39 protein-coding genes and 1 pseudogene are annotated in these 46,445 nt (G+C 55.5%); 16 read left to right on the top strand and 24 right to left on the bottom strand.

The window, feature by feature from the left end; genetic code table 11:
- Positions 1-31: 31 nt before the first annotated feature.
- Complete coding sequence (cdhC, locus tag H8S59_RS08840; protein WP_187521159.1) at positions 32-919, bottom strand: 3-dehydrocarnitine:acetyl-CoA trimethylamine transferase CdhC; 888 nt, start codon at positions 917-919, stop codon at positions 32-34.
- Between the two features lie 74 nt (positions 920-993).
- On the bottom strand, positions 994-1,938 hold the full coding sequence (locus H8S59_RS08835; RefSeq protein ID WP_187521158.1) for a choline ABC transporter substrate-binding protein: 945 nt from the start codon (positions 1,936-1,938) through the stop codon (positions 994-996).
- 193 nt (positions 1,939-2,131) lie between these two features.
- On the opposite strand from H8S59_RS08835, the gene H8S59_RS08830 reads away from it, so the two are divergent.
- Positions 2,132-3,076, top strand: a complete 945-nt coding sequence (locus H8S59_RS08830) for a GlxA family transcriptional regulator (RefSeq protein WP_187521157.1) — start codon at positions 2,132-2,134, stop codon at positions 3,074-3,076.
- Between the two features lie 154 nt (positions 3,077-3,230).
- On the opposite strand, the gene H8S59_RS08825 is transcribed toward H8S59_RS08830, so the two are convergent.
- Both H8S59_RS08825 and H8S59_RS08820 read right to left on the bottom strand, forming a co-directional pair.
- The gene (locus tag H8S59_RS08825) at positions 3,231-4,703 is read right to left on the bottom strand and encodes an MFS transporter (protein WP_246475149.1); all 1,473 of its coding nucleotides are present in this window, start codon (positions 4,701-4,703) and stop codon (positions 3,231-3,233) included.
- Between the two features lie 104 nt (positions 4,704-4,807).
- Complete coding sequence (locus H8S59_RS08820; RefSeq protein ID WP_187521155.1) at positions 4,808-5,296, bottom strand: GlcG/HbpS family heme-binding protein; 489 nt, start codon at positions 5,294-5,296, stop codon at positions 4,808-4,810.
- Between the two features lie 112 nt (positions 5,297-5,408).
- Here H8S59_RS08820 and H8S59_RS08815 point away from each other — a divergent pair, with 112 nt between their 5' ends.
- The 3 genes from H8S59_RS08815 to H8S59_RS27260 all read left to right on the top strand — a co-directional run bounded on the left by H8S59_RS08815 (position 5,409) and on the right by H8S59_RS27260 (position 7,027).
- Positions 5,409-6,299 carry a LysR family transcriptional regulator gene (locus H8S59_RS08815; protein ID WP_187521154.1) on the top strand — a complete coding sequence of 297 codons (891 nt, stop codon included), beginning with the start codon at positions 5,409-5,411 and terminating at the stop codon, positions 6,297-6,299.
- A 41-nt stretch (positions 6,300-6,340) separates the two neighbouring features.
- Entirely contained in the window at positions 6,341-6,784 is a 444-nt protein-coding gene (locus H8S59_RS08810; protein ID WP_187521153.1) for a DUF6386 family protein, read from the top strand.
- A 126-nt stretch (positions 6,785-6,910) separates the two neighbouring features.
- A complete protein-coding gene (locus H8S59_RS27260) occupies positions 6,911-7,027 on the top strand; it encodes a DUF6386 family protein (RefSeq protein WP_425504567.1) in 117 nt (38 codons plus the stop codon).
- A 217-nt stretch (positions 7,028-7,244) separates the two neighbouring features.
- Here H8S59_RS27260 and H8S59_RS08805 read toward each other — a convergent pair whose 3' ends face one another.
- Complete coding sequence (locus H8S59_RS08805) at positions 7,245-7,715, bottom strand: SMI1/KNR4 family protein (protein WP_187521152.1); 471 nt, start codon at positions 7,713-7,715, stop codon at positions 7,245-7,247.
- 658 nt (positions 7,716-8,373) lie between these two features.
- Between H8S59_RS08805 and H8S59_RS08800 the strand changes: the two genes are divergently transcribed.
- The 7 genes from H8S59_RS08800 (at position 8,374) to H8S59_RS08770 (ending at position 13,538) form a co-directional block, all read left to right on the top strand.
- On the top strand, positions 8,374-9,222 hold the full coding sequence (locus tag H8S59_RS08800) for a transporter substrate-binding protein (protein ID WP_187521151.1): 849 nt from the start codon (positions 8,374-8,376) through the stop codon (positions 9,220-9,222).
- A gap of 52 nt (positions 9,223-9,274) precedes the next feature.
- Entirely contained in the window at positions 9,275-9,937 is a 663-nt protein-coding gene (locus H8S59_RS08795; RefSeq protein ID WP_187521150.1) for an amino acid ABC transporter permease, read from the top strand.
- A gap of 8 nt (positions 9,938-9,945) precedes the next feature.
- Positions 9,946-10,608: an amino acid ABC transporter permease gene (locus H8S59_RS08790; protein WP_095101564.1), complete on the top strand. Its 663-nt coding sequence runs from the start codon at positions 9,946-9,948 to the stop codon at positions 10,606-10,608.
- Complete coding sequence (locus tag H8S59_RS08785; protein ID WP_187521149.1) at positions 10,605-11,411, top strand: amino acid ABC transporter ATP-binding protein; 807 nt, start codon at positions 10,605-10,607, stop codon at positions 11,409-11,411. Before H8S59_RS08790 ends, H8S59_RS08785 begins: the two co-directional genes overlap by 4 nt.
- Positions 11,412-11,457: 46 nt before the next feature.
- Complete coding sequence (locus tag H8S59_RS08780; RefSeq protein ID WP_187521148.1) at positions 11,458-11,847, top strand: RidA family protein; 390 nt, start codon at positions 11,458-11,460, stop codon at positions 11,845-11,847.
- Positions 11,848-12,164: 317 nt separating this feature from the next.
- The gene (locus H8S59_RS08775) at positions 12,165-12,929 is read left to right on the top strand and encodes an IclR family transcriptional regulator (RefSeq protein ID WP_095101560.1); all 765 of its coding nucleotides are present in this window, start codon (positions 12,165-12,167) and stop codon (positions 12,927-12,929) included.
- Positions 12,930-13,058: 129 nt separating this feature from the next.
- Positions 13,059-13,538 carry a GNAT family N-acetyltransferase gene (locus H8S59_RS08770; protein WP_187521147.1) on the top strand — a complete coding sequence of 160 codons (480 nt, stop codon included), beginning with the start codon at positions 13,059-13,061 and terminating at the stop codon, positions 13,536-13,538.
- Positions 13,539-13,839: 301 nt separating this feature from the next.
- Here the strand turns inward: H8S59_RS08770 and H8S59_RS08765 are convergent.
- A pseudogene (locus H8S59_RS08765) lies at positions 13,840-14,427 on the bottom strand (nitrilase-related carbon-nitrogen hydrolase); the annotation flags it as partial.
- A gap of 19 nt (positions 14,428-14,446) precedes the next feature.
- Here H8S59_RS08765 and H8S59_RS08760 point away from each other — a divergent pair.
- On the top strand, positions 14,447-14,749 hold the full coding sequence (locus H8S59_RS08760) for a hypothetical protein (protein WP_187521146.1): 303 nt from the start codon (positions 14,447-14,449) through the stop codon (positions 14,747-14,749).
- A 244-nt stretch (positions 14,750-14,993) separates the two neighbouring features.
- Here the strand turns inward: H8S59_RS08760 and H8S59_RS08755 are convergent, their stop codons facing one another.
- On the bottom strand, positions 14,994-15,284 hold the full coding sequence (locus H8S59_RS08755; protein ID WP_187521145.1) for a DUF7660 family protein: 291 nt from the start codon (positions 15,282-15,284) through the stop codon (positions 14,994-14,996).
- A gap of 163 nt (positions 15,285-15,447) precedes the next feature.
- Here H8S59_RS08755 and H8S59_RS08750 point away from each other — a divergent pair, with 163 nt between their 5' ends.
- Complete coding sequence (locus H8S59_RS08750; RefSeq protein WP_246475147.1) at positions 15,448-16,230, top strand: hypothetical protein; 783 nt, start codon at positions 15,448-15,450, stop codon at positions 16,228-16,230.
- Positions 16,231-16,606: 376 nt separating this feature from the next.
- Here H8S59_RS08750 and H8S59_RS08745 read toward each other — a convergent pair whose 3' ends face one another.
- From H8S59_RS08745 to H8S59_RS08735, 3 genes are all read right to left on the bottom strand, one after another.
- Positions 16,607-17,668: an SDR family oxidoreductase gene (locus H8S59_RS08745; RefSeq protein ID WP_187521144.1), complete on the bottom strand. Its 1,062-nt coding sequence runs from the start codon at positions 17,666-17,668 to the stop codon at positions 16,607-16,609.
- A 219-nt stretch (positions 17,669-17,887) separates the two neighbouring features.
- Positions 17,888-23,368, bottom strand: a complete 5,481-nt coding sequence (locus H8S59_RS08740; protein ID WP_187521143.1) for a WGR domain-containing protein — start codon at positions 23,366-23,368, stop codon at positions 17,888-17,890.
- On the bottom strand, positions 23,356-24,558 hold the full coding sequence (locus tag H8S59_RS08735) for a M48 family metalloprotease (RefSeq protein ID WP_187521142.1): 1,203 nt from the start codon (positions 24,556-24,558) through the stop codon (positions 23,356-23,358). The genes H8S59_RS08740 and H8S59_RS08735 overlap by 13 nt, the downstream gene beginning before the upstream one ends.
- Before the next feature lie 539 nt (positions 24,559-25,097).
- Here H8S59_RS08735 and H8S59_RS08730 point away from each other — a divergent pair.
- Positions 25,098-25,682, top strand: a complete 585-nt coding sequence (locus H8S59_RS08730; protein ID WP_214658252.1) for an SMI1/KNR4 family protein — start codon at positions 25,098-25,100, stop codon at positions 25,680-25,682.
- Positions 25,683-26,038: 356 nt separating this feature from the next.
- On the opposite strand, the gene H8S59_RS08725 is transcribed toward H8S59_RS08730, so the two are convergent.
- The 5 genes from H8S59_RS08725 to H8S59_RS08705 form a co-directional block, all read right to left on the bottom strand.
- Entirely contained in the window at positions 26,039-27,343 is a 1,305-nt protein-coding gene (locus H8S59_RS08725) for a tyrosine-type recombinase/integrase (RefSeq protein ID WP_187521140.1), read from the bottom strand.
- A 1,135-nt stretch (positions 27,344-28,478) separates the two neighbouring features.
- Entirely contained in the window at positions 28,479-28,955 is a 477-nt protein-coding gene (locus H8S59_RS08720; RefSeq protein WP_246475145.1) for a DUF2251 domain-containing protein, read from the bottom strand.
- A 157-nt stretch (positions 28,956-29,112) separates the two neighbouring features.
- Positions 29,113-31,098, bottom strand: coding sequence for a glycoside hydrolase family 3 protein (locus H8S59_RS08715; RefSeq protein ID WP_187521139.1), 1,986 nt, complete (start codon positions 31,096-31,098; stop codon positions 29,113-29,115).
- Between the two features lie 516 nt (positions 31,099-31,614).
- The gene (locus H8S59_RS08710) at positions 31,615-33,018 is read right to left on the bottom strand and encodes an MFS transporter (RefSeq protein WP_187521138.1); all 1,404 of its coding nucleotides are present in this window, start codon (positions 33,016-33,018) and stop codon (positions 31,615-31,617) included.
- Between the two features lie 529 nt (positions 33,019-33,547).
- The gene (locus tag H8S59_RS08705; protein ID WP_095101585.1) at positions 33,548-34,297 is read right to left on the bottom strand and encodes an SDR family NAD(P)-dependent oxidoreductase; all 750 of its coding nucleotides are present in this window, start codon (positions 34,295-34,297) and stop codon (positions 33,548-33,550) included.
- A gap of 108 nt (positions 34,298-34,405) precedes the next feature.
- On the opposite strand from H8S59_RS08705, the gene H8S59_RS08700 reads away from it, so the two are divergent.
- On the top strand, positions 34,406-34,780 hold the full coding sequence (locus H8S59_RS08700; RefSeq protein ID WP_187521137.1) for a winged helix-turn-helix transcriptional regulator: 375 nt from the start codon (positions 34,406-34,408) through the stop codon (positions 34,778-34,780).
- Between the two features lie 167 nt (positions 34,781-34,947).
- Here H8S59_RS08700 and H8S59_RS08695 read toward each other — a convergent pair whose 3' ends face one another.
- The 9 genes from H8S59_RS08695 to H8S59_RS08655 all read right to left on the bottom strand — a co-directional run bounded on the left by H8S59_RS08695 (position 34,948) and on the right by H8S59_RS08655 (position 44,868).
- Complete coding sequence (locus tag H8S59_RS08695) at positions 34,948-36,573, bottom strand: methyl-accepting chemotaxis protein (protein ID WP_187521136.1); 1,626 nt, start codon at positions 36,571-36,573, stop codon at positions 34,948-34,950.
- Between the two features lie 366 nt (positions 36,574-36,939).
- Positions 36,940-38,097, bottom strand: a complete 1,158-nt coding sequence (argE, locus tag H8S59_RS08690) for an acetylornithine deacetylase (RefSeq protein WP_187521135.1) — start codon at positions 38,095-38,097, stop codon at positions 36,940-36,942.
- Positions 38,094-38,771, bottom strand: coding sequence for a DUF1028 domain-containing protein (locus H8S59_RS08685; RefSeq protein WP_187521134.1), 678 nt, complete (start codon positions 38,769-38,771; stop codon positions 38,094-38,096). Before H8S59_RS08685 ends, argE begins: the two co-directional genes overlap by 4 nt.
- 11 nt (positions 38,772-38,782) lie before the next feature.
- On the bottom strand, positions 38,783-39,199 hold the full coding sequence (locus H8S59_RS08680) for a RidA family protein (RefSeq protein ID WP_187521133.1): 417 nt from the start codon (positions 39,197-39,199) through the stop codon (positions 38,783-38,785).
- 54 nt (positions 39,200-39,253) lie between these two features.
- Entirely contained in the window at positions 39,254-40,543 is a 1,290-nt protein-coding gene (locus H8S59_RS08675; RefSeq protein WP_187521132.1) for a flavin-containing monooxygenase, read from the bottom strand.
- 127 nt (positions 40,544-40,670) lie between these two features.
- Positions 40,671-41,402 (bottom strand): class II aldolase and adducin N-terminal domain-containing protein, encoded by a 732-nt coding sequence (locus tag H8S59_RS08670; RefSeq protein WP_187521131.1) that lies wholly within the window; start codon positions 41,400-41,402, stop codon positions 40,671-40,673.
- A 156-nt stretch (positions 41,403-41,558) separates the two neighbouring features.
- Positions 41,559-42,392, bottom strand: a complete 834-nt coding sequence (locus tag H8S59_RS08665; RefSeq protein ID WP_187521130.1) for an ABC transporter substrate-binding protein — start codon at positions 42,390-42,392, stop codon at positions 41,559-41,561.
- Between the two features lie 49 nt (positions 42,393-42,441).
- Positions 42,442-43,314, bottom strand: coding sequence for a phytanoyl-CoA dioxygenase family protein (locus H8S59_RS08660; protein ID WP_187521129.1), 873 nt, complete (start codon positions 43,312-43,314; stop codon positions 42,442-42,444).
- 33 nt (positions 43,315-43,347) lie between these two features.
- Complete coding sequence (locus H8S59_RS08655; protein ID WP_187521128.1) at positions 43,348-44,868, bottom strand: amino acid ABC transporter permease/ATP-binding protein; 1,521 nt, start codon at positions 44,866-44,868, stop codon at positions 43,348-43,350.
- Positions 44,869-45,334: 466 nt separating this feature from the next.
- On the opposite strand from H8S59_RS08655, the gene H8S59_RS08650 reads away from it, so the two are divergent.
- Positions 45,335-46,294 (top strand): LysR family transcriptional regulator, encoded by a 960-nt coding sequence (locus H8S59_RS08650; RefSeq protein WP_095101519.1) that lies wholly within the window; start codon positions 45,335-45,337, stop codon positions 46,292-46,294.
- Positions 46,295-46,445: the final 151 nt, after the last annotated feature.

Raw genomic sequence — 46,445 nt, 5'->3', positions numbered from 1 at the left:
TTTGTGGCGCGACAGCGCGGCGCGTCAGGCGTTAGCCGCGCTTGGTGAGGCCCATTTTGATGCGGCCTTCCGCCGGGGTCATGACTCGCGCGCCAAGGCGGCTGAGGATTTCACTGGCGCGTTCCACCAGTTGCCAATTGGTGGCGAGCACGCCCTTGTCCAGCCACAGGTTGTCTTCCAGACCGACTCGCACGTTGCCGCCCAGCAATACCGCTTGCGCGGCCATCGGCATCTGCATGCGGCCGATGCCAAAACCGGCCCACACCGCGTCGGCGGGCAAGTTATCGACCATGGCTTTCATGGTGGTGGTGTCGGCCGGGGCGCCCCATGGAATTCCCAGGCACAGCTGGAACAGCGGCTTATCGAGCAGCCCTTCCTTGATCATCTGCTTGGCGAACCACAGATGGCCGGTGTCGAAAATTTCCAGCTCAGCCTTCACGCCCAGCGCCTGGATACGTTTGGCCCCGGCACGCAGTTGCGACGGGGTGGACACATAAATAGCGTCGCCATCACCAAAGTTCAGAGTGCCGCAGTCGAGGGTGCAAATTTCCGGTAGCAGTTCCTCGACATGGGCCAGACGTGTCAGCGGGCCCACCAGGTCCGTATTGGAACCAAACTCCATCGGACGCTCGCCGTCGCCGATCTCCAGATCGCCACCCATGCCAGCGGTGAGGTTGACGATGATGTCGATATCGGCCTCCCGGATACGCTCCATCACTTCGCGGTACAGCGCCACATCGCGGCTGAATTTGCCGGTGTGCGGGTCGCGCACATGGCAGTGCACCACCGTCGCACCTGCCTTGGCGGCCTCAACCGCGGCTGCCGCAATTTGTTTGGGCGTGACCGGTACGTGAGGGCTTCTGGCGGTCGTGTCTCCAGCACCAGTGAGTGCGCAGGTGATGATGACGTCGTGGTTCATAGGGTTGGCTCCTTACAGACGTGGAGATGCCGTTCGCGGCCCGGGATGACCGCGAAACGTGAGTTCAAATCAGGTTATTGACTGCTCAATTGAAGGTTTGCCGCTGCCGGTTTGCCGTCGAAGGTGGTGACGCCTTCCAGCCAGCGCGCCTGGTCTTGGGGATTGTCTTTGAGCCACTGCTTGGCGGACTCCAGGGCATCCTTGTGATCCAGGATTGGCTGCATCATCCGGCTCTCTTCCGCGGAAGTGAACGTCAGGTTGGTCAGCAATTTGTGCACGTTGGGGCACTGTTCGGCATAAGTCGGCGAAGTAACGGTCCACACGGTCGCCATGCCTTCGTTCGGACCCAAAGCGCCGTCACTGCCGTTCAGGTACGTCATCTTCAAGTTGACGTTCATCGGGTGCGGCGCCCAGCCGAAAAACACCACGGCTTCCTTGCGGCGCACCGCGCGGTCTACGGCGGCGAGCATGCCGGCTTCGCTGGACTCCACCAGCTGGAACTTGCCCAGGCCAAACTGGTTTTTGGCGATCATCGCCTTGATCTGGGTATTGGCGCCTGAACCAGGCTCGATGCCGTAGATCTTGCCGCCCAGTTCCTTTTCGAACCTGGCAATATCAGCAAAGGTCTTCAGGCCTTTGTCCGCCAGGTAATCAGGCACGGCGAGGGTGGCACGGGCGTCTTCCAGGCTTGGTTTTTCGAGGACCTTGACTGTCTTGGCCTCAACGAACGGCGTGATGGTCTGGGTCATCAGCGGATTCCAGTAACCCAGGAACAGGTCCAGGCGCTGGTCACGAATGCCCGCGAAGATGATCTGCTGGGAAGCGCTGGTCTGTTTGGTCTTATAGCCGAGGCCGTCGAGCAGCACTTGGGTCATGGCGCTGGTGGCGATCACATCAGTCCAGTTCACCACGCCCATGCGCACGTTCTGGCATGAAGCGGCATCCGCTGCCATTACGTTGGTACTCAAGATAGCGCTGGCGCTGAGTGCGAGCACGTTAAGGCTGATCAGTCGGTTCATGGTGGGGCCCTCGGCAGGTTGTTATTATGGGTTTCGGCGTCTTTGTGCGCCGTGAGATCAAGTTACGCGGCCTGACAGGCGACGAAGCGCACGGCGGCGACCCGCTTTTGCACTACGGCGACCTGCCACCCTTGAACCCGCCCATAACCGGAATTATCACAGCAGCCCGCTGCCGGTCCGACGAGAGCGCCCCATGGCCCAGGATTTCTATTTTTTGTTGATGCCAGGGTTTTCGGCCATCGGCTTTATCTCCGCACTGGAGCCGCTGCGGGTGGCCAACCGCTTTGGCGGCGAGCTATACCGCTGGCACGTCTTGAGCGCCGACGGCGGGGCGGTACTGGCGAGCAACGGCATGTCGGTGAACGCCGACGCAGCGCTGGTGCCGCTGGAAAAAAACACCACCTTGCTGGTGGTAGCAGGCTTTGAACCGCTGCAGTTTGTCACTCCGGCCCTGGAGCAATGGCTGCGTCGACTCGACCATGAAGGCGTGACCCTTGGCGCCATCGACACAGGCGCGTGCGTGCTTGCCAAAATCGGCCTGCTCGAAGGCTATCGACTGACCCTGCACTGGGAGGCCATCGACGCATTTAAAGAATCCTATCCACGCCTCACCGTGACCCAGGAGCTGTTCGAGATCGACCGCCGCCGCATCACCTGCGCTGGGGGCACGGCTTCTATCGACCTGATGCTCGACCTGATCGCCCAGGCACATGGCCCTGAGTTGGCGATTCAGGTGTCTGAACAATTCGTCCTTGGTCGCATCCGCCCGCGCAAAGACCACCAACGGATGCAGATCGCCACGCGCTACGGCATCACCAACAAGAAACTGCTACACGTGATCGGCGAGATGGAACAGTACACCGAACCGCCGCTGAGCACGCTGGCGCTGGCCGAGGCGATCAAAGTCACCCGACGCCAGCTGGAGCGCTTGTTTCGTCTGCATCTGAACGACACGCCGAGCAACTTCTATTTGGGCCTGCGCCTGGAAAAAGCCCGGCAACTGCTGCGTCAAAGCGGTCTTAGTGTGCTGGAAGTGAGCATCGCCTGCGGGTTTGAGTCGCCGTCGTATTTCACACGAAGCTACCGAGCGCGGTTTGCGAAATGCCCGAGGGAGGATCGGAGGCGGGAACTGATTTGAGTCTCGTTCCTTCGAGCAAAAAAATTATGCGACTGGCTCTCCATACACATCGCCTGCCATGAAGCAAAAGTCTGTTCGAATATCAAAGGCTGTGTCGACTGTGAGCCGCGAGGTTAGAACCGGTGATAAGTCGAGTTTTGTACGAAATCGAACTTTACCCATGCGTTATAAATGGCTCGCTCTTGCTTTGATTGCGGCGCATCAGCACATACACCGCAGCAGAGGCGAGTAGCGCGAACATTGCGGCAATCAAGAATGCACCGGCGAATCCCTGGCTATAGCTTTGCTGAGCAAGCCTTTTCAGCATTTCAGTCAAGTCGTTGGGGTACATAGCGACAGCACGGTCGAAGTCGCCAGCCATGACATATTCGGCAAATCCGCTTTCAACAGACACTCCGGAATGCATCAGGCTGCTTTCAATCGCAGATCTCACGCCGCTGGCCAGCACCGCTCCCAGTCCGGCGAACCCCAGCAATATGCCGGTAAAGCGGAATGTGGTGCTGATGCCCGATGCCATTCCCGCCCGATGCCTGGGAACAGTGCCCATGATTGCCTTCTGGGTTTCGCCATTGAGCAATCCACCGCCTGTTCCCAGAACTGCCATACCGGAAATCAGCAACAGTTCTCTCTGGTTAACGGCAGCGAACATCAGGATCAGGTTACCCAATGCAACGATCAAGAGCCCCAGTGCCAGGATCCGCGCACTATCAAGGTAAGGCGAAAGTCGCCGACCTACCTGCGGAAAAATCAGCATCGCGAGGGCAAAGGGCAGCATGGCGATACCTGCTGCAAGTACGCCGTTTCCACGGCCGTTTTGTAGAAAAAGCGGTAACAGCGATGCCATGACCTGAGCAGATGAGGCGTAGGCGAGCATCGCGAGTACGGCGCCGACGAAGGGCCTGGCTTTGAACAATTCAAGATCAAGCATCGGGTAAGTGCGACGTTTTTCAACCCAGACAAAGACTGTGAACAATAGCAGGCCTGCGATCATGCTCAGGAGCACGGGGCTACTCATCCATCCATGACTGGGGCCGCTGATGAGTGCCCAGGTGACACTGAACATGCCCAGGGCGAAGAGCGTGATTCCCGGGATATCCAAAACTCGGGGCGTGGGGTCACGAGACTCATCCACCCGCATGACGACAGCTGTCGCCAGCAACAAACAGGCCGGGATATTGATATAGAACGCCCAGCGCCAGCCAAGCGAGCTACTGATCACTCCACCCATCAGCGGCGAGATAACCATGGTGAGTCCCATGATGCCACCCCATATCGCCCATGCATGGCTGCGCGCTTTTTCATCGTGGAAAGTATGTCCGATGATGGCCAGGGCAGGCGCAAGCAGGAACGCGGCGCCTACTCCCTGTACCGCTCTTGCGAGATAAAGGCCCGGTGCTGAAGGCGCCAGACCACAGGCCAGGGAAGCGACGCCGAAGAGTGCTATCCCGAATAGAAACACCAGCCGTCGACCGTACCGGTCAGCAATGGAGCCAGCCGGAAGGAGGAGGGCAGCAAAGCAGAGCACGTAGGCGCTTATGACCCACTCGATCTCTGCAAACGATGCATGAAGATCTCTGGCAATGGTTGGCAAAACGATGCCCACGACGTTCGTATCAAGAACGGTCATGGCACAACCTGCTGACGCGACAACCAGTATGGCTGCTTCTTTTCTCATGGAACGCGAGCCTCTTTGGATAGCCGGGGCGGTGACTGCATTGGTTGAATTAAGCGTTATTTGAATGCAGCCAGACCGGCTTGAGCGATTTCTTCATCGTGCTGAGGCGTGTCCGCGGAGACCCCGACGGCTCCGACGGTGTATCCGTCGACGATGATCGGAAAACCTCCGCGCATCAGCACGAAGCCTTGGGCGGTGATAGCGGCCGGTCTCTGGCCATTGATAGCGTCTTCCAATGCGCCACTGGGACGATGGAACAGAGCGGCAGTGCGAGCTTTCCCGGGCGCCAGTTCGACACCCGCTGGGACAGCGGCGTTGTCCATTCGGGCGAGCAGAATAGGCGAACCCGCATTATCGACAACTGCGATAACACAAGGCCACCCGGCCATTTGCGCCTTGGTTTGCGCTGCCGTGAGGATCTGTTGGGCTGCGGCAAGGGTCAGAACTGGCTGGGTGGGCAAATCCGATGCAGCTGCTGGCAAAGAGATCAATGCAAGGCATTCGGCGAGAACCAGAGCAGTGGCGATGTGAGGAAGACGGAACATGGGTGAACTCCTGATGGGGTGAGTTCAGCGATTGAAACAGGCAGGATAATTCAGTACAACAAAGCTCAACCGTCTTATAATTCAGTAAATCTGAATAGCAGGTGCAGCTTTCATGGATATTCGCCATCTCCGCTCCTTCGTCACAGTTGCGGAAAATCTGCATTTCTCACGCTCAGCTGAGCAGTTGGGCGTTTCTGCCCCAACCCTTACTGCGCAGATTCAGGAAGTAGAGAGCTCGTTAAAGGCTCGGCTTTTTAATAGAACAAAGCGTTCCGTCGCTTTGACTCCGGCAGGGGAGGCATTTCTGAGAGAAGCCCGCGCTACTCTGGAACAATTCGAGAAAGCTATCAGCGTGGGTCAACGTGCAGGTCGAGGTCAGGTTGGCCGCGTTGAAATCGGCTACGTGGGGTCAGCCGCCTTTTTCGGCGTACTCCAGGACCAAGTCCAGCGGTTTCGCAATCAGTGGCCAGACGTCATGGTGAACACCCGAGAATTCCCTACAGAGCAGCTCACCGCACTGCTTGAGGATGGACGGATTGATGTGGCCTTTGTACGAATGCCAGTGGAACTACCTGACGCGATCTCCAGCCGTATTTTGGCGCGAGACCGCTTCTGCCTGGCGTTGCCCGCTGACCATTTCCTGGCAAAAACAGTTAATGACATTCTCCCGAGCGCGCTTGCCAGCGAATTGTTTGTCCTACCTGAACAGGGGTTGGGGTTGCGCGAAGTGGCCAGGCGCGGAAGATTCGCTCCACAGATTGGTTCGGTTCCTGGAAGTCTGGTCGCTGTGCTGACACAGGTGGCACTGGGTATGGGTATAGCGGTGATCCCCAGCGTTCTCATTCAAACTGTCCAACTGCCGAATATTGTCTTCAAGGAGATAGCCGGGCCGCCCATATTTTCAGAGGTGGGAGCGTTGTTTCGCCGCCATGAGAAACTGCCAATTGTGTGCAACCTGATTAGTCAGATCCTTGAGAGCGAAGATCTGAATCATCCACACTAAGGTCCATATGAAAGATAGTCAGGGATCGCAGGAGACGCAGCATGTTAAAAGAGTTTTCCATATTCACCGACACTGCAACAATTTCAATATTTGATATCGATGCCATGAAGCATCGAGTTTCAGACTCCCCTGACTGGTGGAGCATTGTGGAGGACGAGATTATCGAGATAAACGAAGGTAACATCGTTTTTCTTGGTTTGGGAGAAGACGGTAACTACACGATAAAAGTTCTGGACACCATAGAAAATGAAGCAGGGTCATTAAACATACACTTCCCATCGGGCAACGTTTTTATTGGGGCAGGGGAGGACACGTCCGGGGGAGATCTCGAGCCAGATGGCTCTGATGTGATACAAGGAGAAACCTTAAACTTCACCCCGGGGAACTATAGTATGAAGTTCACCAGGGAGGGCTCTGTAATTGAACTCTGCTTTACCCCGGGGCTGGAAAAACAGAACGCCATAAAAGAACCCGTCCGGATATAGAACTGCGATATTCCAGGGCTGGCTAAATCTCGGCAGCCGACCCCAGCGGATGCCGCACAAATGAGCACATCCGCACCTATAGACGCAGTTAAGCATGGCGTTTCAGATTCTCCTGACTGATAGAGCATTGCGGAGAATGAGATGCTTGAGATAAACGAAGGTAACATCGTATTTCATGGGTTGGGAGATGACCGTAGCTATATTCTAAAAATTCTGGACCCTATTGAAAATGAATCAGGTTGATTAAATATATACTTCCCATCGGGCACCGTTTGTATTAGGGCAGGGGAGTAAAAGTCCGGGGTCTGTACGGATATAGAGATGTCCATATTCCAGGTCTGGCTACTTCTATTCGAGCATCATCGGCTGAACACCTCGTAAGCCCACACTGGCGAGTCCTGCAACAGGATGACGTCGCTCTCACTATTGGCGATGGTCAGTGTGTAAGTGCCTGCTTCTATCAAAGCTCTTTGATAGCGTTTCTAACTGTGGACAGGAAAAAGTCTTCGTAGCTTTCAAATATTATCAGTTTGCTAGCTTCTCTTTTGAATGATAGTTCAGTTTCTATTATAGGATGTTCGTTAGGCCCGCTGCTGATTGACGTATCTATAGAATAGATTGGGCCATATCCAGAGGACTGGATTACTATCATTTTAGAATCAGCGTCGCCTTGTGAGCGAGCGCTCATTGTCGCAAACATTACACTGGGTATGGAGTCGGCTGCCAGTCCACTTTTTGTGATTCCATAATAGGTGTCGCCGGCGAACGATAATGCGCCGAATCTCTTGAGAAAGAGTTTGTACGATAAAGGAAAGACTACACCCATTTCTTTCTCGAAAGTTAAAATCAAGCTGTCATCTGCGCTTCCGGCGCTTATCAATTCCTCGCCACTTGCGTTTATTTCAGATTCAATAACATCTAAGTAATTCATACGTGTCTCTTAAAAGTCCAGTCAGCGTTATTCCCTACAGCTTTTACCCTTCATGGGCATGGTCACGCAAGCCAAGTTCGCTTTGCACCGATTGCATTGACCCAGCCGGTGGCGTTTGGCAAGTACCTTGCCGCAAGCGGGTTTGGTACCCCCAATAACTACGGCGTGGCCATCGAAGCGCTGTGCTTGGGGGATAGCGCGCAGTCCTTGCAAACCGTGGGCGCAGCGCCCGCGCCCTGAGTTGGCAGGCATCGTTGTGGTCAAGCCGAGGCTGCGCGTGGTTTTGTCAGCATCCTGGTTGCCAGGCTTGCGATCACTAACCGCTTTAGGCCTAAGGTCGGTTCGGGCAGTAGGACCGAGCCTGCTCGCGATGTCGGTCGCACTTTCGGCATCTGACCCCAGCGAACGCCGCACAAATGAGCACACATGCACCCGATATGAACACACGCCCCATTTACCGTAGCGATTGGTAGCGGTTCCCGACTTGCACTTGCGTAAGCCCGATTTTCACAATTTCTCCCATCCCTCTGATTCAAAACATTTTTCAATCCCTCGCTGCATTCTCCCAATGCCCTCTGGCACGCTTTCTGCTGCTTATTCCGTTGTTACATACCATGTTCCACTATAGCGGAATAGAAATCATCCTGGAGTGCTTGCCATGCATCGCCGACCTTCGTTGTTTAAAGCGTGTGTTTTTCTCTGTGCGGCTTCGGCTACTGCCGTGGGGGTGGCCCAAGGGGCGGACAGTAAACTCGATAGCGTGCTGGCACGCGGGAAATTGATCGTGGGGACGGGCAGTACCAATGCGCCGTGGCACTTTCAAGGTGCGGATGGCAAGTTGCAGGGTTTTGATATCGACATCGGGCACATGATTGCCAAGGGTTTGTTCAACGATCCGACCAAGGTCGAGTACGTGGTGCAGTCGTCCGATGCGCGGATTCCCAATCTGCTGACTGACAAGGTGGACATCAGCTGCCAGTTCATCACCGTGACTGCCAGCCGTGCGCAGCAGGTGGCGTTCACGCTGCCTTACTACCGCGAAGGCGTCGGCCTGCTGCTGCCGGCCAAAAGCAAGTACAAGGAAATCGAAGACCTGAAAGCGGCGGGTGACAAGGTGATCGTTGCGGTGTTGCAGAACGTGTACGCGGAAGAACTGGTGCATCAGGCGCTGCCCAGCGCCAAGGTCGATCAATACGACAGCGTGGACTTGATGTACCAGGCCGTGAACTCCGGCCGTGCCGATGCAGCGGCCACCGATCAATCGTCGGTTAAATACCTGATGGTGCAGAACCCAGGCCGCTATAGCAGCCCGCCTTACGCCTGGAGCCCGCAAACCTATGCCTGTGCGGTCAAGCGCGGCGATCAGGACTGGCTGAACTTCGTCAACACCGCCTTGCATGAAGCCATGACCGGCGTTGAGTTCCCGGCTTACGCGGCGTCCTTCAAGCAGTGGTTCGGCGTGGATCTGCCTACGCCAGCCATCGGTTTCCCTGTCGAATTCAAATGATCCCGTGAGAGCGGGGCGGTGATGAGTCGCCCCGTTCAAGGTGCTGCTGACCATGAACTATCAGTTGAACTTTGCTGCTGTGTGGCGCGATTTCGACACCTTGCTGGCGGGGCTTGGACTGGGCCTGGAGCTGGCGCTGGTGTCGATCGCCATTGGTTGCGTGATCGGGCTGATGATGGCGTTTGCTTTGCTGTCAAAGCATCGCGCGTTGCGGGTGCTGGCGTCGGTATATGTAACGGTGGTCCGTAACACGCCGATTCTGGTGTTGATCCTGTTGATCTACTTCGCGTTGCCGAGCCTCGGGATTCGTCTGGATAAAATCCCGTCGTTCATCATTACTCTGTCGCTGTACGCCGGGGCGTATCTGACCGAGGTGTTCCGTGGCGGTATGTTGAGCATTCCCAAGGGCCAGCGTGAAGCCGGACTTGCCATCGGTCTAGGCGAATGGCAGGTCAAAGCTTACGTCACCGTCCCGGTGATGCTGCGCAATGTGCTGCCGGCTTTGTCGAACAATTTCATTTCGTTGTTCAAGGACACTTCACTGGCCGCGGCGATTGCCGTGCCGGAGCTGACTTATTACGCGCGCAAGATCAATGTCGAGAGCTATCGGGTGATTGAAACCTGGATGGTGACCACAGCGCTCTATGTTGCGGCCTGTTACCTCATTGCCATGGTGCTGCGTTATCTCGAGCAGCGTCTGGCGATCCGCCGATAGGAGGCCCCATGTACGAATCCCCCAGTTGGTTGCATGAGTTGTGGGTTGCCCGCGAAGTACTGTGGCAAGGCTTTTTAACCAGTGTGCAAGTGTCGGCACTGGCGATCTTGCTGGGCACGATGGTGGGCATTGTCGCCGGTCTGGTGCTGACCTACGGCAATGTCTGGATGCGTGCGCCGTTCCGTTTTTACGTGGACATCATTCGCGGCACGCCGGTGTTTGTGCTGGTGTTGGCCTGCTTCTATATGGCGCCGACACTGGGCTGGCAGATCAGCGCGTTCCAGGCTGGCGCATTGGGACTGACCCTATTCTGCGGTTCCCACGTCGCCGAGATTGTGCGCGGTGCCTTGCAAGCATTGCCAAACGGTCAGATGGAAGCGAGCAAGGCGATCGGTCTGACATTTTATCAAGCCCTCGGCTACGTGCTGTTACCACAGGCGCTGCGGCAGATTTTGCCGACCTGGGTCAACTCGTCCACCGAGATCGTCAAGGCTTCAACGCTGCTGTCGGTGATCGGTGTCGCCGAGTTGTTGCTAAGTACCCAGCAGATCATCGCCCGGACGTTCATGACGCTCGAGTTTTACCTGTTCGCCGGATTTCTGTTTTTCGTCATCAACTACGCCATCGAATTACTCGGCCGGCACATTGAAAAGCGGGTGGCCTTGCCATGACTCAATCTTCGCTCTCTAACGCAAAAGATCCTCAACACCGCCAGGCGCTGCTGGACATTCGCGGTCTGCATAAACAATACGGCAAGCTCGAGGTACTCAAGGGCGTCGACCTGACCATGCAACGCGGCAACGTGGTGACGCTGATCGGTTCCAGCGGCTCGGGCAAGACCACGCTGCTGCGCTGCGTGAACATGCTTGAAGAGTTTCAGGGCGGGCAGATCGTGCTCGATGGCGAGTCCATCGGCTATGACGAAGTCAACGGCAAGCGCGTTCGGCATCCGGATAAAGTCATTGCCCGGCATCGCGCGATGACCGGCATGGCGTTTCAGCAGTTCAACCTGTTCCCTCACCTGACGGCGTTGCAAAACGTCACGCTGGGTCTGTTGAAGGTCAAGAAACTGCACAAGGACCAAGCCGTGGCCCTGGCCGAAAAGTGGCTGGAACGCGTCGGCCTCCTGGAGCGCCGCGATCACTTTCCCGGCCAGCTTTCCGGCGGCCAGCAACAGCGTGTGGCGATCGCCCGGGCTATTGCGATGAACCCGAGCCTGATGCTGTTCGACGAAGTGACCTCGGCCCTTGACCCGGAACTGGTCGGTGAAGTGCTGAGCGTGATCAAGGGCCTGGCAGAGGAGGGCATGACCATGCTGCTCGTGACCCACGAAATGCGCTTCGCTTTCGAGGTGTCGGACAAGATCGTTTTCATGAACCAGGGCCGTATCGAAGAGCAGGGGCCACCCAAGGAGTTGTTCGAACGCCCGCAATCACCGCGTCTGGCCGAGTTTCTCAAGAACACGCGGTTCTGATTTTTTAAAACTGGAAGCTTTCACATTTTAAACAGGAGAAACGTTCATGAGCATTACTCGTTACGGTACGGGCAGCACCGCCGCTGGCGGCACGCCTCGTCCTTTTGCCCGCGCCGTTGAAGCCGATGGCTGGCTGCACGTTTCTGGCCAGGTGCCGGCGGTGGAGGGCGAGATCATTGTGGGCGGTATCGTCGAGCAGACCCATCAGACTATGAAGAACCTGGTCGCGATTCTTGAGGAGGCTGGTTATGGTCTCGAAGATGTGGTGCGTGCCGGGGTGTGGTTGGAAGACCCGCGGGATTTCACGAGTTTCAACAAGGTGTTCTCGGAGTACTTTAAAAGCGAGAATGCACCGGCGCGGGCCTGTGTGCAGGCGAACATGATGGTCGATTGCAAGGTTGAGATCGACTGCATCGCTTACAAGAAAAAGGCCTGAACACTGTGTTCGCTCTTGTCGGAGCTGCCAAAGGCTGCGATCTTTTGGCGTTTTTGGACATGCCCCAACGGCGTTATCAAAAGAACACAGCCCGCGGCAGCTCCTATCAAAAAAATAAGTTACTGACTACATGCGATTTCTATGTGGGAGCGGTGCCTGGTCTGGGCGGCACTCCGACGACAAGAACACCACGTTGTATCCTTCAGGCCGCGTCGCCTTCATCGCGGGCAAGCACCGCTCCCACATGGACTGTGTTTGCAACGAGACAGCGCGGTGTAAGGACTTTTACAAGGCGGATTTGATTGGGAAACACTGATATGACCGAAGACACCATCAAGCGCCGGGCACGCGGTCTGGACCGGGCGTTCGATATTCTCGATTTCCTCAAGGAAATCGGCAAACCGTTGCGTCCGAATGAAATCGCAAGCGGCATCGGCAGCCCCAAATCCACTGTCTACGAACTGGTGGCCTCGCTGCTGGAGCGGCGCATTCTGGAACCGGTTGGCAAGGACGGTCACGTCTACCTCGGTCGTCAGCTTTACTTCCTCGGACAAGCGCATCTGCGTCATTTCGACCTGACCCGCGAGGCCGATAATGCCCTGCAGGAAATCGTCAGCCAGACCCGTGAAACCGCGCAGATGTGCCTGCTCAACGGGCGCAAATACACGGTAGCCCTTATGAAAGAGGGCGAGCGGCATTTTCGCATCTCCTCGGACATCGGTGAGAACGCCCCGATCCCGTGGACCGCGTCCGGGCGTCTGTTGCTGGCGCATTTGAGCGACCAGGCAATCATCGATCTGATAGACCCCGACGACTTCATCCTGCCCACGGGTGAGCGTTTGCCGCTGGAACATTTCCTGGGTGAAATCCGTCAAGCCGCTATCGATGGCTTTTTCTCCTTCGATAGCGTCGCCGACACCTTCACCCACTGCTTCGCCGCGCCGGTCAAAGACCCGAACGGCATTGCCATTGCGACCTTGTGCATCGTCGCACCACGTGCTGATGCGAAGAGCAATTACAACGACTATCGCCGTGTTCTGATCGACAGCGCCAATAGCCTTGCCCGGCGTATCAACGAGTAACCGCGGCTGCCTGCGCAGCGGGCGAGTGAGCTCGAGCAACTGCTTGCGCATCACGGGATGCTCGCCCCAAGCAAGTGACTTCAACGGCCGCATATAATCTGCGGCTGAATCAGAATCTGGACTAACGCTATGCAACTATCTACCTCTCGATTAGCAACAGTTGATGACGCCGAATTAGTCCGCGCCATAAGCGCTAGTGCCTACATTCCTGCATATGAGGGAGTTATTGGAGCAATCCCTTTACCCGCTCAAGAAGATTACACCGACCGTATTCTAAACGGCGATGTCTGGATTGCCGAGGTGGAAGGAGTAGCAGCTGGTGTGCTGGTCGTCGAGGAAGGCGATAGCTTCCTTATGGTATATAGCGTTGCAGTCAGTCCGCAGTATCAGAATAGAGGGCTGGGCAAAGAGTTGCTGGCTCACGCCGAAAGTTGTGCTGCGGCGAAGCGCCTGCGTGAAATCCGTTTATACACAAACAGCCGTATGTTAAGAAACATCGCGCTGTACGAGCATTATGGTTTTATCCGGAAAGATGAGCGGCCGCATCCCAGTCGCGTGGGTGAGATGCTCCTCGATATGCATAAAAAAGTTGAAATCGGCAAAGCCTGATTATCGGCGTAAGCTGTTCATCTCTGGGCGATACCCGCGTGCAGGCCCTTAAGTAAAATCTTGACCTTAGACTAATTCGACTAACCGGTTTTTGTTTCATGACATTCCTGACGAAAATCGCAATGCTCAGATACGTAACTTCAGTGGATGCTCACCCTTATAGCTGTAATCGGGTAGGCTAGCCCCTAAGTCTGTGTTTTTTGCGGTCGCAAAAAAGCCCGCTAAGGCGGGCTTTTCTTGTGGGGGGTATTAACAGAGTGTCACTTAAAAAGCAGGCAACCCGACTACTCGTTTAGCTACATCAATCTTCAAATGTCACAACATTTTGACGGCGCCGGTCTACGACAAGTCGCGTCACGTCTGGCCGGGAATAATGCCCAACCTGATCAAGATTCTGCCGCTCACGGCGCACTTCATTGCGGTCGAGCGTCGCGACCAACAGGCACTCTTCGCCGACGGCGGGTGGAATGACCCAGTCACCATTTGGTGCAGCAATACATGAGCCGCCGTTTGCGAGGATCTCTGGGCAATTTGCGAGGATCAAGTCCAGGTGCGGCGTATCAGATGGAAAATCTTCGCGCCGCATCAGCGCCGATACCGAGATCGTGAAGCAACGCCCCTCTTTGGCAATGAAGCGAGTGATGTCGTCGGTATTGCGCAGGTTGCCGGGCCATAGAGCGACATGCAGATCTTCGCCTTGGGCATACAGTGCGGCACGCGACAGGGGCATCCAGTTTTCAAAGCAGTTGAGACCGCCAACGGTAAACGACCCGACCGGGTGGACTTGCAAACCATGCCCGTCCCCCGGCGACCATGTCAGGCGTTCTTCATAGGTCGGCATCAACTTGCGATGCACTGAACCAATCACGCCATCGGCCCCGATATGAACCCGCGAACAATACTATTTTTTGGATTCTGGAGATCCGTTCATTGAACACGCTGAAATTTTTGAGTCTATTGAAAAGCTGGTTGAGCATGTGGTAGGCGATGAAGGTCTAGGCAGCGACCTGAGTGACATAGTTTCAGCCGCGGAAATAAAACCTCAAGCGTCTGATGTGCTTGGAATAAAAAGAGACTTGGGCTTGGGATGCTCAATAACAGCGCTGGCTAAAAAACTGGGAAGCAAAGGCGTGATCATCTTAAAACATGTGAACCCAATCAAGTATAAATCCGCCTTAAAACAATATGAAAAACTTATTAGATTTTCATAAGCTTCTTAATTTTAACGCTTGGAGCATGATGATTTTAAAAGTTTATCTTGACGCTACCTCGCTTAAGAGGAAGCTACTCTTCGATAAAATATGTCAGATGTAAGCGCCAGTGTAACCTTGGAAAGCGCGCTCAGCGAAAGCTTGCTGTTAGACAGCAAAAAACGATCAGTTTGACAGCCAGATCAGTGACGACAGCTATGAAAAAGAGGCTCTTGGTGGTGCATTGCCCAAAGACGTTATGTACTCATTCATAAAACTTACCAGCCAGCAAAATCGCTGCGCAACGCTGCCACACGTTTGATCCCGCTACAGTTCGGGGCGAGCACTTATTACTGTCGATTGCCCAAGCGGAAGCTGATTCTAGAAACGAATCGATGGTGCCGTTTTCCCAGCCGTATGCTCCAGCTTCGTAGGGGGAGCGTGTGGTATTCAATTTACGCTCTTGGGCAAAGTCAGTACCAAGCGCCTCAATGAAGGCTAAAAACGATTGTTCGTCGTGAACACGTTCCAACAGTTCATCAAGGTCTACAGGCATCAACATTACCTCGGGGGGGGCGAATTGCTCAGTGTGTATCGCATGCGGCAGGGTAGTCAAACCAGGTTCTATTGTCGTCTTCAAGCAGCTCTTCATATGATGATCTTAGAACGCATAGAATTACTCATTCAATTCAGTAGCGACATGGAGCAGGTCACCTTTTATGGATCTCGAATTTCGCGGCAATGGCATGCGTGACAACCCGTCTTTAGGTACATGCGATGAGTACGGTGTGGACGGGGTTACCAGCTTTGACGATCTGGCCGAAGCTCGTCGTAAGATTGAAGAGTTGCACCCGGGTTTTAAACCTTTGTTCTCGCTCGATGATCTGCACCAGGCCCGCTACACCTCGGGACATGTGCGCAACAATTTAGGGATGGACGATGCATCGGAGCAGGACATAGCGGGCTTACCTCCAGAGTGCTTCGAGAACGGTGAATATATTGGCTATCCGACTACGAAAGCGGAGTTCGCAATCTGTTTGCGCAATTTCACAAAGCTGGTTGCAGCCACGTCATTCGAAGACGCTTGCGCTCATGGTTTGACGCTTGACGAGCCGGCCCTTCAAGAGTGGATCTGTTACCAGGACAATCCTGTCTCTCTTCTAGAGCAACCCCTTTCAGCTCTCCTGGTTCCCGTTCAGCAGTCCTTCTACGCACTCGCGGCTTTTCCGAATGGCTATTTCACTTCAGACCTGGACCCTGCGAAAAACTTTGCGGTTGCGCGCCATCTCTCCGAAGCGGATGGCTATGAGTTGATGGGTGTAGGTGCTTCTTACATCGGCTTCATCCGCGCTGAGCCGCCTGATGCCGCCCTTGCTAACATCGTAGCCAAAGACTTTTGTACGCTCTACAACACTAGCCAAGAAGACCTGAAAGCACGCACTTCCGCAGTTGCACAGGCAGTCTGCGGTCGCACGTATCTGTGGCTCCGCTACGTGGAATGAGCTCCGTGCGCAGCAAAAGCCCGGTGAATAGGTACCAGAACTTTTGCGAGATCCATGGCGTTTGGCTGCCTCGCAGGAGGGCAATTGTTTTTCACGCCGTAGTCGGCTCCCGACGGTGGTGCCACTGAGTCGGGCAAGATCTGAATGACTTACCTCTGTTGGCTAGCCGATGTGCGCATTCGTACGAGTCATGCCCATCGAGTTGCGCTACTGGTTAAGCATCAATTAACGCTATCGATCACGAGCACCGCCGAGGCATGCGAGAGGCGATATTTGAAAGCGACCGTTCCTCAAGCGGACTTCCCTGTGCACGCTTGAGGTGACCTTCCATATAGAAAGCAGCAGAATCATCTGAGCCTATGCGCTTTGAAACACCCTAAGGTATCAAACGCATCTCGCGTAGTTTGTCGAACACGTCAAAAAATGCTTGATCACTTGCCTGGTGAGCGGTGAAACCCAATGCACGGCTTTTCGACATGTCCGTTACAACTTCGATGGGACGACCAAGGTCCGCATCGGTATGCCATGGGGATATCAGGCGACCAATATCGGATTCCTTCAGGTCGTGCTCGGCGACTAATTGCGTCCACACGGCCTGGTCATCAGCCATCTGCTCCTCAAGGGGAGAAAGTGAAGCGGGATAATCGGCAGCAGACAAGTCGAAGTATTCGGCGATCCTGCTCCACATCCATTTCCAGCGGAACACATCGCCATTAGTGATATTAAATGCCTGATTGGCCGCAGCCGACGTAGTGGCCGCCCACAGTTGTTGCTTCGCCAACTGCCGTGCATCCGTCATATCCGTGAGGCTGTCCCACTGAACTCTTGATCCGGGAAACACAAAAGGGCGATTGGTTTTTTTGCAAATCGAGGCATAGACGGCAAGGGTGGTTGCCATGTTCATCGCATTGCCTACGGCAACCCCGGTGACGGTGTGCGGTCGATGAACACTCCACGTGAAGCCGTCCTTCTCTGCCGCGGCAAAGAGTTCGTCTTCTTGAGCGTAGTAGAAATTTTCCACATCCAGCCGACCCTGCTCCTCGCGGAACGGTGTTTGCGGAAGGCTACCTTTCCCATACGCTTCGAATGGGCCGAGGTAGTGTTTCAGCCCGGTAACCAGTGCTACGTGCTTAACGCTCTTTGCTGGGCGAATCGCGGCCAGTACGTTGCGTACCATGGCGGCATTAACGCGAATGTTCTCTGCTTCCGTGGCTTGCCGCGACCATGTGGTAATGAACACATGAGTAGGCTTCAAATCCGCCAGCGCGTGTTCCAGCGAAGCAGGATCCTGAAGATCTGCCGCGACAGGGATCACGCCTTGCACTTGCGACGGGTTCCTCGATAACGCGGCGACCTGCCAGTTGTTGTCAATCAGTAACTGCGTGATGGCGCTGCCGACAATGCCGCTGGCGCCCACAACCAAAGCTGTCTGGGTCATAGTTTTCTCCTGGATTTAGGTTTGGGAGTCCTCCAGGCAACAGAGGTTCAACCTAAAACGGATTCGCATTGGCGGTAGCGGTTTATATCTCTATGCCTGTCGCCTTGCTCAAGTTGTGGAGCCGAACGTTTACAAATTGATGTCCATGAGAGACCGGTCTCTATGGGACCGAGTCTTTCTTCAGGCCGCGGCAGCGCGTTCAGATTGGACGCGCTTGACTCATTCATGCTGGACCGACTGAGCTCCCCCCGTGGTGATTGAACCTGCCTGCTCTTGATACCCTTTGCGCAGTTTCTCTGCGATCAGCTTTTCCGCTTCACGCAAAGCGCGTTCGGGACTGTCGAGGGACTTGATCAATGTCTGGCCCTTGGTGCCGATACGGCCGAAATTCACCACTACCTCAGCCTCGGTGACGCCGATACGCCAGAACTTGTTGGAATTGCCTTCGCCAAAGGTGAACTCGCGCATCAAGGGAGTCGCTTCAGAGGTGACTGGTGGCTCGGCTTGGACCTCGATGGGTTCCTCTAACTGCTCCAGTTCTGGAAGTCCGGCGGCTTCCTCGCCTCTTAGTAACGCTTCGATTCGATTCAGTACCTCTTCCTGGTCGCGCAGCCAGTCATTACTGAGCACGTCGATAATCTTCCAACCGAAGCTGCGCAGTACCGTCGGACGGAAAATGTAGCGCTCACGTACGTCAGCGGCGGCCGCCGAATCACTGTCCAGCAGTACGCCTAGGTTGAAGTGTTCACCACTGCCGTCGCTGATCGCGAGGTCGCAACGGAACTGCGAACGTCCTACATACTCCTGAACCGAATGCCCGCGTTTTCGCAACGCGGCAGCGAGGGCGCCGCGCAGGTGGTCCTTGGGCAGGCTGACGGCAAAGGACTGCTTGGCGCCTGGATTGAGGTTTGCGAGGATGCCCTGAGAGCGCGGCGCATCCCCGCTGGCACTGGCTTGGGCGAACTGCAGAAACGCACGCAGTGCGGCGGCACCATCGTTGTGGGTGTTGGTGATGGCTTCGGACTCAATGCTGGAGACAATCGCCATGCGCTTGCGGGCGCGACTGAAGATCACATTAAGGCGTTTTTCCCCACCACGCTGGTTGATTGGGCCAAAGTTCATCAGCATCTTGCCGTTCGGTCCTGGCGCGTAGCAGATGCTCAAGATGATCACATCACGCTCATCCCCCTGGACGTTCTCCAGGTTCTTGACGAACAGACCATTGAATTGTCCGGCATCTTCACGCACGTATTCGCGCTCAAGCCGCGTGGCAAAGGCCGAGTCGCCGCTGGCCAGGTCTTCCAGGGCCTGCTCGATGGCGCCTTGCTGGGCCTCGGAAAAGGCCACGATACCCAGGCTCAGACCCGTCTCGCGTTGCAGCAGCTCACGTACCAGGTTGGCGATATAACCGGCTTCGGCCAGGTTGCTGCGGCTTAGGTAGACACCGTCGCTCATCTTCAAGAAGCTGATAGGGCTGTCGAGCAGCGTGTCGGCGCCCCGGATGACTGCCTGGGCGTCCGTGGAGTCCAGCGGGGGTTGGGCCGGGGCAGGGCGCTCGATACGACGGTCGGGAATGGTGATCAACCGCCCTTCATAGAACGCCGCGTTGGAAAAGCTGATCAAGGCTTCGTGACGACTGCGGTAGTGCCAGGCCAGGAGGGTTGCCGGCAAGTTTCGTGCGGCCTGGCTCAGCAGGCTGTCGGCATCAAGGTTGATTGCGATCTGTTCTCCATCCTCCATGGCAATCAGTTCGTTATCGTCCTTGTCGCCGGCGCTGGAGAAGAAGTTGGTCGGTGGTAATTGCATCTCATCACCGACCACAATCACCTGCTGCGCACGGCTCAGTGCAGGCACGGCTTCTTCGCTGGGGATCTGACTGGCTTCGTCGAAAATCACCACGTCAAACAGGTCCGGTGTCAACGGCAAAGTGTCGGACACCGACAGCGGGCTCATCAACCAGATAGGCTTGAGGTCGTTGATCACGCGGCCACTGTCGCCACTCGCCATTTCGCGAATGGAGCGATAGCGCATGGTCTTGCCCAGCTCATGTTCCAGCTCACGGCGGCCTTTTGAGTAGGATTTCTTGAACTCACGGGCCTGGGCGTCGAGTTGAGTCACCGACATCGCCGATTGCTTCACATGCTCCAGAAAACGCTGGTGCAACGTGGCGCCAAGCACGTGGGCATTGCTTTTGAGCAGGTTGCATTCAGCCTGGCTGACCCGGCGCGCGGCCAAACCCAAGGCCGGGCCGTCGAAGCGCGCCAGCTGCGGATTGGCGCGGTACAGGCGGGTCAGGTTTTCCTGGGCAATCAAACCGTCCAGTGCGCGTTGCGCCAAGGCGTACTGTTGCACAACCGCCAGACAGACAGGATCGGCCTGGTGCAGCTCATTGAGCAGGGGCAGGGTATCTGGCAGTTCGTCGAGTTCTTCACGCAGATCGCGCAGGTACTCGGCCAATTCGCTCAGGCTAAGCGCCGGGCCGAACACACAATGTTGCGCGACCAGTTCGGTCAAGCGCGCTAACGGCTGGCGCAGGCTGGCTTCCTGGCGTACACCGGACAGGGCGTCCTTATTGCCGCGCAGGCCCTCAACCCATTGGCGCAACAACGGTGATGCGCTCAGTTGCTGGAGCAAGGCTTGCAGATTGTGCACGAACAGATCGATATCCGGGATGCCATAGCTGTCTTGCAAACGTTGTTGCTCGGCGTGCAGCTCGGTAGTGGCGCGATGCTCGCCGGCCAGATTGTCTAGCACGCTCCGGAAGCTGGGTCGAATCGCGTGCTGACTGAAGTCGTAGCGTCGTTGCAATTCACCGCGCAGCCGCCACCAGGCGGGTTGCAGCCAACGCAGCAGCGAGCCTTCCAGCCGCTTTACCAGATCGATGGCAGCCTGGGTGTCCTGGGGTGCGAGTTTTTCACGCCAGTGGTGGGTGGCTTCACGAGCGTTGTGTTGCTGTACGGCGAGTGCTTGCAACGCCGCCTGCTCGGCGTGCAGTGCTTGGGCGCCGGATGAGCCCGGTTCCAGCAGGTCGAGGTGCGTTGCCAGGTTGGCGCTGGTCAATTGTTCGGCGGCCAGGGTCAGCACGCACGCATCCGCCAAGCGGGTGTCCCCGGACAACAGGCTCGACGAGGACTCCAGGAATTGCTCAACGCTGTCCATCAGCCCGCTGGCTTCATCCAGGAATGCCTTGAGTTGGCCGTACGCATGTTCGTGGGTAATCAGACTTGAGGCCAAATGGCTGAAAGGATGACGTGCGAAGCTGTCGAGGCCGAAACGTTCTATCATCGCCTGATACACGCGACCGGTCAGCTCGCTTTGTGCTTGCCAATGACGCCACTCGGGTAAACGTTCCAAGGCTTCGGGGGGCAGTTTGGCAGCAACGGGCGGCAGTTCGATCAAATGACGTACCAACTCGCGTACCGAGCATGCCAAAGGCTCCGACAACCCACGCATTGCCTGTTCAAACCGCTCTATCAAGCCCAACTGTTGGCTCAGGTCAGACAGTAACGTGTCGCGCCGTGCTTGCAACTGCGACGACTGCGCATCACCGGCGATCCAGCGCTCATAGCACTCGCGCAAGTTGCCCACGAAGGCCTTCTTGTCGGTCTGGGAATCGTGGATCAGGCAGCACAACTCACCCAGTTCACTTTGTTGAAGGCGATGGAACACCACGTCCAGCGCTGCACGTTTTTCACAGACAAACAGCACTCGCAGGCCGCGACCGGCGTAGTCCGCGATCAGGTTAGTGATGGTCTGGGATTTACCGGTGCCTGGCGGTCCCTGAATGATAAAGTTACGCCCGGTACGGGCCAGACTGACGGCAGCATTCTGCGTGGCGTCGCCCGCCACCACGTTCCATTGTTCGGGCAACGGGATAGGGTCGGGGCCCTGGACCTCGACGTCCCGTGGCTCTATGGAGAACATGCGGTCAAACGCTTCGTTCTGCGCTGGTTCGTCGATCAACTGTGCATAGTCACGCACCAGCGACATCTTGCGATAATTGAAGTTGGCCAGTGTCACCTGGGTCAGGTCTATGTCCCAGGCGTAGCGATGCCCTTGGTTTTCGGGCATGGCGAAGGTGCTGTTTTCCGCGCTGCTGGCGACCATCTGAGGGTGTTGGTTGCGCAGAACGGGTTTGGCACCTACGGCCAGGCGTAGGGGCAACTCGCTGGGTAGCACCTTCTGCTGGAACAACTGCAGGCCCAGCGGTCGAAAATCTTCGCGGTCGTAGCTGAAGTCCGGCTTCACCAAAGGCGTCGACATGCGCTGGCGGGCACGACGGCGCTGGAAGTGGTGCAGATGCTGCACGGCTTTTTGGTGGATCAGTTCGATTTGCGGTTTGCTTTGCAGGCGTAACTCGACGCCGGGCTCGGTCACTTTGATCTGGCGCGCAATATCGGCGTGGATGTCTTCCAGCGAAGTCTTTTGCAGGTCGACGGTTTCCGGCAACTGGATGTCGTAGAGCTGACGCAATTGATGACGCAGTACCGGGTTGAATTCGGCCTCGGTTTCGTCACACTGCAACACGAACTGGTCACGTACCCCTTTTTTGCGACTCAATTCGACCGGCAGCCACAGCAACGGGGTCACGATGCGTTCTTCCGGCGTGTCCTTGAGGTTGTGCCAGCGCATGAACGCCACCACCAGGCGAAGGTTACTGAAGCCGAATTCGGCCCGGTCGCGGCGGGTTTCCTGGATGATGCGCTCCAGCGACGCCTGCAGCCAGCTCTGGTCTTCGAACCGTAGCCATTGCTGCAGGCCGACAGGTTTACCGCTCAGCACTTGTTCGGAGAATCCGCCGACGGTGGGCTGCCAAGTACACAGCGCTTCGGGCCGGATACTTTCAATACGCATCACCAACGGAACACTGGCCACGGTAAAGTTGACGTTGGCCTGGGTCGGCCGGAAATACAGCAGGCGATTACGGCGAGAAAGGTCAAACAACCGGTTGCGCAGATGTTCCAGCACCACCGTGCGCCGCGAAGCCGGACCTTCTGCCTGCGCCAACACGCGCTCGACATCCAGGCTGGCCGGCTGTTCGCGCCAGGACTCCAGGCGGCGTGCCAACGAGCCGACATCAGTGGCGCGCTCATGGCGGTTGAGCTCAGTCATCTCGACGATCAGGTTGGCCAGGACCGGGTTGAGCCGGCCATTGAGCTGGAACAGATTGCGACGGTTCCGGGCAAACGTCTTGAGATCATTGATATCGGCGAAATCCAGCCCGCACGCCAGGCACGCCAGCAACTGGCCGAGCTGGAAGATGTCGGTGATCTCATCGTGGTGCCCGAGCCGATGTTCCCAACTGTGCAGTTCCGGGAGGAACACCGGGTGGTCGATGGGTTGATGCAGATCTTCCTGGACTTGCAGGTCGGTAATGGCCACGCCGCTTTCCGAATCCCGAATCAGGCGGACTTTGCCGACGATGTTAAGCGCCGATTCCGGATTGGGTTGCACCTGCTTGATCGCTTCCAGCGCAAGTCGCGGAGGGACACCCTCGGGATTGCGCAGTTGCAGCGTGCGTTCCGGCCCCTGCATCACATCGAGATAACTGAGCTGGGCGACACGTCCCAGTTCATGCAGTTGCGCCACCTGGCGTAACAGCGGTAGTGCCAGGAACAACACATCGTCGATGGGCACGGCAGCGCCATCGTGGCTACTCAGTAATTGAGTGAATGTGACGGGTTGGATTACTGAGTCCATGTGTCGACCTCCGCTTTGAGCGTACGAACGATCGGGTCGAGCTCACGTTTTGGTAATTTGATATCGCGCTTAAGCACTTTGATAAAGTCATCGGCGCTGCCGAGTTTCCTGGCGGTGCGCGCGGCGTGCAGGAGGGCTTCATCCCGCAGGTCGCGGTCCACCAGGCTCAGGTCGAGCATGATGAAGTGCAGGTATTCATGGATGCTTGTGTCGATACGCTCGGCATTCAGCGTCGCTAGGTCGAGTGGCGTTTCGTTGTCACTCCAGTCGGGAAAGAAACCGCGCACCTGATTGAGCACAACCTCCGATTGCAACACGGACGTGCTGATGAAATGGGCAATAAAGCTGCGGGTGAGGGCGGTCAGCTCGACCTGATCGGTCACGTCCAGGCGATTGAGCGACAACGGCCCGCGCAACCGGCGATCCAGCCAGTTATCCGTATCCGGGAGTTGTTGCCACCAGCTGTCCACTGCTTGAGCGCGTAGAAACGTCTCCGGATGGGAAATGGCCTGGGATAACTGTGCATCCTTGCCATCCAGCTCGCGGGCCTGCGTCAGGTAGCTGGCAGCATCAACGCTGACAATCCCGGTGTGAATCTTCACCAGCGATGTAATCGACGCTTCTGGACCACTGGCAACCAAGGCGGCACCGCGGTCGGCATAGATTTCAGTGTGAAGGCTATATAGACGTGCGGTCTGTTCCAGGCTGGCCGGCGTATTCACATCGGCCATGGCATGATTGAGAATCCGCTCGGCAGTTAAAAAGTCGCTACTGTGCTCTGACCATAAGCGGTAATGAGCCAGCTCATGCCCGAGCAATGCCAGCAACTCCTGAGCATCAAGGCGTTCAAGAATCGGGCCGTAAAACACCACATGCACTTCGCCGGCCAGGTAATACAGGCTCGCATTCATCGCACCGTCGCCAGCCTGATAAAGGGTTGCAGGTGCCTTGATCTGCAAACACTGCAACGCCTTTTCACAGGCTTGATAGGCCTGCGGATGGGTCTCGGGGCTCAGGCGATAGGTGTCGCGCAGCAATTGAGCTCGCACATCCTGGGCATGCTCCTGCTGGACGCCCAAGGACGAGGCCCATTCCCACACGACAGGCTCATGGGCTTTCAGATAGTCGACCACACGCTGGTGGTACGGCAGTGGCGTCAGGCTGCTGATGTCCAGCGCGGGGGTACTCATTGTGTTCAACGTCCTTGAGAGGATACGGCTCCATATCCTGCGGTTGTGCAGCAGAGACTTGGGTTGGCATCCCGGTATCAGTGATCGGTAATAAACGCGGAGCATACCTATGGGGAGGGGAAAATACTTGTGAAAGTGAATGTTTCCGTTCAGTGAAAAAATGAGCAGCGTTGCTGTTTGGTCGTGAACATCTGACTCTGATGTGCTTGCGACAGCTTGTGAACTCCGGAATAGCGTCAGGTACCAAGGCCGAGTTGATCGTCCAATCTATCCCGAGATAGCCAAGGATCGCTTCCCGTTACGAACCCAAGACTGGAGCCGTATGCGGGAAAGCCGCGTGCACGGACCTGAGCGGGGTGGGAGGAAACTGCCGTCCCTACGCTACGGGTACCCCATCTCACACTGCTGCTGGTGAAGTTGTTCGGGATGATTTAACGTTGAATCGTTATGCAGGTACCTGCGTGAGATCTATCCCTTATAAAGAAAACTAAAAGTAGATCATGCAAATATTTTGATTCTCCAGGAGCGTTCGAATAGTGGTGAATTTTACTGAAAAGAGTCCTCCTGCGAATGCAGATGAAGTGGATTCTACGTGTAAAGAATTAGGAGTGTCTTCCCGTCATTGGCTGAGACCATTTTGGTCTGAGTGCAATGGCGCAATGATTGCAGATCGAATCTTAATATATGCTACCGACCAAATTACAGAGCGCAACAAGACATATGAGGCAGATAAAAACTTTCCTAACCACGTATTGATAGGTGATGACTCCGGAGGGAAACTAATATTGATACCGAAGGAAGGTTCGAAGCAGTTTTATTTTTTGGATTCTGGAGATCCGTTCATTGAAAATGCTGAAATTTTTGAATCTATTGAAAAGCTTGCTGAACATGTGATAAGCGATGAAAGCGTAGGCAGCGAACTGGGTGATATAGTTTCAGTTGCAGAAATAAAACCTCAAGCGTCTGATGTGCTTGGAGTAAAAAGAGATTTAGGTTTGGATTGTTCAATAACGGCGTTGGCTAAAAAGCTGGGAAGCAAAGGCGTGATCATCTTAGAAAATGTGAACCCTATTAAGTATAAAGCCGCCTTAAGGCAACATGAGAAATTTATTAGGTTTTCATAACCCTGTTCCGAAGTCGTAAGGAGTGTCGCTGCAACGCTGCCACACGTTTGGCCTCGCTACACCTTGGGACATGTGCGCAATAATTTAGGTATGGACGATGCATCGGAGCAGGACATAGCGAGCTTACCTCCAGAGTGCTTCGAGAACGGTGAATATATAGGCTATCCGACTACGAAAGCGGAGTTCATTGCTGCACCGCAAGGAAGACAGCACGTTATGCGACAGTGGCGACTGCTGTGCATGGAATACTAAAAACCGCAGTTTTGCGAGGCTACTAGTTAAATAAAGCAACCTTTACCGCAATACTACAACCTAGAATTTTTTAGAGAACCGCCTAGCGATGCATGCATAGTTTATTAACTGCGCTCCTTCATTGGGAGACGTTTGATGGAGTAAGCTCTTTTTTCATCCTCGGAGTTGTAGTACACATTTTGTGTAGTGCTTAGGCTGTTATGACGAAGATCAACCTGAAGATCCTTCATATCTCGATATGGAGCATCGAAAGTTGCCGAAGTGTGACGTAACCAGTGGAGTGAAGCCGCACGTAGCCGACTGACGTCCTCGTCAGCCCAATTTTCTGCCTGCATACGCTCTAGAGCGCGGTCAAATACCTCTTGCAGCAGCAACCTGACATGCCGATCTGACAAACCGGCGCGTCCGCGCTGGGTTGCAATTAAGGGACTGGTTTCTCTGAAGCCGGGTAGGGGAGACAGGCCTTGATATATGCGCCAACGTTTTAGGTAATTCTCCACGTAATCATCCCGCACGCTGATTTTGCCGGCTTTGTTACCTTTACCAACCACGTGGTACCACCAGTTGCCGGCACCGTCCTTGCGTAGATCCCCCATGCTTGGCGTCCAGTTTTCCCTCCCAACCAAGTCGGAAACACGCAGGTACATAGCGAAAATAGTCGCCACGATGAACAGGGTTCTTTCGTACTTAGGGTTCTGCGTAGCCAGTTGCTCAGCCGTCTCCAGAACAAAGTCCCACTGCAGCGAGGTCAGGATACGGCTCTCATGCTCGCCCGTTGTTCGCTGCTTGTACTTGCTCTTCTGTTTCACCGCTCTGAACGGGTTGTGCTCACAGAAACCCTCATCAATGGCATGTTGAAAAAAACTGCCGCAGACGGCGAATATTTGCGCGATCGAGCCTTGTGCCGGTTTGTAGTGTTCCTGAAGGAGAGGGCGATTCTCTTCTTTGGCGCGCTTCCGCTCCTCCTTGGAAACAGACTGACTGAAAGGACTCCAGTCTGGGTTGACGCTATAGGTATCAGAAGCGAGTTTTTTGCGGCTGCCTACTCGTACGAATCTGGATTTGACTATCGGCTTTACCCACGCGGGATCAGGCGCCAGGCAGAACTCCAGAAATTCTTCCGCATGTGTACGGCGCATCTCCAGTAGTGGAACCCTCGATTTAATGAGTGCCCACAGGAGTAATCGCTCAACATGAGTCCTATAGGAATTGAAGGTGGACTCATTTCCCGCGTAGGATTTCAAAAAACTGCGGACAGCCCGATAGCCTTCGACAGCTTGGAGTTCTACGGGGAACGCCATTAGGTAGTGGGTGACACACGGCAGCTCTGCCTTGAGCGAGCTAAAGTTCAGTTCTCCGAAGCGCGCATAGGTTTCAAAAAGGGGATGCGGCATTGTCGGAACGGACATAGGTTGACTTAGCGGGTTTATAGGAATGGGTACCAATGATCCTATAGAAAGTAGCCTTATGCAATATCCGGGTCTGACAGTTATCGGATATTGCATGGATGGATCATACCCTCCCGAAACGCATGGATTTCAAAAACCGCATGAATCATTCAGACCCTTTGGGTTTGAGTGCTGGATCCTGCTTGAAAACCACGCTCGACGAGAAAATTGGGGGATTTCACTGACATGACGGCTTCCCGCGTCGGATTGGCGGGATCTGCACTGCTTACAATTCCGCAATACTGCCCCCGAATCGAGTACGTCTTCCGAAGTAGGGGAGTGGCGAAGCCATCGAAACGCCTATTTAGAGATATCAGATCGCAAATCAGAGTTTTTCACTTAGCTTTGTAGATGCACGAATCTGAATAACGCTTCTGGTACGGTCATGGGGCATTGTCATCTGCGAATACCTAAGCCTTCCGCGTATTCTCGAATCTTAGATCTCGGGCCTATAAGAATCCACGATAAGCGCCTGGAAGTGATCCGTCTCGGAACCCCGAACGTCATTCGGTGCAAACGGCGTGAGTTGAGCGACGTCTATACTCAAGCTCGGGAGATCCTTTGGAGCGCTCCGCCAGGCAAAGTAGATTTCTCGACCTTGCACTGCAGAGCGGCAATGATAGAGAGCCCGTTAGACGTATCGCTGGCTGATCACAACGGTGCACGCCCTCAATCTCTGATTACAAAACGTCAGTTGACCCTTGCCAGGAATAGCTCAGAAAGGAACTGTCTGCGTCACTGCCTGACTGTAGCTTTCCAGCGATCTTTGATTCGACGTGGTGAAACCAGGCACCCCAAGACTTTTCGCGACTTCACCTCTCAATAATCACTGGAAGGGGGATTCCAGTTATCTGTAACCGGCGACTGCTGGAGTCACGGTTCACAGTCGACTGTGATGCAACAATGGCGACAGCAGATACCTAATTTAACATAATATACATTATGCGTACCTACAGGTTTTCCTACTGCGGTGCTTCTGCTGATCTTTGAAAGACGTTTCGACCTCACCGTAAGCATCTGTGAAAAAGCGAAACGTCGAAATATGCGTACCTACATGTATTCTGGTCGGAGTGCTTTCTTTTCTCGCTGTTTGGTTTCAAGCAAACAGATCGAGCACGCTCTCATCCCATTCATGCCCGCTCTCGGACCAGCCTTCGCCCATCTGTGGTGGAAAACCTGATCTGCAATATCCCTGCTTGGCGGCGAAATCAAACACCGCATGGGGGTAATCATTAATCAGGAGCACCGCCTTGCTGTGATCGATCGACCAGCCGATTTTGACGACCGATGGCTTGTGGCCGTCAGAAACATCAGCGACGTTGTAGATATGCAACGCGTCGCGAATCGGGTTGTCGCCAGCCGAAGTATCCAGTGCGTAGAAATAACCTGTGTCCCCATCATCTTCAAAAACCACGACGAAAGAGCCATCTGCTGCGGGTGCCTCCAGCACCAAAGCCTGGCCTACTTTAAGTTCGTTTTCAGCAGCTAGATAAATTGACATCCTGGCAATCCCCACCTGTTGGGCTATTAAAGGCTGTAGGTTACGACAACCGCCGCATAAATTAATCGCCATAAGATAAGTTATGCGTACGAATCGATATTCTTACTGCGGTGCTTCTGCTAATACACGAATCAACCGGCGTCTGGTCCACAGCCTCGCTCCAGAGGCCACAGACCGTCAGCCGGTTATCCCTTACGCGAACACAGCCACATTGTTGCAGCGCGGCCGTTTAATACTTCAAACCGAAATGAACAGGATACAAAGGTGAGTTGCTATCGGCCGCCTTGCCTGATTGCTGTGCCTCGACGGCGGCCATTGACGACGGTAACTCGAATGGCAGCTTGCCTTCTGGCGAGTGCTTACCCGTCAACACATCAAGCAGCGCCTGATCGCTCACCCCAAAGTTTGCAACGAGCGCATGACTGGCCTTTGCGACGTTACTCAGGACAGCTGGTCGATCCAGGTAAACGGTCGTGACGACGGGCACCTTTGCACTGATTTTCAATAGCTCTTTGTACTCGGCGTTATCCTGTTTGAAGTCCAGATCGCCTTCGTGCAGCCCCGATCCAAACGCATAGGTCGCATGGGTCTCGAACGGCGCGCTCATACGAACCAGCGCCACATCGGCGTCTTCCGGAGCGGATACCACGGTCAAGCCGTGCTGCTGAGCCTGAGTATTCGAAACTCCGACCAGATAGACCTTAGCGCCTGGTTTGAGCGGAAGCACGTTTTGCTTGTTCTGCAGCATGACCAACGAACGACGTTGTGCTTCGAGTCCTTCTTCCTTGAATTGCGCATTACCGACAACACGTTCGGCTTCTGTGGCGTCCGCATAAGGCGTTTCGAACAGGCCAAGCTGGAATTTCTGCAGTAGCAATCGTGACACTGACTCGTCGATCCGGGCCTCGGCAAGAGCGCCCTCCTTCACTGCTTCGATGAGCGGCTCGGTATTAAACGTGCCGCCAAACTGATCGACGCCAGCGTCCACCGCTTTGATGAAGCGTTGTTTTTCGGTTAGCCCCTCAACGCCCCATGGCATTCCATATTTGGGATAGGCCTTGTTCGGATCCTCGCCTGGTTTACTCCCGGTCAGACATTCGTCTGTGCAACTGTTGGTAATCAGCCAGTCGGTGAGGATGATGCCCTTGAAACCATATTCGTTGCGAAGCAAATCGGTCAGCATTTGCTTGCTGAAACTTGCTCCGACCCGCTCCAAAGGCTTGCCATTGACGGTAACTCCTTCAGGCGGCACGCCATAGGTAGGAATGGTCTCTGCCGCGTTCACAGCGAATGCCGCTTTGAATGGACTCAGTTGCGTCTTGAAGTCCTCAGCGCTATAGGCCAGATCTCGGCCATAGGCATTCATGGCATCAAAACCTTTGTGCGCCGCGCCATAACCAGCCCAATGCTTGACGGTTGCCGCGACGCCATCCGGTTGCAGACCACGGGTCCCGTGCTGAAAGCCGACGATGTACGCCGCCGTCATCTTGCTGACCAAGCCGACATCCTCACCAAAGGTGCCATTGATGCGTGACCAGCGCGGCTCCGTGGCCAAGTCTGCTTGTGGCGACAAGGCAATCTGAATGCCCATGGCGCGGTATTCCTGCCGTGCAACGTCGCCGAATCGCTCCACCAGTTTTTCGTCGCCTGTCGCAGCAAGCCCTAGTGTCTCCGGCCACTGGGAGAAGCTGCCGGAGCTGACACTCGCACCGAGGGTGTACTGAAAGTGATTACGCGGATCGGTGCTAAAGCTGATGGGGATGCCAAGGCGAGTTTTTTCTGCCAGGCCCTGTAACTGGTTATAGCTGCTGACCATCTCGACCGGAGTGATACTGAGGCGCGAAATGAAATGGTTGATGTGCTTGTCACCAATCAGTGGGGACAGCTTTGCAAGGTTGTAACCGGCGTCTGCACCGGTTGCTACGTAGGGTGCGGTGCTATGCATCATCAAGCCGATCTTTTCTTCCAGGGTCATGCGCTGTACCAGGTCGCTGGTACGTGCTTCAGGTGTCAGTCGCCAGTCTTCATAAGCATCGAGCACACCATTGTGATCAAGGTCCTTGAAGGTCTGGCCGTCCTGATGCAACAGCGGACTGGAGACAGTCTTGAGCACAGGCTGGATGACATGGGGCGCGGTCGCAATGCTGTTGCTGCAGGCACTCATGTAGCAAGAAGCAACCACAACCGCAGCTGTGCTGGAAATAGATTTTTTCATGTAAGTGACCGTTTTTGGGCGAGAGATATCAGTGGGCCCAGCAATATCGCTACCACTGGAGACACTCGATGGACGATCTACAAAAGCGGAATCGGAACGCACTTACAGTGTATGCACTATTTATTTTCTATGGAAAGCCCCTGCTGGAATATTTCCGGACATCTCATGAGCCTGTTAAAAACTCAGATCCAATCCGCTTTCGTTGCGTAAGGCTAAGTAATCAACCTGGCTCGCGCTTTGCTAAAGCTGAACTGCAGCGGTCAAAAAAAGGCATATATATAGCGCCTACGCTATTAATGCGCACCACTAAGCAGCGTTTCGCTCCAAGGAGGTGCATAACTTGCGATCGGATTCGGGAGAAACAGCCATGGCTGTCAAAGACAGGAAGTAAACTGGAATCGGTCAACGCTATCAGGGCCCCTTACGGACAAGGCCCTGCGCCCTGATGGTATAAAAATCAACAGCAGATTGCAGGTCAATGAACGCAAGCCCACCGACCTGCAAATCGCTCACCGTTTACAGATCAGTGATTTCTTTATGCCGTGGCACCAATGCCTTCATCACACTCCAAGCCACCAGATAGGCCAGTGCACAGATAGAAAACATGATCATGTAACCCGTGTGGATATCGTTGATGGCCTTGTAATAATCAAAAACCCATCCGCCAATTTTGGTCATGACTACGCCACCTAACCCACCGGCCATGCCGCCGATACCCACCACCGAAGCAATGGATTTCTGGGGGAACATGTCAGATACCGTGGTGAAGATATTGCACGACCAGGCCTGGTGCGCCGATGCGCCTATACCGATGAGCAAGACGGGTATCCAGAAGCTGATATAGCCCAGCGGCTGCGCCAGCAACACGAGTAACGGGAAAAGCGCGATCACGAACATTGCTTTCATGCGGCCGTCGTATGGTTTATCGCCGCGGGACATGAAATAGCTTGGAAACCAGCCTCCTCCAATACTGCCCACCATGGTCATGCTGTAGAGCACGGCCAACGGCAACACAATGGCCTGGCCCTTCATTCCGTACTGTGCGCCCAGGTATGTCGGCAACCAGAACAGGAAGAACCACCACACGCCATCAGTCATGAACTTGCCGAAGGCGAACGCCCAGGTTTGGCGGTAGGTCAGCAACTTGAACCACGATACTTTTTTGCCTCCTGCAGCCGCTGCATCGCCGGTGTTTACCGATACAGCCTCATCACCGCGGATATAGGCCAATTCCTCAGGGGTCAGTCGGGCCTGATTCTCCGGCTTTTCATACAGGAAAATCCAGGCACCGAGCCAGACGAAACCCAGCATCCCAATAACGATGAATGCTGACTCCCAACCCCAGGCTGCAGCGATCAACGGAACAGAAATCGGGGCCAGAATCGCACCCACGTTGGCACCCGAGTTGAAAATACCCGTGGCGAAAGAGCGCTCTTTTTTCGGGAAGTATTCAGCTGTGGCCTTGATCGCAATTGGGAAGTTACCCGACTCGCCAATCGCCAGTACTGCACGTGCCAGCATGAACCCTGCGATGGATACAGGAATAACTGCAAGGCCTAACGCGCCGGATATTGAGGCAATCCCCTCTCCCAGCGGCACTGCAAAGGCATGCATGACCGCACCTGTCGACCACACACCGATTGCGACCATGAAGGCTGCCTTGGTGCCGATCTTGTCCACGAAGCGACCCGCGAAAAGCATGGAAATCGCATAAACGAACTGGAAGACCGAGGCGATGTTGGCGTAGTCCGTATTGCTCCAGCCAAACTGGGTTGAAAGGCCCGGCGCCAATAGGCTGAGTACCTGACGATCCAGATAATTGACCGTTGTCGCAAAGAACAACAGTGCACAGATCGTCCACCGATATTTGCCTATGGCGTGGCTAACGCTTTGCGCGTGTACCGCTTCATTAACGTTCATAGCATCACTTTATTATTGGATTATGCTGATGGTTCTCTCGACAACATTTCGAGAGCGCAGGTGTACGCCCTCCACGCCCACAGGCTGGAGTCGGATATAAAGCTGAAGTTATCGGGTGTTCTGAAAGTTGGGCAGCGACGGGCTTGATTGCGCCTGCAGGCGCGCAATAAAACCTGAGCCGGCAACGTCGGCAATCAGCGAGATATTCAAGCGATCTGGGTTCATGATGGACGACACTCTGTTTTTATTTTTAGCTCTGGTCGACGACATTCGTCTGTCGTCGTACAACATCTGCTTTATATCGAGGGCAGCACCCCAGTGTCAATCTGAAACATTCAGAAAAGTAATTTTTTCAGCGAGCACATGACCAAGGGTTGCCACGCGCAGGCCCAGGGGGACCGAAAAACACCTGCGCACGGCGAATTCTCTCGCTTGCTGACTGAGATGGCACCGTCACCCGCGTCAGCGTCGATGCTGACTGGTGAAGCAGCCATACAGCCAGATTCCATCCATACCCCCCCTCCTCACCTCAAACCTGGGCAAACCCACCATCAACAAACATCTCGCTTCCCGTCATAAAGCTGCTCTCATCCGACGCCAGGAACAGAGCCGCTGCCGCAACGTCTTCGGGCTGGCCGATACGGCCCACCGGCAATTGCGCAATCATGCCGTCAACAATGGCCTCTGCCTGGCCAGTGGGTGCCAGTGCCAGGTCGAGTCCCGGTGTAGAAATCGGTCCCGGCGAAATAACGTTGACGCGAATCCCCGTACCTTTCAGGTCCAGCGCCCAGCTTCTGGCGAAATTACGTAGTGCAGCCTTGGTGGCGCTGTATACGCTGAATGCCGGTGTGCCCATGGTCCCTGTTGTCGAGCCGGTCAGGATGACCGATCCGCCTGCGCTCATCAGTGGCAACGCCTTCTGCACAGTGAACAGCGTGCCTTTGACGTTGATGCCAAACGTGCGATCGAACGACTCCTCGGTGATCGCCCCAAGCGGTTGGAAATCTCCCAGCCCGGCGTTTGCAAACAGTACGTCAATCCGGCCTTTGGTGGCTTTGACTTCGGCGTAGACGCGATCCAGGTCGTCCAGGTTCGAAATGTCAGCCTGGATCGCTATCGCGTCGTGTCCAATCTGTTGCAAGGCTGCGTTCAACTGCTCTTGCCGACGCCCGACGATGACAACCTGCGCACCTTCTGCCGCGAAGCGTATGGCACTGGCCAGGCCTATACCGCTGTTACCGCCGGTAATCACTGCGATCTTTCCGTTGAGCCTGCTCATGATGATGTCCTCGAAATAAGAGGCACAACTGTAGATCTGCGCTTTCAACTTGAATAGTATGCACCTTTTGGTAAGTACCCTTCAGTGAGGGATGGAGCCGCCCGAATCATGGCAAACGAGACCTATAAATGTGGGCTTGAGGCCGCGCTGGCAGTGCTTGGCGGTAAATGGAAGCCACTGATTCTCTATAACTTGACGCGCAATGTTCACCGCTACGGGGAACTGAAACGTGCGATTGGCGGTGTCACCGACAAGGTATTGATCCAGCAACTCAAGGAACTGGAGCGCGATGAAATCGTTTCGCGCATGGACTTTCAGGAAATCCCGCCAAAGGTCGAGTATTCCCTGACACCTTTCGGCCAATCCCTGGCGACAGCGCTGGGAGCACTCTGCGTATGGGGGACGGAACATATGGAGACGGTGGAGCGCATCAGCGAACGGCGTTTGTCCGCACTCGCCCAGCCTCTTAGCCCTATTCACTGATATCGGCGTTTTATTAATGCTTCTTGTAAGAGCTCATGAGCACTGCGACGCAGCGATGGCGAACTGTCTGATACATCGCTATCGCGGCCTCGCGGTGCTCGTGCGCTTCTACAGTTCCACCGTTTGACGCAAGACGTGCGGTGTCAGGAACACTGGGCGGCCTTATATCAAATCACAAAACGCGCCACCATCCCGTTCAGGTCTACCGCCAGTCGCGACAGTTCATGGCTCGCCGCACTGGTTTGATTAGCCCCGGCAGCCGATTGAGTGGCCAGATCACGAATGTTCACCAGATTGCGATCTACCTCGCGAGAAACCTGAGCCTGCTCTTCCGAAGCGCTGGCTATCACCAGGTTGCGCTCATTGATCTGGGAAATCGCTTCAGTGATCTGCTCCAGCGCTTCTCCGGCGGCGCGGGCCAGTTCCAGCGTGTTTTGCGTGCGACTTGTGTTCAATGCCATGGACTGCACCGCGTTGCCTGTTCCGCTTTGAATGCCGGCCACCATCTGTTCAATTTCGCGTGTTGATTGCGCGGTGCGATGTGCCAAAGCCCGCACTTCATCAGCCACCACAGCAAAGCCACGGCCCGCTTCCCCTGCCCGCGCAGCCTCAATGGCAGCGTTCAAAGCCAACAGGTTGGTTTGCTCGGCGATCGAACGAATAACGTCCAGTACCTTACCGATATCGCGGCCTTGCTCAGCCAGGCCTTCGACCAGGGTCGAGGTGGTCTGTACGTCCTGGGTCATGGTCTGAATCGCTTGCACGGTCTGCACGACTTTGTCCCGGCCCTGACGTGCGGTTTCAGTGGACTGCTCAGAAGCCTGGGATGTCGAAACAGCGTTGCGCGCAACCTCCTCAACAGCCGCCGTCATTTCGTTCACGGCGGTCGCCGCCTGTTCGATTTCATCGTTCTGCTGTTGCAAACCACGCGACGACTCTTCGGTAACAGCGCTCAACTCCTCGGCTGCCGATGCCAATTGGGTAGCTGATCCTGAAATCATCTCGATGGTTTTACGCAGGTTCTGCTGCATGATCACCAGCGCTTCGAGCAAGCGTGCCGGTTCGTCCTTGCCATCCACTTCGATATGCTTGGTCAAGTTACCTGCGGCAATCTCCTGAGCAGCATTCACGGCTCTGGACAACGGTGCCACGATACTGCGCGTCAGTAACCAGGCCAGTAACACTGTCATCAATGATGCTATAACCGCGACGGCAATAATGGCGACAGTTGCGCCATCGTATTGCTGCCCAGCCAGTTTAGAGCCCGCAATGGCGTTCGCTCTGTTGATATCAACCAGGTCTTTGAGTTGCTTGGTCATCAAGTCGGAAGTTTGTCTCATGCTGGTGTTGATCATCGCGCGAGTTTCTTCAACCTTGTTATCACGCGACAGTTGCGCCGCCTGATTCAGCAAACCGATATACTGAGTCAGTGTCGCATCAAACTGTTGGTAGATGGCTTTTTCATCGGCCTCTGACGGCAGTGCACTATAAGCGGACTTGACAGCCTGCAATTGGGTAATGATTTCAGCAACGCGCTGGTCGCTCTCCTGAAGCATCTCCGGTTCGCGGTTAACCAGCATGCGCAGGGAGAAAATCCTCAGGCGCAATACGTACTCGTTGACGTTGCCTATCAGGGTGATGCTTGGCAGGGTGTTGGTCTCCATGTCGACCGTGGCCTGGCGAATCAAGGTCATGCGGTTCAGGGCGAAAAAACCCAGCGCGATAACCAGCACCGCAATAAACGCAAAACCAAGAAAAGCCCTTGGAGCGATATTCATATTTCTTATAGTCATTGACGTATTCTCATTGGAGTAAACAGCAATAGCGCTCCATGCTCTAACCGTTACGAGTCGACCTGCCCGGTTTCATAACGCAGGGGCGAGCGTCGCAGCCCTTACACACCTGTTACGTCTATCGGCGGTGACTTCGTATTAGTTGAGGAGAATTAAAGATTTATTTTCTGACGCCAATAGGCCGTCTTCGACACAACTTGGCGACGTTACTCTATTACAAAGCACCTTGTATTTATGTGCTTAGTCGTCAATAAGAATATGCAAACAAGCCGCCATATTTTCCACCAACAAACATCTACGAAATTTATTGCGTAACTAGTGCATAGCTAGTGCGTGACTAGTGCAAGGAAACCCGGCCTGAAAGCGTCAGCGATCGCGTATAACGAACGCCAACACCTGCCTCAGCATCCGGTCACACGCATCGAGCTGCTCGACGCTGATGAACTCATCCGGTTTGTGCCCCTGCGCCATGCTGCCGGGGCCGCAGACCACGGCCGGGATTCCTGAATGGTCGAACAGTCCGGCTTCAGTGCCAAAGGCGACTGTGCCAAACGCCCGGGAACCGCAGAACTCCGCGATCAACTCTGCGGCCTGGCTGTGCATCGGGATATCCAGCCCCGGGTAACTCGACAGCTCGGTAAGGCGAATATCGCTCTGCCCGCTGACAGCCTGCATCGCAGGCAGCAACTCATTCTTTGCGTAGGTGTGCAGCGCAGTGATGACGTGGTTCGGGTCTTCAACAGGAAGCGAGCGCACCTCAAAGTCAAAACGACAATGTTCGGGAACGATGTTGAGCGCTGCTCCGCCGCCGATCACCCCAACCTGTACGGTCGAGAACGGCGGATCAAAACGCTCGTCCTGTCGTTCCTCGGCCTGCAATGCTTTCCCGAGCCTTCCCAGTTCGTTGATCAACTGCGCGGCGTACTCGATCGCGTTGACGCCACTGGGCGCATGGGCTGAATGACACGCTACGCCGTGCACGTCGCAGCGCACGGCCACTTTACCCTTGTGACCAAGTACTGGCTTTAGCTCCGTGGGTTCACCGATCACACAGAGCAGTGGTTTAACAGGCCTTGAACCCAGCACTTCCAGCAATGAGCGGACGCCCAGGCAGCCGACTTCCTCATCGTAGGAAAGAGCTATATGTACCGGCATGCGCAACGTATTCCGGATCAACTCCGGGACCAATGCCAAAACACAGGCAATGTAGCCCTTCATGTCGGCAGTACCACGGCCGTAGAGCCTGCCGCCCTCCTCGCTGAGTTCGAACGGCGGGAAGGTCCAGGCCTGGCCATCTACGGGGACCACATCCGTGTGGCCGGACAGCACAATGCCGGGCACCTCAACCGGTCCAATCGTCGCAAACAGATTGGCCTTGGTCTTTTGCGCGTTGTAGATCAGTTCACAGGAAACGCCATGGCTATCGAGGTAATCACGCACAAAATCGATCAGCGCGAGATTCGACTCTCGACTGGTCGTGTCAAAGGCCACCAATCGGGCCAACAGTTCACGACTGGCGCTCATCGATCATCTCCTGGTACGCCATACCCTGGCGCGCCGGCAGGGTTCAGGGCGCGGTCGAGATAATCCTGCAGCTGCGGCTGATAGGCCTGCCACAAGCCATCCAACACATTGATCGGGTCGTGCTCGGCCCAATCCACACGCAAGTCAACAATGGGCCAGGGCAGATCGGCTACCACCTTCAGCGCTGCCGAATGCACTGGCCCGGCTTCTCCACCCGCCGCCTGCCCCGCACGCATGGCCAGTAGCAGGCGCTCGGCAAGGTGTCCTGAGGCCTGCTCAAAGGTCTTGACCATCGCTTCGATCACTTCCGGGGTAGCCAGCATGTTGCCAGCTGCCACGCACTGTTCCCCGCCGACGGCATTGTGAATTCCAAGCGTTTTGCTACCGCTGAAATGCGCGACGCGCCCAAGGTGATCGATCGCCGTGATCTGCCGGTACTCACTGAACCTTTGATCCACCCATAACTGTTCAAGCGCATGTGCAGGTGTGGCGCCCTGCTCTATCAGGTCCAGGGCTTGCGGCCCCAGGGCTGGCAGCGTGATATTTTGCGAAGACACCGCACCAACCCCGGCACGCAGCCAAGGGCAACGTGCACCCACGGCAATGCTCGAAGAGCTGATGGCGATACCCAACTGGCCAGTTTCGGCGCAACGTGCGGCGATGGAAAAAGTCATGACGAAAGTCCTTATTCGGGAATAACGGCGATCACGTCGATTTCCATCAGCCACTGCGGCTGACCCAGTGCAGAGACCACCAGCCCGGTGGAAATAGGGAATACCCCTTTAAGCCACTTGCCCACTTCGTGATAAACCGGCTCGCGGTAACGTGGATCAATGATGTAGGTGGTGGTCTTGACGATATGCGACAGGTCGCTGCCCGCCTCCTCCAGCAACTGTTTGACGTTCTTCATGGCCTGATGCGCTTGAGCGCCGGGGTCGCCGAGGCCGATCAGGTTACCCTCGAAGTCGGTGCCAACCTGACCTCGCACGTACACGGTGTTAACGGCACGCACCGCCTGGCAAAGGTCGTTGTCCAGACTCTGGTTAGGGTAAGTGTCTTTGGTATTGAACATACGAATACGTGTGTGGGTCGGCGTAGCCATGTAAATCTCCTGTAAGCACTGGGGCGACTTGCGCCCGATCAAAGACGATCAACCTTAAACGTTGCGCAACCGAACTTCGGGGGCTGCACGCTTGCCCTGGTCATACGCGCGATACTTGTGCTGAGTGGCGATTTGATCAGCGACATGTTTGGCGTCATGCCACACGCCCCAAATGAACGCCGAGCCGCGTCGCGACAGCCAGGGCAGACCTACGAAATACAGACCTTGCTCAATGGAGACCCCGCGCTGATGCAAGGGCTTGCCTCGGGTGTCGAATGCATCGACCTGCAGCCAGCTGTAATCCTGGGAATAACCCGTGGCCCAGATGATGGAGCTGATACCGGCCTCAGCCAGATCGAGCTCACGCAGCGGATGAGTGATACATGCCGCGTCAGCTACGCGCTCACGTGCTGAGGGTTCCAGTGGCAAATCCAGACCATTTCGACGGGCATACGCATCGGCGGCATCGAGCAACGACAGGTAGTTCTCGTCGCCGCGATCGAGGTTTTCGACGAGATCATTCTGGAAACGCACTTTGCCCTCGGCGAAGCTTTCCGTCAGACCGACCAGCATCATTCCCGCCTGAGCCAGGCGCCGAAAATCAACGGTGTGACCGCCTCGGGCACCACTGACAGCAATCGTTACGTGCTCTTTTCCGGGCTGCACAGTCTCGCTGTCCCACAGCCCTAATACGCCAAGCCACCAGCAGAAATCACGGCCGCGGTAGGCTCGTGGTGGACGATCATGAGGCCCGACCGACAAGTAGACCTGACGGCCGGAACGCTGCAATTCGTCGGCGATCTGCACACCGGACGAGCCCGCCCCGACCACCAATACAGCGCCGTCAGGTAACTGCTGAGGGTTGAAGTACTGCGCCGAGTGGATCTGGTGCAGCGCGTCATCCGTGGGCGCAATCGATGGAATGACGGGGTTCTGAAACGGGCCGGTCGCAGACACAAGATGATTGACGATGTAAGTACCCGCGCTGGTCTCCACAGTGAAACCGGCACGCTCCACGTTGCGGGTCACACGTTTGACCTCAACGCCGGTCTTGATTGGCGCGTTGAATTTGCGTGCATAGCGTTCGAAGTAGTCAGCGACCTGTTCTTTACCGGCAAACCCGTCCGGGTCCATGTCGAACTCAAGTCCCGGAAACCGGTCATGCCAGGCCGGTCCATTGGCGACCAGCGAATCCCAGCGGCCGCTGCGCCACGCTTCGGCTACGCGGTGTTTTTCCAGTACCAGATGCGCAATGCCCAGCCGGCTCAGGTGTTCACTCATGGCCACACCGGCCTGCCCTGCTCCTACGACGAGCGTGTCAATTTCTGTGATGTGTTCGGTCATCCTGGCATCCTTCAACACGCCCTTTGTGGCGGGTTGACGCAGTAAAAAATAACGAAAATGTCAGCGCGCAGGCGCAAGAAGCCCTACGGCATCCGCAGACGCGTATACAGTCAGTATCGTGTTTGGGTCAGTCGGCCAGTGAAGGGTCCGCCTGAAGCATCAGCCACTTCATTTCTTCGAAATGCTGCTGCGAGAAATCAGTGATCTTCTCCCAGTCCCGGGCTGTCTTCTCCGCGACATCGTCCGGCAGTGTCTTCAATGGCTGACCTGTGGACCAGGCCGTGACCAGAATCTGGCAGGCCCTTTCCAGAGTCCAGATGTCGTCGAATGCCTCACCTACCGTCGGCGCAGTGACCATCACGCCATGGTTACCCATCAACAGGCGGCTTTTCCCATCCAGCAGCCCGACCAGGCGAGCACCTTCAGCGGTGGTATCGGCCATACCGCCGTAAAGCTCGTCTATCGCCACCCGGTTGAAATAACGCGCTGTGTTCTGATCGATTGCCGGAATGTGTGGCTTAGCCAGACACGCCACCGCGGTGGTGTAGACCGGATGCAGATGCAGAACCACGCGGGCTTCAGGCAGGCGTTGGTGCATCTGTCCATGAATGGACCATGCTGTCGCATCCACACCCGGTCGTTGCGCGGCGTCTTGATCATCGGCATCGAGCAGCAGCAGATCACTGGCACGCAAGCGCGAGAAATGCTTCCACTTCGGATTCAGCAGAAACTGCTTTCCGTCAGCTGAAATGGCCGCGCTGAAATGGTTGGCCACCGCCTCATGCATACCCAGGTGGGCAATGATGCGAAAGGTCGCCGCCAGATCCAGACGCGTCTGCTCCTCGAAGTTAAGGGCCATGTTCAAAATACTCCTGCCAACAACGCATAAATCATCGGGTTGAAATACATCCCCGGTAGGAGCCAACTTGTTGGCGAGGCGGATCATCAGGCTATGCAAGTCCGACGTCTCGCCAACAAGTTGGCTCCTACCGGGGCCGTGTTTTTTAACGCGCAATCAGGGCTTGGGCATCAGCGCTGCAATGTCATCGGCTGTCGGTGCCTGGAACTTGTACTTGTCCAGCAAAGCCTTGTACTCCGGTGTTTTGCTGTACTTCTCTAGCCCTTCAATCAACGCATTACGGACGACATCGTTGCCTTTTTTCACGCCGAAGCCGTTGAGTACCGGATAAATCAACGTCTCGGATGAAATCACCACCCGGTTACCGAGTTTTTCAACCACGCCCCGCGCCACAGCAGCGTCGGTGATCTGCGCTTCAACCGCGTGCGCGAGCATGGCCTGGGTGGTTTGCGGATCAGTCCCGTATTCACTGATCGCGATAGGCGGCAGGCCGTTCTTTACGCAGTAGTCGGTGGACAGTTTCTGCAGTTGTTGCAGCCAGGACGTGGCGGCCATGGAGCCGATCTTGTGGCCACAGAAATCTTCCGGGGTCTTTGGCTGATACGCGCTGCCCTTGACCGCCAGAATCGACTCCCCGCTTTTCAGGTAAGGGATCATGTCGATGACTTTCAGGCGGTCAGCGGTGATGTACATCGACGAGTTGGTGATATCAAACCGGCCGCCTTGCAGCCCGCCGATCAGGTTGGGGAAACGGGTGTCGAGATTCTCAGCCTTCATCCCCATGACCTTAGCCAGACCATCCAGGAACTCGATGTCGAAGCCTGCCGGTTGGTTTTTGTCCATGTACTCATACGGATAGAACGTCATGTCGGATCCGGCAATGATCTTGCCTGGCTGCTGGAAAGCCGAGGCCATTGATGAAGCCATGGCAACCGCAGCGCCTAGTACAACCATCGCAGCGGGACGAACGAACAGACGGGATAGCTTCATAAGTATTCCTCGTGGAGTCAGTAGGGTTCAGGCAATTGCGGTTCAAGTCTCAGGCAGTGGCCAAGTCGCTTCCGGCCTGCTGCACAAAAAACGAAGCCCCCTTGGGTTTCTGCGGCAGACGGATCTGGTTCGCGGTGCTGCGCACCAGACCGCTTTCATGTCCCGCCACCATCAAACCGGTGTGTTCGCTGGGCAGCGGGTTCTCCCCGAAGGGCAACGCGTCTTCTGCGGCGTACACGCTGATGAACAATGTGCGCGGGAACTCGGTTTCATTCGGGCTTGAGGCATGCAGCAATCGGGTGTGCATGAAGCACACCGAGCCCGAAGGTCCATAACAGGCCACCGGTTGCTGGCAATGCTCTTCAACAACCGCGTCTTCCACTGCCCCCGTGAAACGCCCGTTCTGCCAATGGGACCAAAGCTCGCCCTTATGACTGCCCGGCACGACATTCAGCGGGCCATTTTCGGGTGTCACGTCACTGACCATCAGCAATGCAGTCACCAGGTCATCGTTGCTGTGCGGCGTGAACAGGAAGTCTTGATGCCACTTCACCTGAGTGGCGGTGTGCGGCAATTTTGAGTTGATCTTGCTGTGATGAAAGCGCGTGCCGTTGCCACCAATCAGCTGCGCAGCAATGGCCGCCATGCGCGACTGGAAGGCAGTCTGTTGGTAGGCCGGAGAGATTTCCGTTGGCGAGGTCACGCGACGCAGCGATGGATGATCCGGGCGATGGTCGCTTTCAATATCAAAACGCGGCCGACCGTCCAGCGTCTGGCCCCACGCACAGTCTTGGCTGCGGCTGTCTTCCACCCACTGGTCGAAGTCATGCTGCAGCGCCGCCACTTCGTCGGCTGCCAGCACGCCCTCAACGACCAGAAAACCCTGCGCGTGAAACTGGTCGATCTGCCATTGCTCGATCATGTTCTTCTCCCCTGCAAACAAAACATTAAGGTTTCAAGCCAACGAAACATCTTTCAGAAAAGCTTCCACTCGCGGGTGCTGTCCATCGCGCAGTGCCTGCGGGCTGTCATCGCACACCACCCGGCCTTTCTCCATGAATACGATTCGATCAGAGACCTTGAAGGCGAAGTTCATCTCATGGGTCACGATGACCATGGTGATGCCCTCCTTCGCCAGGGTTTCGATCACCTGCAGCACCTCGTTGACCTTCTCTGGGTCGAGTGCTGATGTCGGCTCGTCGAACAGCATGATCTGCGGACGCATCATCAACGCACGAGCAATCGCTACACGCTGCTGTTGCCCGCCGGACAACTGATGTGGATATTTCCAGGCGTGTTCCAGCATGCCGACCTTGTGCAGTAGCTCATACGCTTGCTGCTTCAGTTCCTGCGCTGAAGCCAGGCGGTGATAACGCGGAGCCAGCAGCAAGTTGTCGAGCACAGTCAGGTGCGGAAACAGGTTGAAGCTCTGGAACACCATGCCGATGTTCAGACGATGCTCTGTATGCTCGACGTAGCGCGGCGGTTGAGCACCTTGGCGAACCAGGTGAATGAACGGTTCGCCGTTGATCCTGATATCCCCGTTATCGATTTGCTCAAGGCCGTTGAGCAGACGAATCAAAGTGGTCTTGCCTGAACCCGACGGCCCGATCACCGACACCACTTCGCCGGGATGAATCTGCAGACTGACGGCACCCAGCACTTCGATGTCGTTGTAGGCCTTGTGTAATTTGGTGGCCTGAAGTGCCGGGCCTGCGAAGTCGGAGACAGGGCGGGCAATGACGGCACGATCCTGAGTGGCGAGCTGGAGCATTTCAGCGTCAGGCTCACGCACCACTTTGCGCTGAGTGACATCCAGATAACGCTCCAGCCGCTTGAGCAGGAAGTCGAACACGGTAACGATCAGCACGTAATAAAACGCGACTGCCGCCATGGTTTCCATGACCAGAAAGTTCTGCGAATACAGACGCTGCCCCACCATCAGGATTTCGGTCAGCGAGATCACCGACACCAGCGAACTTAGCTTTACGATTGAAATGTATTCGTTGGTCAGGGACGGCAAAGCCACCCGCAGCGCCTGCGGGATCACAATCCGCCACTGCGTACCGACAAAGCGCAACCCCAATGCTCTGGCCGCTTCACTTTGCCCTTTGGCAATCGACAACAACCCGCCGCGATGGATTTCCGCGACGTAAGCGGTTTCACACAACACCAGTGCAATAAGGCCTGCCCAGAACGGGTTGGCCAGCACCGCCGATGTGGCGGGCAAAGCCTGTGGCAAGTTGTAGACAAATATCAGCAGCACCAGCAAAGGCACGCTACGGAATAACCAGATATAGCCACGGGCAGGCAAGTTGATCAGCGGGTTGGAAGACTGTTTGGCCAGCGCCACGACGAAGCCCAGAACAATGCTGATAAGCCATGTCAATGTACTGAGTTGTATGACGGTCCACGTTGCCATCCAGAACTCGGTATCGCTGAACAGGCTAAACATGTATTTCCAGTCAAACGTCATCGTCGGCTCGCTCGGCTAAGTAACAGTGGCGGGTGATATCCAATGCAAGTTGAATATTGAGCGCTGCCCCGCTCTCCCTTCTGAGGCCATCATGAGCGAAGTTTCGTCGAACGACCCAATAGTAAGTTTTGGCTCATAGCGTAGGAAAATCCTAAGCAGAACCGGCGGGATGCATACTCAATGCAGGCGGAAGGCGAAACTATTTACCCTGCGCCGAACATGCCGCACATTTTTAGGGCGGTAACCGTTTCCCTCGCTTTGGTTCGCTCACTTTCAGTGCGAAACCCTCATTCTGTGGGCCGTACAGAGCGATGGATTAATTGAGTTGCAGACTGATAAAAAAGATCAACTGCCGGCCCAATAACCGAACCAGGACGAATCCTGGCATCTGGCATGCTCCTCGCTAAGCATAGGTAAAAGCTATTCAGCTAATTCCGCTCATGGCCGTGTGCCGACGAGGTACTCAGTGACGCATTTCACGTTGAAACAGCTTAAATACTTTGTCACTGCCGTAGAAATGGACAGTATTGCCGAGGCGTCGCGACAACTGCATATCTCACAGCCTTCTATTTCCGTCGCCATAAAAAATCTCGAAGAGGCGTTTAATCAACCGCTGTTTGTACGGCACCATGCGCAGGGTGTTTCCCTGACTTCCGGTGGCGGGAAAGTCTACGAAAAGGCTAAAGAGTTATTACGACTGTCGGAAGAACTGGAACAGGATTCTCGCGCCGAGAGCAAGAATGTATCGGGCACTATCGCATTGGGCTGTTTTGAATCAGCCGCGCCGCTGTATATGCCCAGACTCGTTGCTGGCTTCAAGCAGCTTTATCCCGACGTAACCATTCAACTCTGCGACGGGGAACAGCACGAGCTGATGCATGGGCTGCACCGCGGCCGCTTCGACCTGGCCTTCCTGTACGATCTGGAGCTGGGCGCGACGATCCACAAAGAAGCATTGAACGCTCCGCACAAGCCCTACGCATTACTGCCAGCCGCGCACCCCCTTGCTCAACAGAAAACGGTGACACTGCGCGAGTTGAGCCAGGAGCCCATGATCCTGCTGGACGCCGTGCCCAGCAGAACCTACTTCATGGATATCTTTACCGAGAAAGGTTATGCGCCGGTGGTGGCTTACAGCTCACCCTCGATTGAAATGGTGCGCTGCATGGTCGGCCAGGGGCTGGGGTTTTCGGTGCTGGTCACGCGGCCTTGCACCAACATGACCTACGACGGCGAGCTTCTGGCACAGCTTGATATCGAAGACGACATGCCCGCTTCGACCCTGGTAATGGCGTACCTGCGCAATAATCAGCCAACGCGGGCGACCCGATTGTTCATGGATTACTGCCGCACCGTTGAGCTGGCACCACCCTCGAGTTTGAAGGCGCACGCGTCTCATCAAACAACATGCAAACAGCTGGATTGAAATGCATTTTCTGTAGGAGCTGCCGAAGGCTGCGAAGCGTTTCTCCTGACACACCGCGATCGCAGCCTTCGGCAGCTCCTACAGGTCACCGGTTTCGCTGTATCAGTGACACCACGCCGTCGCGAAGCAAACATGCACCCTGTAGGAGTGA

This window comes from Pseudomonas folii (genome assembly GCF_014357575.1).
Lineage (GTDB): Bacteria > Pseudomonadota > Gammaproteobacteria > Pseudomonadales > Pseudomonadaceae > Aquipseudomonas > Aquipseudomonas folii.
Note: the sequence above shows the minus strand (reverse complement) of the source record. Positions and strands in the feature narration are given on the sequence as shown.

What these genes read in the sequence shown, in the direction of transcription:
- H8S59_RS08755 (WP_187521145.1), bottom strand. Translation starts at nt 15,284, where the DNA reads ATGCCTGTAGACCTTGATGAACTGTTGGAACGTGTTCACGACGAACAA.
- H8S59_RS08790 (WP_095101564.1), top strand. Translation starts at nt 9,946, where the DNA reads ATGTACGAATCCCCCAGTTGGTTGCATGAGTTGTGGGTTGCCCGCGAA.
- H8S59_RS08725 (WP_187521140.1), bottom strand. Translation starts at nt 27,343, where the DNA reads ATGTCCGTTCCGACAATGCCGCATCCCCTTTTTGAAACCTATGCGCGC.
- H8S59_RS08770 (WP_187521147.1), top strand. Translation starts at nt 13,059, where the DNA reads ATGCAACTATCTACCTCTCGATTAGCAACAGTTGATGACGCCGAATTA.
- H8S59_RS08825 (WP_246475149.1), bottom strand. Translation starts at nt 4,703, where the DNA reads ATGACCGTTCTTGATACGAACGTCGTGGGCATCGTTTTGCCAACCATT.
- H8S59_RS08795 (WP_187521150.1), top strand. Translation starts at nt 9,275, where the DNA reads ATGAACTATCAGTTGAACTTTGCTGCTGTGTGGCGCGATTTCGACACC.
- H8S59_RS08680 (WP_187521133.1), bottom strand. Translation starts at nt 39,199, where the DNA reads ATGGCTACGCCGACCCACACACGTATTCGTATGTTCAATACCAAAGAC.
- H8S59_RS08675 (WP_187521132.1), bottom strand. Translation starts at nt 40,543, where the DNA reads ATGACCGAACACATCACAGAAATTGACACGCTCGTCGTAGGAGCAGGG.
- H8S59_RS08715 (WP_187521139.1), bottom strand. Translation starts at nt 31,098, where the DNA reads ATGAAAAAATCTATTTCCAGCACAGCTGCGGTTGTGGTTGCTTCTTGC.
- H8S59_RS08740 (WP_187521143.1), bottom strand. Translation starts at nt 23,368, where the DNA reads ATGGACTCAGTAATCCAACCCGTCACATTCACTCAATTACTGAGTAGC.
- H8S59_RS08705 (WP_095101585.1), bottom strand. Translation starts at nt 34,297, where the DNA reads ATGAGCAGGCTCAACGGAAAGATCGCAGTGATTACCGGCGGTAACAGC.
- H8S59_RS08660 (WP_187521129.1), bottom strand. Translation starts at nt 43,314, where the DNA reads ATGATCGAGCAATGGCAGATCGACCAGTTTCACGCGCAGGGTTTTCTG.
- H8S59_RS08655 (WP_187521128.1), bottom strand. Translation starts at nt 44,868, where the DNA reads ATGACGTTTGACTGGAAATACATGTTTAGCCTGTTCAGCGATACCGAG.
- H8S59_RS08685 (WP_187521134.1), bottom strand. Translation starts at nt 38,771, where the DNA reads ATGACTTTTTCCATCGCCGCACGTTGCGCCGAAACTGGCCAGTTGGGT.
- argE (WP_187521135.1), bottom strand. Translation starts at nt 38,097, where the DNA reads ATGAGCGCCAGTCGTGAACTGTTGGCCCGATTGGTGGCCTTTGACACG.
- H8S59_RS08775 (WP_095101560.1), top strand. Translation starts at nt 12,165, where the DNA reads ATGACCGAAGACACCATCAAGCGCCGGGCACGCGGTCTGGACCGGGCG.
- H8S59_RS08835 (WP_187521158.1), bottom strand. Translation starts at nt 1,938, where the DNA reads ATGAACCGACTGATCAGCCTTAACGTGCTCGCACTCAGCGCCAGCGCT.
- H8S59_RS08810 (WP_187521153.1), top strand. Translation starts at nt 6,341, where the DNA reads ATGTTAAAAGAGTTTTCCATATTCACCGACACTGCAACAATTTCAATA.
- H8S59_RS08670 (WP_187521131.1), bottom strand. Translation starts at nt 41,402, where the DNA reads ATGGCCCTTAACTTCGAGGAGCAGACGCGTCTGGATCTGGCGGCGACC.
- H8S59_RS08830 (WP_187521157.1), top strand. Translation starts at nt 2,132, where the DNA reads ATGGCCCAGGATTTCTATTTTTTGTTGATGCCAGGGTTTTCGGCCATC.
- H8S59_RS08665 (WP_187521130.1), bottom strand. Translation starts at nt 42,392, where the DNA reads ATGAAGCTATCCCGTCTGTTCGTTCGTCCCGCTGCGATGGTTGTACTA.
- H8S59_RS08695 (WP_187521136.1), bottom strand. Translation starts at nt 36,573, where the DNA reads ATGACTATAAGAAATATGAATATCGCTCCAAGGGCTTTTCTTGGTTTT.
- H8S59_RS08735 (WP_187521142.1), bottom strand. Translation starts at nt 24,558, where the DNA reads ATGAGTACCCCCGCGCTGGACATCAGCAGCCTGACGCCACTGCCGTAC.
- H8S59_RS08820 (WP_187521155.1), bottom strand. Translation starts at nt 5,296, where the DNA reads ATGTTCCGTCTTCCTCACATCGCCACTGCTCTGGTTCTCGCCGAATGC.
- H8S59_RS08815 (WP_187521154.1), top strand. Translation starts at nt 5,409, where the DNA reads ATGGATATTCGCCATCTCCGCTCCTTCGTCACAGTTGCGGAAAATCTG.
- H8S59_RS08800 (WP_187521151.1), top strand. Translation starts at nt 8,374, where the DNA reads ATGCATCGCCGACCTTCGTTGTTTAAAGCGTGTGTTTTTCTCTGTGCG.
- H8S59_RS08780 (WP_187521148.1), top strand. Translation starts at nt 11,458, where the DNA reads ATGAGCATTACTCGTTACGGTACGGGCAGCACCGCCGCTGGCGGCACG.
- H8S59_RS08805 (WP_187521152.1), bottom strand. Translation starts at nt 7,715, where the DNA reads ATGAATTACTTAGATGTTATTGAATCTGAAATAAACGCAAGTGGCGAG.
- H8S59_RS08745 (WP_187521144.1), bottom strand. Translation starts at nt 17,668, where the DNA reads ATGACCCAGACAGCTTTGGTTGTGGGCGCCAGCGGCATTGTCGGCAGC.
- cdhC (WP_187521159.1), bottom strand. Translation starts at nt 919, where the DNA reads ATGAACCACGACGTCATCATCACCTGCGCACTCACTGGTGCTGGAGAC.
- H8S59_RS08750 (WP_246475147.1), top strand. Translation starts at nt 15,448, where the DNA reads ATGGATCTCGAATTTCGCGGCAATGGCATGCGTGACAACCCGTCTTTA.
- H8S59_RS08720 (WP_246475145.1), bottom strand. Translation starts at nt 28,955, where the DNA reads ATGGCGATTAATTTATGCGGCGGTTGTCGTAACCTACAGCCTTTAATA.
- H8S59_RS08700 (WP_187521137.1), top strand. Translation starts at nt 34,406, where the DNA reads ATGGCAAACGAGACCTATAAATGTGGGCTTGAGGCCGCGCTGGCAGTG.
- H8S59_RS08785 (WP_187521149.1), top strand. Translation starts at nt 10,605, where the DNA reads ATGACTCAATCTTCGCTCTCTAACGCAAAAGATCCTCAACACCGCCAG.
- H8S59_RS08710 (WP_187521138.1), bottom strand. Translation starts at nt 33,018, where the DNA reads ATGAACGTTAATGAAGCGGTACACGCGCAAAGCGTTAGCCACGCCATA.